The organism is Microbulbifer weihaiensis (assembly GCF_048323715.1).
GTDB lineage: Bacteria > Pseudomonadota > Gammaproteobacteria > Pseudomonadales > Cellvibrionaceae > Microbulbifer.
Genome location: NZ_JBLWFL010000017.1, coordinates 1 through 57,671 on the forward strand (window position 1 = coordinate 1; position 57,671 = coordinate 57,671).

The 57,671-nt window shown below is 55.8% G+C and carries 42 protein-coding genes (1 of these 42 running past the window's edge); 8 read left to right on the forward strand and 34 right to left on the reverse strand.

Annotation, left to right across the window (positions count from 1 at the left end; genetic code table 11):
• The 3 genes from ACNKU7_RS15730 to ACNKU7_RS15740 form a co-directional block, all read right to left on the reverse strand.
• Positions 1–3,635: beta strand repeat-containing protein (locus ACNKU7_RS15730; protein WP_418297953.1), on the reverse strand; the 3,635-nt coding region annotated here is incomplete at its 3' end.
• 71 nt (positions 3,636–3,706) lie between these two features.
• A complete protein-coding gene (locus ACNKU7_RS15735) occupies positions 3,707–5,683 on the reverse strand; it encodes a ShlB/FhaC/HecB family hemolysin secretion/activation protein (protein ID WP_418297954.1) in 1,977 nt (658 codons plus the stop codon).
• Positions 5,684–5,787: 104 nt separating this feature from the next.
• Positions 5,788–8,376, reverse strand: coding sequence for a bifunctional serine/threonine-protein kinase/formylglycine-generating enzyme family protein (locus tag ACNKU7_RS15740; RefSeq protein WP_418297955.1), 2,589 nt, complete (start codon positions 8,374–8,376; stop codon positions 5,788–5,790).
• Positions 8,377–8,951: 575 nt separating this feature from the next.
• Between ACNKU7_RS15740 and ACNKU7_RS15745 the strand changes: the two genes are divergently transcribed.
• The 4 genes from ACNKU7_RS15745 (at position 8,952) to ACNKU7_RS15760 (ending at position 12,339) form a co-directional block, all read left to right on the forward strand.
• Positions 8,952–9,440: an Hcp family type VI secretion system effector gene (locus ACNKU7_RS15745; RefSeq protein WP_418297956.1), complete on the forward strand. Its 489-nt coding sequence runs from the start codon at positions 8,952–8,954 to the stop codon at positions 9,438–9,440.
• 157 nt (positions 9,441–9,597) lie between these two features.
• On the forward strand, positions 9,598–11,451 hold the full coding sequence (locus ACNKU7_RS15750) for a type VI secretion system Vgr family protein (RefSeq protein WP_418297957.1): 1,854 nt from the start codon (positions 9,598–9,600) through the stop codon (positions 11,449–11,451).
• A gap of 12 nt (positions 11,452–11,463) precedes the next feature.
• Positions 11,464–12,039 carry a DUF6931 family protein gene (locus tag ACNKU7_RS15755; RefSeq protein WP_418297958.1) on the forward strand — a complete coding sequence of 192 codons (576 nt, stop codon included), beginning with the start codon at positions 11,464–11,466 and terminating at the stop codon, positions 12,037–12,039.
• Between the two features lie 6 nt (positions 12,040–12,045).
• Positions 12,046–12,339 carry a PAAR domain-containing protein gene (locus tag ACNKU7_RS15760; protein WP_418297959.1) on the forward strand — a complete coding sequence of 98 codons (294 nt, stop codon included), beginning with the start codon at positions 12,046–12,048 and terminating at the stop codon, positions 12,337–12,339.
• A 78-nt stretch (positions 12,340–12,417) separates the two neighbouring features.
• On the opposite strand, the gene tssH is transcribed toward ACNKU7_RS15760, so the two are convergent.
• From tssH to ACNKU7_RS15845, 17 genes are all read right to left on the reverse strand, one after another.
• On the reverse strand, positions 12,418–15,078 hold the full coding sequence (gene tssH / locus ACNKU7_RS15765) for a type VI secretion system ATPase TssH (RefSeq protein ID WP_418297960.1): 2,661 nt from the start codon (positions 15,076–15,078) through the stop codon (positions 12,418–12,420).
• Between the two features lie 82 nt (positions 15,079–15,160).
• Positions 15,161–16,258, reverse strand: coding sequence for a type VI secretion system baseplate subunit TssG (gene tssG, locus ACNKU7_RS15770; protein WP_418297961.1), 1,098 nt, complete (start codon positions 16,256–16,258; stop codon positions 15,161–15,163).
• Positions 16,255–18,084: a type VI secretion system baseplate subunit TssF gene (gene tssF, locus ACNKU7_RS15775; RefSeq protein ID WP_418297962.1), complete on the reverse strand. Its 1,830-nt coding sequence runs from the start codon at positions 18,082–18,084 to the stop codon at positions 16,255–16,257. The genes tssG and tssF overlap by 4 nt, the downstream gene beginning before the upstream one ends.
• The gene (gene tssE / locus ACNKU7_RS15780; RefSeq protein WP_418297963.1) at positions 18,084–18,557 is read right to left on the reverse strand and encodes a type VI secretion system baseplate subunit TssE; all 474 of its coding nucleotides are present in this window, start codon (positions 18,555–18,557) and stop codon (positions 18,084–18,086) included. Before tssE ends, tssF begins: the two co-directional genes overlap by 1 nt.
• Positions 18,558–18,609: 52 nt before the next feature.
• The gene (tssC, locus tag ACNKU7_RS15785) at positions 18,610–20,121 is read right to left on the reverse strand and encodes a type VI secretion system contractile sheath large subunit (protein ID WP_418297964.1); all 1,512 of its coding nucleotides are present in this window, start codon (positions 20,119–20,121) and stop codon (positions 18,610–18,612) included.
• A 93-nt stretch (positions 20,122–20,214) separates the two neighbouring features.
• Positions 20,215–21,702: a type VI secretion system contractile sheath large subunit gene (gene tssC / locus ACNKU7_RS15790; RefSeq protein WP_418297965.1), complete on the reverse strand. Its 1,488-nt coding sequence runs from the start codon at positions 21,700–21,702 to the stop codon at positions 20,215–20,217.
• Entirely contained in the window at positions 21,702–22,220 is a 519-nt protein-coding gene (gene tssB, locus ACNKU7_RS15795; RefSeq protein WP_418297966.1) for a type VI secretion system contractile sheath small subunit, read from the reverse strand. The genes tssC (ACNKU7_RS15790) and tssB overlap by 1 nt, the downstream gene beginning before the upstream one ends.
• Positions 22,221–22,267: 47 nt before the next feature.
• Positions 22,268–23,551, reverse strand: a complete 1,284-nt coding sequence (gene tssA / locus ACNKU7_RS15800) for a type VI secretion system protein TssA (protein WP_418297967.1) — start codon at positions 23,549–23,551, stop codon at positions 22,268–22,270.
• 85 nt (positions 23,552–23,636) lie between these two features.
• Positions 23,637–24,515 carry a hypothetical protein gene (locus tag ACNKU7_RS15805; RefSeq protein WP_418297968.1) on the reverse strand — a complete coding sequence of 293 codons (879 nt, stop codon included), beginning with the start codon at positions 24,513–24,515 and terminating at the stop codon, positions 23,637–23,639.
• A gap of 345 nt (positions 24,516–24,860) precedes the next feature.
• Positions 24,861–25,526 carry a type VI secretion system-associated protein TagF gene (gene tagF / locus ACNKU7_RS15810; protein ID WP_418297969.1) on the reverse strand — a complete coding sequence of 222 codons (666 nt, stop codon included), beginning with the start codon at positions 25,524–25,526 and terminating at the stop codon, positions 24,861–24,863.
• Positions 25,527–25,537: 11 nt separating this feature from the next.
• Positions 25,538–29,077, reverse strand: coding sequence for a type VI secretion system membrane subunit TssM (tssM, locus tag ACNKU7_RS15815; RefSeq protein ID WP_418297970.1), 3,540 nt, complete (start codon positions 29,075–29,077; stop codon positions 25,538–25,540).
• Between the two features lie 52 nt (positions 29,078–29,129).
• A complete protein-coding gene (gene icmH / locus ACNKU7_RS15820) occupies positions 29,130–29,978 on the reverse strand; it encodes a type IVB secretion system protein IcmH/DotU (protein WP_418297971.1) in 849 nt (282 codons plus the stop codon).
• A 2-nt stretch (positions 29,979–29,980) separates the two neighbouring features.
• Positions 29,981–31,318 (reverse strand): type VI secretion system baseplate subunit TssK, encoded by a 1,338-nt coding sequence (tssK, locus tag ACNKU7_RS15825; protein WP_418297972.1) that lies wholly within the window; start codon positions 31,316–31,318, stop codon positions 29,981–29,983.
• A 52-nt stretch (positions 31,319–31,370) separates the two neighbouring features.
• Entirely contained in the window at positions 31,371–31,973 is a 603-nt protein-coding gene (gene tssJ, locus ACNKU7_RS15830) for a type VI secretion system lipoprotein TssJ (RefSeq protein ID WP_418297973.1), read from the reverse strand.
• A gap of 80 nt (positions 31,974–32,053) precedes the next feature.
• Positions 32,054–33,763 carry a type VI secretion system-associated FHA domain protein TagH gene (tagH, locus tag ACNKU7_RS15835; RefSeq protein WP_418297974.1) on the reverse strand — a complete coding sequence of 570 codons (1,710 nt, stop codon included), beginning with the start codon at positions 33,761–33,763 and terminating at the stop codon, positions 32,054–32,056.
• Between the two features lie 93 nt (positions 33,764–33,856).
• On the reverse strand, positions 33,857–35,371 hold the full coding sequence (locus ACNKU7_RS15840) for a type VI secretion system contractile sheath domain-containing protein (RefSeq protein ID WP_418297975.1): 1,515 nt from the start codon (positions 35,369–35,371) through the stop codon (positions 33,857–33,859).
• Positions 35,368–36,159, reverse strand: coding sequence for a transposase (locus ACNKU7_RS15845; protein ID WP_418297976.1), 792 nt, complete (start codon positions 36,157–36,159; stop codon positions 35,368–35,370). The genes ACNKU7_RS15840 and ACNKU7_RS15845 overlap by 4 nt, the downstream gene beginning before the upstream one ends.
• A 207-nt stretch (positions 36,160–36,366) precedes the next feature.
• Here ACNKU7_RS15845 and ACNKU7_RS15850 point away from each other — a divergent pair, with 207 nt between their 5' ends.
• The 3 genes from ACNKU7_RS15850 to ACNKU7_RS15860 all read left to right on the forward strand — a co-directional run bounded on the left by ACNKU7_RS15850 (position 36,367) and on the right by ACNKU7_RS15860 (position 42,175).
• The gene (locus ACNKU7_RS15850) at positions 36,367–37,233 is read left to right on the forward strand and encodes a Stp1/IreP family PP2C-type Ser/Thr phosphatase (RefSeq protein WP_418297977.1); all 867 of its coding nucleotides are present in this window, start codon (positions 36,367–36,369) and stop codon (positions 37,231–37,233) included.
• A 36-nt stretch (positions 37,234–37,269) separates the two neighbouring features.
• On the forward strand, positions 37,270–40,410 hold the full coding sequence (locus ACNKU7_RS15855) for a DUF6531 domain-containing protein (protein ID WP_418297978.1): 3,141 nt from the start codon (positions 37,270–37,272) through the stop codon (positions 40,408–40,410).
• A gap of 298 nt (positions 40,411–40,708) precedes the next feature.
• Positions 40,709–42,175, forward strand: coding sequence for a lytic polysaccharide monooxygenase (locus ACNKU7_RS15860; RefSeq protein ID WP_418297979.1), 1,467 nt, complete (start codon positions 40,709–40,711; stop codon positions 42,173–42,175).
• Between the two features lie 66 nt (positions 42,176–42,241).
• Here the strand turns inward: ACNKU7_RS15860 and ACNKU7_RS15865 are convergent, their stop codons facing one another.
• Positions 42,242–43,438 (reverse strand): multidrug effflux MFS transporter, encoded by a 1,197-nt coding sequence (locus tag ACNKU7_RS15865; protein WP_418297980.1) that lies wholly within the window; start codon positions 43,436–43,438, stop codon positions 42,242–42,244.
• Positions 43,439–43,630: 192 nt separating this feature from the next.
• Here ACNKU7_RS15865 and ACNKU7_RS15870 point away from each other — a divergent pair, with 192 nt between their 5' ends.
• Entirely contained in the window at positions 43,631–44,647 is a 1,017-nt protein-coding gene (locus tag ACNKU7_RS15870; RefSeq protein ID WP_418297981.1) for a succinylglutamate desuccinylase/aspartoacylase family protein, read from the forward strand.
• 48 nt (positions 44,648–44,695) lie between these two features.
• Here the strand turns inward: ACNKU7_RS15870 and ACNKU7_RS15875 are convergent, their stop codons facing one another.
• From ACNKU7_RS15875 to mutL, 13 genes are all read right to left on the reverse strand, one after another.
• Positions 44,696–45,922, reverse strand: coding sequence for a lytic murein transglycosylase (locus ACNKU7_RS15875; protein ID WP_418297982.1), 1,227 nt, complete (start codon positions 45,920–45,922; stop codon positions 44,696–44,698).
• Positions 45,923–46,047: 125 nt separating this feature from the next.
• Complete coding sequence (gene trhA / locus ACNKU7_RS15880; protein WP_418297983.1) at positions 46,048–46,716, reverse strand: PAQR family membrane homeostasis protein TrhA; 669 nt, start codon at positions 46,714–46,716, stop codon at positions 46,048–46,050.
• Positions 46,717–46,894: 178 nt separating this feature from the next.
• The gene (locus tag ACNKU7_RS15885; protein ID WP_418297984.1) at positions 46,895–47,539 is read right to left on the reverse strand and encodes a hypothetical protein; all 645 of its coding nucleotides are present in this window, start codon (positions 47,537–47,539) and stop codon (positions 46,895–46,897) included.
• A gap of 16 nt (positions 47,540–47,555) precedes the next feature.
• Complete coding sequence (locus tag ACNKU7_RS15890; RefSeq protein WP_418297985.1) at positions 47,556–48,953, reverse strand: selenium-binding protein SBP56-related protein; 1,398 nt, start codon at positions 48,951–48,953, stop codon at positions 47,556–47,558.
• Between the two features lie 243 nt (positions 48,954–49,196).
• A complete protein-coding gene (locus tag ACNKU7_RS15895; protein ID WP_418297986.1) occupies positions 49,197–50,519 on the reverse strand; it encodes an adenylosuccinate synthase in 1,323 nt (440 codons plus the stop codon).
• A gap of 111 nt (positions 50,520–50,630) precedes the next feature.
• On the reverse strand, positions 50,631–51,815 hold the full coding sequence (locus ACNKU7_RS15900; RefSeq protein WP_418297987.1) for an ATP phosphoribosyltransferase regulatory subunit: 1,185 nt from the start codon (positions 51,813–51,815) through the stop codon (positions 50,631–50,633).
• Positions 51,816–51,889: 74 nt separating this feature from the next.
• A complete protein-coding gene (locus tag ACNKU7_RS15905) occupies positions 51,890–52,075 on the reverse strand; it encodes a DUF2065 domain-containing protein (protein ID WP_418297988.1) in 186 nt (61 codons plus the stop codon).
• 152 nt (positions 52,076–52,227) lie between these two features.
• Positions 52,228–53,103, reverse strand: a complete 876-nt coding sequence (gene hflC / locus ACNKU7_RS15910; protein ID WP_226665446.1) for a protease modulator HflC — start codon at positions 53,101–53,103, stop codon at positions 52,228–52,230.
• A 12-nt stretch (positions 53,104–53,115) separates the two neighbouring features.
• A complete protein-coding gene (gene hflK / locus ACNKU7_RS15915) occupies positions 53,116–54,264 on the reverse strand; it encodes an FtsH protease activity modulator HflK (protein ID WP_418297989.1) in 1,149 nt (382 codons plus the stop codon).
• Between the two features lie 124 nt (positions 54,265–54,388).
• On the reverse strand, positions 54,389–55,726 hold the full coding sequence (gene hflX, locus ACNKU7_RS15920; protein WP_418297990.1) for a ribosome rescue GTPase HflX: 1,338 nt from the start codon (positions 55,724–55,726) through the stop codon (positions 54,389–54,391).
• Positions 55,727–55,897: 171 nt separating this feature from the next.
• Positions 55,898–56,182: an RNA chaperone Hfq gene (hfq, locus tag ACNKU7_RS15925; protein WP_418297991.1), complete on the reverse strand. Its 285-nt coding sequence runs from the start codon at positions 56,180–56,182 to the stop codon at positions 55,898–55,900.
• A gap of 182 nt (positions 56,183–56,364) precedes the next feature.
• Positions 56,365–57,288 carry a tRNA (adenosine(37)-N6)-dimethylallyltransferase MiaA gene (gene miaA / locus ACNKU7_RS15930; protein WP_418298032.1) on the reverse strand — a complete coding sequence of 308 codons (924 nt, stop codon included), beginning with the start codon at positions 57,286–57,288 and terminating at the stop codon, positions 56,365–56,367.
• 52 nt (positions 57,289–57,340) lie between these two features.
• A protein-coding gene (mutL, locus tag ACNKU7_RS15935; protein WP_418297992.1) for a DNA mismatch repair endonuclease MutL crosses the window boundary here: on the reverse strand, positions 57,341–57,671 show its end. It continues 1,553 nt past the right edge of the window; 331 of the gene's 1,884 nt are visible here — the last part of the coding sequence; its start codon lies beyond the right edge, outside the window; its stop codon occupies positions 57,341–57,343.

Below are 57,671 nucleotides of genomic sequence, written 5' to 3' on the forward strand. Positions count from 1 at the left end.
TCCAGCCCGGAGAAGGTCAGCCCGCCGGCTTGCACTTCATTGGCAGCCGCCAGTACGAAGTTATCCACACCGGTTGTACCGAGCAGCGTCACGCCACTGGCATCCACATTGAGCGGGCCGGAAAAATCGATATTGCTGTTGCTCGCACCACCGCCGCCCAGCAGTGTCCAGTTGCCCAGCCCGGTGACCGTGTTATCGCCGTCACCCCGCGCCTGTTCCACACCGCTGAACGTGGCGCTACCAGCGTCGATGGCATTACTGCCGGTAACCCTGAGGTTCACATCTATCTGGCTGAAATCCAGGTTGCTCGCCACCACCTCATTCAGGCCGAGAAATTCCGGGCCATTGACATTGCCTACGGCCACACGGCGGGCATCCGGGCTGATAATAAACAGAAAGTCATCACCAAGATTCAGCGCTTCCAATACGCCGTTATCGGTATTAAACGATTCAATGCCCGAAAAGGTGATCAGTTGGTTCGCATCGTCGCCATTGACTACATCCTGCCCGATCACTTCCCATACCGTACCACCGGAGACGGAATCCGTACCCGCGCTGCCATTTACCAGGTCAACACCGGTGAACTCAACCGATCTCGCCGTTATGGTATTTCCATCGAGACTAAAATCGCTACCTGCGACATGCGCATTGAGCGTGGACGTAGTAACCGCTTCAATATCGGAGAACGCAATGCCCGCGGCGCTTACCGAATTATTGCCCGCACCCAGTGCCACACCAGCCACATAGTCAGATGCCAGTAACACATCGCGGCCGTTGCGGCCGTTTTGCTCACCACTTGCATCGACAGCCGCGAGGTCGGTAAATACCAGGCCGCCGGCAGCCAGGCTGCCGTCAGCATTTAACGTAAAACTGTCATTGCCCGCTGTACCTCGGAGGCTCGCCTGCCCGGCGAGAACAAGCAGGTTACCGGAGAAATTGATCAGGTTACTGGCGGCGCCGCCGGCTTCGAGAAGCGACCAGTTGCCCAGGCCCGTGACAACATCCCCGTTGTCGCCGATCACATCGTCGACGGAAGCGAAGGAAACGGCGGCATTTCCTGCACCCGCCTGGATGGAATTATTCCCTGAGATTTCCACACTGGCGTCTACCAGTGTCAGGTCAAGGCGATTCGCCAAGACGTTGTCCATCCCGATAAAGCGAATTCCACCGCTGCTTTGTGTAGCAAGATCACTTCCGTCGCCATTTCGGAAGAACAGCGACGCATCACCGAGACTGAGTGCGTCAAGACGATCATCGCCTGCCGCACCGTTGACCAGCGAAACTCCGGAAAATTCGATGGACTCGGCGGTAATGGAGTTGTCGCCATTCAAGGTGAAGCGGGTGCCACCGGAATGGGCGTTCAGGGTTGCTGCAGTGACGGAATGTATATTGGAAAAGTCGATACCCGCTGACTGTACCGCATAATCGGTTGCGCCAAGGCTCACCGCCATCCCGGAGCTGTCGAGCGTATCGTTGCCGCCGACACCATTGATGGTGCTCAGCCCGGAAAAAGTCAGCCCGGAAACGATGACACTGTTTGCACCATTGACTACGAAATTATCGACCTGACCAGTGCCATTGAGCGTCCCCTGAACAGTCTCCACCAGCAGGTTACCGGTAAACCGGATACCACTATTGGAAGCGCCACCGGTCTCGGCCAGCGTCCAGTCACCCAGTCCAGTTACAGTATCGTCGCCATCGCCGGTCACCAGGGTGACAGCATCAAACGCGATACTCGCACCTCCGGCCTGGACCGTTACATTATTTGTACCCCCTACAGCCAGTTCGGATTCGAGCAGACCCACATCTAGGGTGTCACTCGCTGCGACGGAAATGGCCTCGAATCCAGACAAGGCCGCAACCTCATTGCCGGCAGTTTCAACACTAACGGTAAGGTCGCTCGCCGCCGCCTCGACGAACAGGGTCGAACTTGCGGTAAACCCATCAAGATCCAGCGCATCCGTACCGCTACCACCGGCCACGGTCACTGAGCCTGTGGCGGTGACAGCACCCAATTTGCTGGCTGAACCAGTACCCGCCGCGCCTACGGAAAGCGCAAAATCGCCAGCATTAATAGCACCATCATTCTGGAAATCGTGGCCGGCGGTTACCTGAACAGCCGCTGCGCCCGCGTCAATGGTCGGTGTCCCCTGACCGGTACTCGCTATCTGGATTGAGCCAGTGGATTCCAGCTGAAGCGCAGCCCCTGAAGACCACTGAACCGCGTCAGTGATCGCAATATTTCCTGAATTGTCACCCGGGTCACTGCCCGGAACACCGGTTGTCTCTACCGTCACCGCCGCATTGTCTTCCAGAGCGCGGGACAGATCCGCGCCGCTGATACAGTTATCGCCACAGTCAGCAACTTCCAGCCGATCCGCCTCAAGCGTCCAGCTTCCGCTTGCGGCTCCACTGTCGCTTCTGGTGACCACCACAGCATTGCCGTCCGCTGTATCATCAACGTACTCAAAAACTTCCCCTGCGGCGGTAATCACCGTACCACCGGTGTTACCCGCACCCGCGCCCTTGGCTGAAATACTGCCGGACAGGCTCAAGCGACGTTCGGCGCGAAGCGTGACTTCGCCCCCACTAGCATCAGCAAGTGCATCCGCTGAAATCTGTCCGGACTGAGTGATGTCTCTGCCGGTAATCTGCACGGACCCCGCGATCACACCCGAAGTATCGAGGCTGCCGGTATTGATTGCGGCGATCGTCTCGTCGCCCTGCCCGCCGACCGGTGCCACATTCCCCGTCAAGCGAATGGTTCCGCCCACCTGCTGGATGCCCGTGGCCTGAATGCCTCCGCTGTTATTCACCGCATTGGTGAACAACTTGTCAGCCACCGAGGCTTCAAGCACCACCGAAGCCGCCTTCAAGCTTCCGTCATTCAGGATTGCATTGACTTCATCACTTCCGGATTCAAATTCCTTACTCAGAACTTCATTTGTGACCTCGACGCCAATAAGACTACCGGCGTCGAAGCTCAGAACAGCGCTATTACCAGCGAGCATCCTGATTTCACCGAATTGCGCTTCGATGTTACCGGTAGCAATGTTCCTGACACTCTGCCCGATGAGGGTTACATTGCCAGACTCGGCAACAATGCTGCCTGCGTTGACGATTTCGCCGATATCGCCATTCTGGTTCAGGGAAAAATCAACACCCTTGTCATCAACACTGGTCAGCCCGCCCTCTAGCGTGGACACGGTCAGGGCCGCCACGTTTACCGAAGAGCCTTCAGAAAAAAAGACACCGCGCGGATTGAGTAGCACGACATGCCCGTTTGAGGTGATGGTCCCCTGAATATTCGAAGCGTTCCCGGCTACATGGTTTACAACCAGACCCGTAGTGCCATCAGGCAAGGTAGTAAACTCGAAATTTGCCGTATCCTGTGCATCCAGATCAAATGATTCCCAGCTGATATCGGCGAAATTCGTGCTTATCGCGACTTCCGTCGAGGTATAGCTACCAGAACCGTCGTCACTGGTCGTAGTGGTTATATCTACCGTGCCGGTATTGACATTGGCAGTACCGGGCGAGGCCTGCGCCACAGAAGCCAGGGAAAAGACAGAACCAAAACAGGCCATATGAGCAAGCTTTATTGCTGCAGAAATCGGTTTTTTTCTGTGAAACATGTTGGCTATCATTTCGCTATCGGCTCTATAAAAATAATCGTAAAGTCCGGAGGGAGGGCGGCCCTGAATACTCAGTGCAGGAAGTAGGAAAAATCCGCATAGAAAGTCGGATCATCAAAATCGTCATCGAATTTTTGATCCGAAAATTTTGACATGGTTGGCCATGCTGCGGAGACCTGCGCGGACCAGCTGTCTTTCCAGCTGAACCTCAACAACACGCCTGCTCCCGATATTGCACCCCAGTCATCAGGCGACTCGCCATCGTAGTAGTTGACAACCCCGTAAGCGGCATCGGCGATCACGGCAAACTGAAACAGCTCACTCAAACGTCGATCAAACACCTTGGGGTTGAGGTGGCCGGAAAACGCCGGATACCACTCTGCAGAAACGAGGGCCGCCTGATCCGAAGAAAAATCCCGCACATCGAACGCGCGAACTCCGTTAGCACCACCAAGTGAAAACTGCTCAAACGCCGGCAAAGGCTGATCACTGTACTGCCAACGGCTTTTCAGAATCAGGCGAGATTTGTCATTGGAAAATGGCATGGGGAGGAACAGCAGGGAATTGGTATCTGCGGCAAATTTCTCGAATTCTTCGTCCCGGCCACCCTGCCGCTGCTCGTCCGTAAGACTCTTTAAATCGCCATACTGGAGTTTTACGTTGACCATATTGAGCATGGGAATGGCGCCACTGGACAACTTGTCGAAATACAGGCCAAGCTCGCCACCAACAACATGATCGCCATTCAACTCATAATTTGCCGAAAGCTCGGTTATTTTCTCGGTCGCACTGATTGACCCAGTAACATTGAATTCCCGGGAGCGCCTGAACTTGTGATCCAGGGTCATCGCATAGCTTTCGTTTACACCACTGATTTCCAGCAAATTGATGTAGTTATCCGGATCCTCGACATCCCGGATATCAAACTCGTTGTAATCTGCGGAAACTTGAAATCTGGTTCTGGGGCCGAGTACCGGCAGACTGTATTTAAACTGGCCCAATGTGGATCCGAAATCTGAACTCCAGTCACCACTGCCAGCCGATCGCAGAATCCCCACAGTCAGGGAATCGCCAATTCCAGCCGGGTTAAACCAGTCCACCGCCGTGTAAATACGGCTGTCGCCAGTAAAAGTGGATCCATGGTTATCAAGGCGCGACACAACCTGCCAGCTGCTCTCATCCCGCACTTTCAGGTTCAGCCTGGTCTCCCCTGGATTGTCGCCAGGACTGAAATACCCGGTCACATTTGAGCTGGGCAGGTCATTCAGTAAATACAGCGATTCCTCGATGTCCGCGCGGTTTACCAGTTTTCCCTTTTGGTCATCAAATGCCGAGGCCAGTTGTTCCGCACTGTAGACCTGATTGTCGTGCACAGCGACCTGCCCAAGAATGCCCTCCTGGATCGTAAAGGTCACAACACCATCTTTTACCTCCTGCGCCGGAATCTGCACCTGCGCAAGAAACAGTCCTTGTTTTCGGTAAAAGCGGGTCAACTGCGCGGCGATGTCCTCGAGATCCGCATAGGTTAAACCCCGTTGCGCATTTTGCCGCTCTATGACATTGACCAGCTTGCGCAGCTGTTGCGGGCCGAGCTTGTCAGCACTGTATCGGGCGCCCATGCCGTCGAGCAGCAGCGCGAGCTCTTTAAGGTTCTCGACGGTATAACCAGCCGCGAGCTCCTTATCTTCCTGCATGTATTTGGCCCGCAGCGACTCCGCGAGCGCCTCAACCTGTTCACGCCCGATACCGTATTCCGGATACTCTTCCAATCGGTGAAACTGAATCTTCTTTACAGAAATTCGCGGGCCCAGTTCACGGCCAGTAACCTCTGGGATATCTGCGTCCAGATTTGGATCCCTGGCTTCCCGGGTACGGCGCTCGAACTCGCCATTTAACGCATCGTCATCAACCGTGGGAAGATCCTGCTCAAACGCGGCCCGCACCCGACTCCTGAAACTCGAAGTATCCTCCTGGGCTTGCGCGGCGTTGCCTGCAATGACCAGCCCAAGGATGGAGATCGACAACAGTCCCTTGTATTTTGAGTCCACCTTTCCCCCTTCAGAAAGATTCGATGTACGTTGTACGGAATAAGCCGACAACGTCAGCCAGGCCAATGTTCTTGGCTCTGATTACTGTATATTGGATGGAATTGTCAGCGCGTCAGGCTGCGGACGACCCGGAACCCGGTCACTTCGTCGGCTGCGCCGTCGTGCATGATCTTCGACGTTGTCAGACAGCGGCTCATGGCATCCAGATGGTTTCCACCTGCGGCCAGGAGATCTCCATCAGAGCCGAGCACCCATTCCTGCACATTCCCGACGGCATTGACGATGCCGTACTGGTTGGCGGCACCCGAAGTAGAAGGCACCAGTTCCGCACCTTTCTCAATACCGCCGTAATTCAGGTAACAGTTTCTATCGGCAATTTCCGGCTGTCCGCCGGCACTGGCTGCGGCAAACCACTCGCGCTCAGACGGCAGCCTGTAGGTGCGCCCGGTTTGCTCGGACAGCCAGGCCAGGTAGCCCTGTGCCTGCGCGATTTCGATATTGTTGACGGGAAGATCATTGACGCCCTGCGGCAGATCGCCACAGGCACCGGTTGCAAGGCAGTACTCGCGAAACTCGCCATTACTGACCTCATATTTACCCACAGCAACAGGCCGCCCACCGTCGCCTTTCACAACCACAAGCTCTGGACCACTGGCACCATCCAGCATCGGGTCGGCACAGCTGTAGCGCTCGCCCTTTCCACCGGAGCCGGGACTCAGGTGACCACAGTAATCCAGATCGAACTCCGCGAGCACCCGCTGCTCAGGCAACATAGCTCTGGCATCGGTCAATAACGCGTCGGTGCGCACCGGGCTTCGGTTTGCCAGCTTGGTAAAGCAACCGGCGAACTCATCGGCCACCACCGGTCGAATTTTTTGCGCTTTGGTTTCGTCAATGCCTGCCAGGCGAGTCAGGGAAGTCGCCACATCACCAACGCGCATACTGAAGCTGCAAGTCAGTGCCTGCTCCATCTCGTCAAGCTCGGCATCCAGTTCACGCTGCTTCTTGAGCGCCTGCAAACGCCGCTGTTCCTGCAGCGCCTGCAGCCTGATACGCTCGGCTTCGCGCTCTTCGGCAAGCCGCTCTGCCTCCAACTTCCGCTGGAGCTCGTCGCGTTCTTCCTGGATCTGCTGGCGAATCTGGTCGGCGCCATACACCAGCGTGTTCCAGGCAGCTGCACGCGCAAGCATTTCATCCGCTGGCTCTAGGTTGCCAAGAGTTAACTGGCCGGTGGCCGCCGAAACAAAAAGATCCGAGATCTGCTGGCGGATGCGTTCAGGGTATTCGCTGTCGGAGGGGTTCAGGGATTCATATTCGCCGAGCTCGATGCGCAAATCCCGCTCCCAGGATGGAGTGAGGACAGTGAGCGCAACAAGCCGGTCTATCGCTTCGCGCTTGCCGGAAATCCGGTCCTCGAGCAGCTTTCTCTGGTGCTCCCGCTCGAGCTGCTCGGCGACGCGCTTCTGCTCTGCAGCATTTTTCTTTTCCAGGTAGGAATAGCCGAATCCAACGCCGACGAGAACCGCGAGGAAAAGGCTTCCGAGCGCCCACTTCCAACCACTATTGGTGAAAAATCGGTGTACGAATCGCTCCACGGTCGGCGTGCGATCTGCACGATGGAATGCCAGTGCGGCCTCCAGCGCGCGCCACTGCCGGCGACTCAATGATTTGATGCGCTTCGGCTTGAGCTTCTTCTCAAACGCCTTGTCCGCCGGCAGCTTGTCGAAAGGATGTCGACCGGAAAACAGCTCATAAGCGACGCAGCCAAGGGCGTATACGTCGTCACTGGGCTGTGGCTCGCCGCCTTGCAGCATTTCCAGGCTGGCGTAAGCGGGCGTCAATGCACCCAGGGTGCCCGCATCGAAAATAGTCTGCTCGCCCGCCTTGCTCGCGATTCCACCTTCAGACACCGCACGGGCGATACCAAAATCGATAACCTTGGCGCCGTTGCGATTAGTGACAAAGATATTTCCGGGCTTGAAATCCGAGTGGACAATTCGATGGGAATGCGCGTATATCAGGGCCTGCGCAACATCGCGAAAAATCGCTACCGCTTTCTCTTTGCCTACGCCGACCCCGGAATTCTCACGCAGAAGTTTGTCCAATGGAGAACCTTCCAGGAACTCCATCGTCATGAACACTCGATCGCCTTCCCGGTCGAAGTCGAAAACCGTTACGATGTTTGGATGGGCTAGGGTTTGGGACTTGCGCGCTTCACGCTGCAGGGAGACAAAGGCATCCGGGTGCTTCTGGAAATCCTCATTGAGGAGCTTTATCGCCACATATGGGTTGCTGTCATTGGCTTCGAGCTTGCGGCGATCCAGCGCTTTGAAAACGGCACCCATGCCGCCGACACCCAGTAACTTGTCAAGCTCGAAACGCCCCTTGATTACCGTCTTCGTTACGGCGCCTTCGCGTGCGCTGGAGGGTTCAAAATGCACCGCCGCGCGTGGTGCGGGCAACGCGGGCCCAGTTGATGGCGCCTGGCGCGGGGCTGGCGAGGAATCTACGATAACCGTCGCGTCTGATGCGGCCATGGCGACCGGGTTCGCTTCAAGGCCGGGATTACGGGATACCGGTGGATGATCATTTGCGCCCGTATTTTCGTTGCCAACAAACACCGTGATATCGGAGTCGGTACACGCCGACAACGATTCTCCAGCCGATTTGACGATGCGGGTCTTCTCGTTCACAACCATCTCCCTGGTGTAAATCGTTCGCGCTTCCAGTCGCGAGCCATTCTCAGACTACCAGCCCCGGAACCGCCACGACGGGATGAATAACCGTTAAACCGGATACTGACACTGAGGGCGCGAAGTATAACGAACCGCTAACTACGCAACAATTAATCCAGCCTCACAATCTGCCCTAAATACATTACAACTGCTTACATCAGACGGATATCACACGAAACCAAAACGAATGTACCAAATATATGCGAAACGAAAGTACCACTTCTATTAGAGGATTTCTCGAAACAAATGGTGTCAGAGTCAATTTTCAAATTTTCCAGAGCAAAAAAATATTCGTGAAATTCGTACCAGAGTAGGAATCCTGTAAACCATGAACACAGCCAATTCGATATTTAACGGACAAAAAATCGGTACCAGAGTCGAAATTTAAGTTAAATCAAACGGTTTTTTTTTGCTTCGCGGTCTGCTTAAATCTCTCCCGCTTGCCCAGTAGGCAATACCTGAACTACTGCAATCGCGGTGGCAAAGGATTAACCACCAAGTTATTCGGCCCATACCAATTTGAGGGATTTAAAATGGCTATTTACATGAACTTCAACAGCAAGGCGCCCGCCGGTAACGTAACCGCTAAAGGTTATGAAGACTGGATTGAAGTTGACAGCTTCAATTTCGGCGTAGGCCGCGGTATCTCCATGGAAGCGGGTGCGATGGCAAACCGTGAAGCGACCCGCCCAAGCCTGAGCGAAATCACCCTGACCAAGCGTATCGACGCCTCCTCCGGCGGCCTGTTCAAATCTTCTGTATCAGGCGACGAAGGCGTGAAAGTGGAGATCCACGTGGTTCAGACTGGCGCGAGCTCAGTGGAAAAATACGCGGTTTACTCACTTGAAGATGCAATCATCTCTTCATACAGCATCAGCGCATCTGCCGGCGGCCCCCCCATGGAATCCATTTCCCTGAGCTTTGCCAAAATTGAAGCTGACCTAAACCACGCAGACAAAACAAACAAAAACCCGAAAAACATGCGTGTTGGATACGACCTCACCACCGCGACCGTACTGTAATTTCAGAGTCGGATTCGCGAAGGGCCGGGGCCCACAGTCTACGGCTGTGGCCGCCGGCCTTTTTGGCTTTTAGCACGATACTTCTGATACAGAAATCTCTGTATTATTCGATAACAGTTTTCTGATCATCTGGCACCTACAAGGAATTGGGGCTGATATGTCTTCCATCAATCAAGATAAACGTATGATCCGTATCAAATCCCCACTGGGAAATGATGCATTCATTGCCACCGCCATCCACGGCGAGGAACATATCTCCAAACCATTCCGGTACCAGGTTTCCCTTCTTTCCGATCAGCACGATATATCGCAGGATAAAATCGTCGGCAAAGCGGTTACCGCGAGCATTCACTATGCCGGCAAGGTACGCCATTTAAATGGCTATGTAACCAATTTCTCGATGCACGACGTGAATGCAGAAGGCATGCGCCAGTACGAAGCCGTAATACAACCTGGCCTATGGTTTACAAAACTATCCGCCAAGAACCGAATCTTCGAAAAAAAGACCGCCAAAGACGTAGTAAATGAGATCTTGTCGGAATATAGCCGGGTAATCCAGTTCTCGGAAAAACTATCCAGGAACCTGGTATCCAGAGAGTACTGCGTGCAATTCGGCGAATCTGATTTCCAGATTATTGAGCGACTTCTGTCTGAAGAAGGAATAGCGTACTACTTCAAGCACTCCGAAAACGCTCATGAACTGGTGCTATGCGATTCGCTCGACGGATTCCATGAGTGCTCAGGTGACAGTATCGAGTACGATGGTGGCGGCAGCTTGCCAACAAAGAATTCAGTCAGCAGCTGGCGGCGGGATTACAACTATCACACTGGCGGCTTTGAATTCAAGGACTACAACGAATACACGGCGACAAAAGACAACAAACAAGTTGTAAAAACAAAAAACAAGTTAAATGACGTTTCGAACTACGTACACAATGTATACGGTCTAAACCATTTCTTTGCTGACCAGGAAACCCAGCACGCATTCAAGGATGACTACCACAAATCGCTCGCAGACTGTGCTATCGAAGCCGCCGAGTGTCGGTTTGACATCGCTTATGGCAGCGGCGATTGCCCGGAGTTTTGTGCTGGCGGCCAGTTTTCACTGAGTCACACACTGAAGTCGGAAAAAGGCAAGTACCTGCTAACGTCCGTAAGAATTGCAGCAACCGATAGCAACAGCGAAGAAACCAGCTTTAATAGCAGTTTCCGCTGCATACCAGACGCAGTAATGCCAAGGCCAGACCCCTTTCTGGGTACACGGCGGGAAGTCCCTCCGCAAATTGCTGAAGTCACAGAAGTGCAAGCCACACTGTCTGACAATTCACGAGACAAATTCACCCAGGTGAAGGTCAAGTTTCCATGGAACTCCGCACAAAGTAGTTGCTGGGTACGCGTAATGCAGTCTTTCGCTGGCAAAAACTGGGGCGCAAATTTTGTACCCCGGATTGGCCAGGAAGTCGTTATTACTTACATAAATGGCGATCCGGATCGGCCATTGGTCACTGGCGCGGTCTATAACGGGGACAACCAGGGACCAAACTTCAATGCCAGTCAGAGTGGCTGGAAAACACAGCTTGACGGCAGTAAATTTAACGAACTCAAATTTGACGATAAAAAGGGTGAAGAAGAAATCTACATGGAGGCTGGCAAAGACCACAACTTTGTCATTCATCATGACCAGTCAGGAAAGATAGAAAACAATCAATCCCTTGAGGTGAAAAAAGACCGAAGTATTGTCGTAACTGAGGGCAATGAATCCACTGTCATCAACAAGGGCAATCACTCTCTTAAAATCGATAGTGGCAAACAGACGACAGATGCAAAGGGAGCCATAACGATTACCTCGCAGACGTCTATTGAGCTGAAGGTTGCCGGCAACAGCATCAAGATCACCAATTCAGGGATCACGATCAAGGGCACCATGCTGTCCTGCAAGGGCGATTCTATGGCTGAAGTTAAGGCTGGCGGTATTTTGACGCTCAAGGGCGGCGTGACCAAGATTAATTGATGGAGCTGGGCAATGACTGACCTGGTAAAAGTGCAAGCCGCAACGGCAGCAGAGCTGCTCGTGAATATCGATCTTAGCGATGAAGCTTCGGCCCATATAGTCGCGGATACTGCGCCGGAAATCAGTATTGTCCGACTGATGGATGCCGGGTTGTACGCCGACGCGGTCAAACTGTTATCACACGGTTTGCCGAAGCGGGAGGCGGTTTGGTGGGCCTGCTTGTGTACACGTGATGTACATAACCCCCAAACAGACGAGAACAATAGCAAAGCGCTTCATGCAGCAGAAAGCTGGGTAAAGAATCCGACAGAGGAGCGGCGTCAAATCTGCAAGCGCATGGGGCAACTGACCAAGCACCAGACCCCGGCCAGTTGGGCGGCTACCGCCGCAAGCTGGTGCCACGGCAGCCTGTCTGAGCCCGGCGAACCGGTAATCGAACCGCCTCAGCACCTTTACGCGCACGCGGTATCGGGAAGCGTCACCCTTGCCGCGGTGCTATCGGATCCAGTGGATCCGACGAGCGCCTTTAAAAAATATCTCGCACAGGGGCTCGACCTCGCCCGAGGCGGCAACGGAAAAGTGGAGTAATAAGCTATGGGAAAACCTGCATCCCGAGTCACTGACATGCATGTCTGCCCGATGGTTACCGGTACGGTTCCACACGTTGGCGGCCCCATTGTAAGTCCGGGTGGGCCCACAGTGATTATTGGCGGCATTCCGTCTGCCACCCTGGGCAGTGCATGCACCTGCGTCGGTCCGCCTGACACCATCGCCTCCGGCAGTACCACGGTGTTGATCCAAGGGAAACCCGCGGCGCGTATGGGCGATTCAACGGTGCATGGAGGCAAGATCGTGGTCGGATACCCAACAGTACTCATCGGCGGTTAGTCGCCGGATCCCGACAAAAAAGGTCCTTGTTTGCAGGACCTTTTTTGTTACTGTGATTTACAAGGTAATAATCACGGTTTACGCGACTTTATACTGAAAGTCACCTTCTTCGGTCGCACCGATATGAATGGATGAAACCTGCTCGCCCTTGGCCATTTTGCCCAGGCATTCACTGGCCAACGAGGGTAGCAGGGTTTTGTTCAGGATCGCCTCAATATTCCGGGCGCCGGTATCGGACTCCTGACAGCGTGCCACGATATTAATCAGAACATCGTCGTCATAACTGAATGACGCACCGTAGTGCTCCTGTACCCGCTTTGCCACCCGCTTCATATTGATCTTGCAGATTTCCACCAGGTTTTCGTCATCCAGTGGGTAGTAGGCTATCACGGTGGCTCGCCCCAGGAATGCCGGCTTAAAGCTGCGCAATAAGTGAGGACGTATGTTCTCCAGAAGGACATCTGGCTCGGGCTTTTCTTCGACCTGGTTGAAAATCGCCCTGATCGCATCCTCGCCGGCATTGGAAGTCATTATGATCACGGTGTTCTTGAAATCAATATCGCGACCTTCACCGTCTTTGATCGTGCCCTTATCAAATAGATTATAGAAAATGTCCTGTACACCAGGATGCGCCTTTTCCATTTCATCGAGCAAGATCACGGAGTAGGGTTTGCGGCGCGCAGCTTCCGTCAATACACCACCCTCACCATAACCGACATATCCGGGAGGAGACCCAAGTAACATGGAAACCTTGTGCTCCTCCTTGAATTCAGCCATGTTGATAGTCGTGATACTTTGCTCACCGCCGAACAGTTCATCGGCGAGTGCCAGCGCCGTTTCCGTTTTACCAACACCACTGGTGCCGCAAAACATAAACACACCCACAGGCTTTCTGGGATCGGTGAGACCGGCCCGGGAGGTCCTGATCGCCTGTGCAATGGCTTCAGTGGCATGGCCCTGACCGATTACACGGCGGTTTAACCTGTCCGCAAGGCTTTGCACCGCCGCGATTTCGTCATTGACCATCTTCCCGACCGGAATTCCCGTCCAGTTGGCGATAACTTCAGCGATCGCCTGCTCATCCACCGCCGGCTGCATCAGCGGAGTCTCCCCCTGGATGTCATGGAGCTCCTGCAGCAATGAAGATAACTGCTGTTTCAGATCTGCCATCTGCGAAGGATCAACCTCCTTACCATCAGTCATGTCATCAAAACTGGTGTCGATCTGGGTGCGCAAATCCTTGATCTGCTCGATTAACTCTGCTTCCTGCATCAATTGACTACGTAGCTGCACCAGCCGTTGCTCTGCAGCCAGCTTTTGCTCACCGAGTTCGCTGAGCTGTTCTTCATGGATACCCGACGCGGCATTCTCGCGGGACAACTTGTCAATCGTACGTGCGGCATTGGCGATAATCCTTTCTGCATGTTCGATCGCAACCGGTGTTGCAGACTGGCTCAATGCCACGCGCGCACAGGCTGTATCCAGTAGACTCACCGATTTGTCTGGCAGCTGTCTTCCCGGTATATACCTGTGAGATAACTTTACTGAAGCGACAATCGCCTCATCGAGGATGCGAACTTTGTGGTGCGATTCCAGGCTCTCCGCGATACCCCGCATCATATCGATCGCCGCAACCTCATCCGGCTCGTTAACTTTTACGACTTGAAAACGGCGCGTCAACGCAGGATCACGCTCAAAGTACTTCTTATATTCGGCCCAGGTGGTCGCTGCAATAGTGCGCAGTTCACCCCTTGCCAACGCTGGCTTGAGCAGGTTCGCCGCATCACCCTGCCCCTCCTTACCCCCGGCACCAATCATTGTGTGCGCTTCGTCGATAAATAAGATAATCGGCGTCGCGGACGCTCTGACTTCCTCGATAACCGACTTCAGGCGGTTTTCAAACTCGCCTTTCACGCTGGCACCGGCCTGTAAGAGACCAAGATCAAGGGTTCGGACGCACACATCACGTAAGGGTTCAGGTACATCACCGCTTACGATTCTCTGCGCGAACCCTTCAACAACAGCCGTTTTACCGACACCAGCTTCACCAGTCAGAATCGGGTTGTTCTGTCGACGTCTGGTGAGGATATCGATACATTGCCGAATCTCGTCATCGCGCCCAAGAACCGCGTCTATTTCCCCACGGCGTGCACGTTCGGTGAGGTTGACTGTGTACTTGTCGAGTGACGGTGTCTTAGTCGCTGCTACCTCTGCTTTTGCACGCTCACCATCACCGAAAGACGCATTAGCGATCTGCGCTGTTTCCCATGTTCGCCCATACATGGCGCGCGCTGTCTCCCGAATGGACTCAGGAGCGACATTTTTCAGCTCGGGGCAAGATTCCACCAGCTGTCGGCGCGACGCCTCGTCCAGCAACAAAGCTGCAAGAAGATGTCCAGACGAGAGTGCTTGATGCCCATAATCGATGGAAGCAAGCATCCAGCTATTTTTTGCTGCATCCACGATGGTCGGGGACAGTGCCGCAGGCCTGCTGCTTCCCGATTTGAATTTGGATATTGTGTTGGCCAGCTGCTTCGCCAAATGTGATAAATTTACTTCATGCTTTTCAAGTAAATGCTGTAGATCTGTATCTGGCCGGTCCAGAAGCTTCAAAAACCAGTGTTCCAATTCAACATTGTACTGGTTATGCGCCAAACACAAGCCCGCGGCACCCTCAAGCGATTCCCGCATATATGGTGTCATCGTTTCTACTAGGCGCTTCAAATCCACGTTTATCATAATCAGTATCCCTTCCCTAAAATTCCTTAACTAATTTTTTATATGTGCTATGCCGGTAATTGGCCTTCCAGTTGCAGAGCCCTCATGCATGCGGCAGGGCCTCGTCCGGTGAGTGCTGGTCTGAACTCAATGTTATTGTCAGGATTTCATTGCCATGGTTTTCCCTGAGCATCTGGGAATTCCAGCCTAAAAGTGCGCCTTCCACTGACGGCGACCCAAGCTGCAGTGGAGCCACCTGCGCCGCAGGGATTTCTACAGAAATGTCAAAATCCAGTTCTATACCGGCATTAAGCTGGATGAACGACTTCAGGGCTTCCAGCTTTTCACTGCCAGGGGCAATATCCATATATGAATCGTAATCAACTGGAGCCAATACCACTCGAAACTTGTTTTGCACCTGAAAGCAATGTGTACCGAGCACAGAATTTTTCCCGAGACAGTTATTGACCCCCTTTGGATGGCTTTCCGAGGGCAGTCGTGTGAGCACATCGGAACCCATCTCGTTCCACTGGCCGTGGAATTGTTCTATTTTCACATCTAAATCGAAATGCTGACGGATCATACTCCGCAACGCGGCGGCGGAGCACTGCTGCCGGCCCAAATGTCCTGCGACTCCCAACAGTGCCTCATCCGGGACGGCCATCCTGTAGCGCAACTCACTGGTTCCGATTCCAGCTATCGACGCGAGCGCATGGCTAAATAAATCCGGATCTCTTGTGCCCTGTCGTCTGGCCCTTTCGTAATTTACCGGCAACTGATATTTGTGCCATGCCCGGTAAAGCAACGAAATATTTCGGTGATTGAAGATGTCGAGAAAGTCCCTCAGCGCAGTGCTCTTGCCTTTTACTTCCTTTTGCACAAGCTCAGTGAGGAAATAAGGCATTACACCCTGGCTGCCGATCAGTCCGGCGAAACCGACCTCCATCTGCCACTGCTTCTTTTGTCCTTCTCGGGACTCCGTGCTGTCCTTACCCCGCGAAGAAAGCCTAAGTACGTCCGCTGACACGAACGACAGCGAGGTTTGCCCGCAAAAGCGAACGACTTCCTGCGTCGGTGGGGAAGAGCCAGCGACAGGCTTATCCGCGTACTCTCCGTTGGAATACCAGACGGCATTTTCCAGTAACCTTACTGATTGGAAAAATTCAAATTTATACGGTTCCGCCTTTAGGCGATCGATCACACTAGTGCTTTGTCGCCGGCGCGAGGGGGCCATCGCTTCAACTCTCCATCTCGACCACTCAGCGTGGCGATCAATTTTGTGAACGAATTGATTGAGCAGTACAGTCCAAAAAATCGCTCGAGCACACTTGCAAACATAAGGGCACTGGTTCCCCCAAGCATCATCGAATCAAGCTCAAGAGTAATTTCAGTCCCCCTGCATAGCACGACACTTTCGTCGATCTGGATTGGCGCAGTTGTGGCTCTTGTTTCAACTTTAACTACGGCTTCAATCATATTCCTGGTGCTGGGAGAGTTCCTGAAATCATATAAACGCAGAATTTCTTTTAGCGCTTCACAGCCACCACTGCCGCTGAGTGACAGGTGATTGAGATTCAGGTGGGAGATGAGTCGCCAATAGGCCCGTTCCCTGTGCGGCGGTCGGATTGTCGCGGTTGGTGAGATGACACAACTGATCCGGCGGGCGGGGGCATCACCATCAACAACGCTCAGGTAGGGCTGCGAGGATCCCGTCGGCAGTTTTTTGGGCAGGTTTCGATTACAGCACGTTAACTTCAGGCTGAGTGTTTCATTGCTTGCCTTATATGGATTAAAGTCGAGATCAACAAGACTGATATCGACTTCTGTTGCCTGTTCATTGCGATGCTCTCCTTCCGTCACGTCGCGGCGGCGCAAGAACCAGAATGCAGACCGACGATTCTGGTTCTGACTGTGTTGCAGCCCGTAAAACGGCCGGTATCCAGTAGAGTTTCCACTTGCGTCTGTAGCGGTCACTTCGTCGACGGAATACACCTCCAGACCTTCACTGCGCCTTACATCGGGCACGATATGGTAGCTGTATTCAGTATGCGATAGCGGTATCGGATCCGCCGAGTAGGTAAACAGATTGACCATCGGGGTACAATTTAGTGCAAACATATTCGCACCAATCTGCTTCTCCAGCTCTTCATTCGATTCCGACAGGTAAAAGTACAGGTTCAAGGTGTCGCCATAAGCTGAATCGATCAAATCCTCCAGCCCGCAGACATCAAAAAACTGGAATTTTTCAGGGAATGTAAAGTATTCCGTAAGTAATCGATAACCAATAAACGCCGTATCCGGATAGGGAAACAGGCCTTCCTCCGGCTCAAAACCCACTTGACGGATTGAGCTCGCATCAATGTGAACCGGGTGAGGATCGCCCTCAGAATGGGCAACGACAACTTTTACGCATTTGCTTATCAGAATGTCATAAAGCTGGTAGACATGGCTCGGCATGCCCTTGAGAAAGAAGCGCAGTTTGGATAAGCCGAGATCCGCGAAGCGGATGTCTCCGCTTAATGTTTTCAGGGAAATTTTCAGTACCGCGTTACTACCCTGGATCTCATTACAACCTGGCGCAATGAATGGCCTCGCCATCAGGCTCGCAGAGTCGACCTCGAATGGACATATGTCCACTGGATAGCATGTCTGGAATCGACACGACTGGCCCTGGAAAGTCTCACTTTCGAGCAGGGTCTCGGCCTCTACCGGGACAATGGAATCGAGATCGCTATCGGGCTCAAACTGGACGATACCGCAGGACGGAATCGGGCGCAGATAATGCGGATAAAGCGTATCCAGCATCGCATCGGTCAGCTCGGGGAAATCGTCATTGAGTTTTTGCTGAACCCGGGCATTCATATACGCAACCCCGGAAAGGAGTCGACCGACGAGAGGATCATCTACCGTTTCAGCATCCAACTGCAGCCGGGATGCTGCCGCAGGATGCATACGCGCAAAATCCGCAGCGGTTTGCTGTATGAACGCCAACTCTCGCTCGTACAGGTCTATCAACTTTTCACTCATTACATTATCTCTGAAACATCTACCAGCTGGGTGACCGGATTCAGGGCGGAATCAAATACAATCACTTCCTGAGACGGATTGACGTGCAGTACGGCCTCCACACGAAACCGAATACTCGGATCTTCAACATCAACATTCTTTTGAGTAGTCACCTTGACGGAACGGATCCTCGGCTCGAAATCGGTAATAGTCCTCTCCAGATCACGACAAAATTTCTTGCGGCTTTCCGGGGATGAAAAATTGATCGTCGAAAGATCCGGGAGCCCGAAGTTGATGTTGGATGTCTCCAGGCTTTCATGCTCGGGGGGAGCCGACACACAACGAAAGCGGGTATTGAACAAAAACTCAAGATCCCTGCGCACACCTTCCCTCAGCTGCCGCAACACCTGGTGCGGCCGGGTGACATCGTGGTTACCCGACGATTCGAGCAGGCGATCGAGCACAGGCGCTAACAGGCGCTTTTCTTTTGGCATCAGGTCAAACTCCCCTGACTACCCCACGCAATCGATCCATGAATTACCTCTGTCATGCGAGCGTTCCCACACCAATTTGTGCAAGTGCTGTTGTCAGCTTCAGCTCTGAAACCAGATGATCGACGGTATAATGGCTTTTCAGGTGAATCACGCTTTGATAGCTACCCGCCCGGCCCGGCTCGTCCACAACCTTCACTTTCGCCTCCCTGAGTGGGTAACGTGCGAGCATCTCCCAAGAAAGATCTTCACGCCCAGTGGTATAGCGATCCAGCCAGTGCTGTAGCTGGCGCTCGCAATCTGCAGCATTGATATAAGCGCCGACTTTGTCCCGAATCATGACCTTGATGTAATGTGCAAAGCGCGAAGCGCAGAGTATCTGTTGCAACATACCGCTGATCCGCGCATTGGCAGTTGCTGACTTTGAAGTATATTTCCGCGTTTTCTGGATCGATGGCACGCTGTTGAAAGCCGCATAGGGCGTATCGTAGCAATGACTCAGGCAAATAAATCCGAGCTCACTGAGCTCACGTTCAGCAAAGTCGGTGATCAGTATCGAGGTTGCCATATGCATGACCTGGGCCTGCGTATCCACCCGGTAGGGCATAGCAGGTAGCTGCGTTACCAGGCCACCACCGAGGTGGTCACGGGCCACACCCCGGATATGGGAAAACCAGCCAACCTCGTCGAACTCCCTGATCAATACACATGCCAGCGCAAATGCAGCATTACCCCACAGGTATTTACTGCTGTCTTCTTCCAATACGTCCTCGCAGAAACGAAGACCACGATAGTTGGAGAACTTCACATTGTATGGCGGCCTTAACAGTATGTTTGGCAGGGTTATACCAAGAAAACGGCTATCTTCCAGCGCCCTGAGGCTTGACCATCGCACATACTGTTTCTGCCGAAAAACCTCCTGGAAATCTATCGGCTTGGCAAGATCATCGAATCCATCGGCGCCAAATAGTTGCGGCGCGGCGCCGCAGATAAATGGCGCAAAGGCTGCAGCGGCTGTGTGCGCAAGGCCCTGCAAGGTAAATACGTCATCAAATGAATGACCTTCGAATGGTCGGTGGGACACGTAGTAGTCACCCACAAGCAGACCGAACGGCTCACCGCCTGGAGTACCAAATTCTTCGTTGTACACCAGATGAAATATGCCGGACTGGTCATAGTCCGGAGCGCGCTCGATGTCTCTGCTGAGATCCTTCCAGCTGGCATCTAGAAGTTTCACCTTGATATTACTGTTGCCTGGAGCGCCGTTCACCAACATCGCCAATCCTCGCCAACTGGCTTCAAGCCGTTGAAACTTGGGATCATGCAATATGCTGTTTATTTGCTCACAGATCAGCTCGTCCAGCTCAAGAATAATGCGGTTCAGCAGGCTCGTGACAGAGAAGCTTTTAGGATCCGGACAGGGACATACCTCGAGCAACCAATACTCGAACGCATACAGATCATCCGGCTCCTGGAGAAATTTTTTTAGCGCACCAGCTGAATCCAGGCACATTTTGTTAGAGAGCACACAATCGCCGTCTGATTCAGCAGCAATTTCAGCGATCAAATCAATATCTCCCGTTTCGGGAAGAGAATCTAATCATGCGGGGATGCAATCCTGAAGAAGAGCTGGCCTCAAAAAATTGAGGCCAGCTATCAGTTATCCCGCGGTAGGGATGTTGGCCACCATGCGCATGGAGGTCGTCAGTTCCTCCATTTGCAGCCAAGGCTTGAGATACGCTACTGCACTGTAGCAACCCGGCTGACCGGGTATTTCTTTAACTTCTACACGAGCCTCGGCCAGCGGATACTTTGCCTTCATTTCAGCACTGGCGTCAGGATTTGAATTGGTATACTGGGAGATCCACTTATTCAGCCAGCGCTCGCAGTCACTTGCTTCCATGAATGACCCGACCTTATCGCGCGCCATTACTTTCAGGTAATGGGCAATCCTGGACGTGGCCATGAGATACGGCAAGCGGGCCGAAATCGCGGCATTTGCCGTAGCGTCTGGATCATCATACATTTTGGCTTTCTGGGCGCTCTGGGAACCGAAGAATACCGAGTAGTCCGTATTCTTGTAATGACACAGAGGCAGGAAGCCCTGGGAACTGAGCTCTGCTTCGCGGCGATCCGTGATACCGATTTCAGTCGGACACTTCTGGTCAAGGTCGCCGTCATCGCTCTTGAACAAATGAGTCGGCAGCCCTTCAACCTTACCACCGCCCTCCGCACCCCGAATCGCGGTACACCAGGAGTTTTCCGCAAAAGCCTGGGTCATGGTGGTACCCATTACATAAGCCGCATTCATCCAGCAGTACTGGTCATGCGCAGCGGGCTTGGACATGCCCGATTCATCAACTTCAAATTCTTCGAAATTGAAGGATTCAACCGGCTTGGTATTTGCCCCGTAAGGCGTACGCGCAAGTGTACGCGGCATCACGAGAGTGACAAAACGGGAGTCATCACTGTCGCGGAAACTACGCCACTTGATGTATTCACCGGATTCGAAGATACCACCAAGATCCCTGGGCTTGGAAAGCTCGGTAAAATCGTTGAATCCAAACATCCCGGCTCCAGCAGCGGAAATGAAAGGACAGAAGCCTGCTGCAGCAACGTTGGACATTTTGCTGAGCAATTCGATGTCTTCAGGGTGATTGGTAAATTCGAAATCACCGATCATACAACCAAATGGCTCACCACCAGCGGTACCGAACTCTTCCTCATAGATTTTTTTGAAGGTCTGGCTCTGGTCGAATTCAACGGCCTTATCCAGATCACGGAAAAGTTCACGCTTATTGATGTTCATCATTCGGATCTTGAGCGTTGCTCCCGTCTCGCTGTTCATAACGAGATGGTTCAAACCACGCCAGGAACCTTCAAGCTTCTGGAACTTTTCTTCATGCAGGATCGCTGAGAGCTGCTTGGACATTGCAGCATCAATGGCCTGCACAGCCTTATTGATGGTCTGGGTGAGGTTTCTGTCCCAAGTAACAGTGCCTTTAAGCACTTGCTGGGTAAGGTTGGCGATCAGATCCTGTGCTTCGTCAGGCTGTGTCTGCTTCGTGGCAGAGATGGCCTGTTCCAGAAGGCTGACGGATTGTTCTTCTGTTTCGAGTTCTGCGACGTTCTCGACTTCGGTGCTCATTACGCATCCTCTCCCTTGTCTTCACCAAGTCCCAACTGATCTGAAATAGCAGCCACGTTTTCGGTGCTCTTCAAAATGTCTTCCAGGACCTTTTCAAGCTCTTCCGACCGATCGGCCTTGCTGAGCAAGTCGCGAAGCTTGCTGCGAGCTTCGAGTAATTGCTTCAAAGGCTCAACCTGCTCGACGATCTGCTCCGGCGAGAAATCATCCATATGGTTGAAGTCAAGATTTACCGCCATTTTGCTACCGTCGCCGGCGAGCGTATTCTCTACCTGGAGCTCAAGTTTCGGGTTTATCTTCGACAGCACATCATTAAAATTATCGCGATCAATCTGAACGAACTTACGCTCTTTAAGCGACTTGCGATTTTCCGTGTTATCACCGGAGTAATCCCCCATCACCCCGGTAACAAAAGGCAATTCCTTCTTAACTTCTGCGCCATTTGTTTCAACATCATATGTAATGTGTACACGCGGCTTGCGCACGCGCTTCAGTTTATTGTGAATACTTTCGGACATTTCGGGTCTCCTTTCCTCGGTTCGGAAATACTAATATTTATCAGAAGTTACCAACTTGGCTCGGCTTCCACTTTCTTTTCTGGTTGATCCCAGCGACCTTCCCGTGCGTCATCAGCAGAACTGTCACCACCATCGCCCGCATTCGCCACAACGGAGGCTGGCTTAACGGATGGCGGAGCTACGTAACGCTGGCTGTCACTACCATCCAGCTTCACACCGGTTAGCTGGGAATATATCGATCTGGACTGGTCGTCCGGCAACAATTCGGCCATCAGTTCAGCAACAGTCATGCGGCCCCAGCCAACCAGCCTTTCCAAACCCGGCGCCAGGGGTGTATGAGGCTCATAGGTACGGAAATACTTCGCAGCCTTTTCAAGCAGCTTCAAGGCATCTTCGCGGGATGTGATCTCGCCCGTCGGCACTGACAGCACCCTTGTTTTTTCCGCAGGCACGCCACTGGCATGAACCTCCCCGCCATCGGGATCGGACGACTGACCTTGTTCGTCATCACTGGCGACGGCCAGAGACTCCAATTTTTCCTTGTAAATAAACCGCGCAGTACGCAGCAATTCATCCAGTAGGCTGCTGATGCTGGAAGAAGGCGGCGCATCCTGCCCGCATTTCTCACGCAGCAGCTGATTGATATTCCGGTAACTATCGGCGGTTTCCTCCAGGGTAGCGACCAGACTTTCAGCCCACTGCGGATCCGCACCGTTTATACAATTTTCTACATCCGGCATTCCGTAACCGAGCGTTTCTATCCTTGCAGCCCTGGCGTCTTCGTCAGCAATTTTTTCAGCGTCCCGCGCCTGCTGGTACTGGAAGTAAGAAAAACCACCGTAATCGCCTTCCGGTGTAATCTCGGCATTACGGATCGGCATCAGCAAAGTGCCATCTGCGCCGTCGCCATTGAGTCCGGCTAGCGGCGCCACCTTGGTCTCTATACCATCCTCGTCCGGTTCGGGGTATAAGCCGTCCCAGTGGTCGGTAATCAGGCGTTCGATCAGCGAGAATCCATCGCGCAAGCCAGCCACGCCGTGCAAACGTATCAATGCCTCTGTATACCAGCTCGCGACTTCGAGATCTTTGCTCGTTTGCGCAAGGATTTTCTCGGCATTCTTCGCAACGCTTCGCCAGGGTGCGAGTAAATCGGCATCACTCTCATCAAAAAGTGCTGAACGCTCGGCAGCCCGCGCGCTGTTCCTGGCATCTTTTATCGTGTAGTAATCGGAGGTTGGTGAACGGTCACTACGGATATCCTTTCCCTGCGGATTTTCACCGGGTATCGCCACAGCGAGTGCTTCTATATCGATTAAATTGGCGAATGCCATTGCTTATCCCTTATGAAATTTTGCACTCCCGATCATTCTGCGTAGATTCTGGAAGTGGTCTGCTATCCTTGTTCTCTGACTTTATCTATGTGGCCAGCTCTTCTGAGGTATGTGTTTCAGGCGAGGATTGATCAGCACTGTTCGATCCTGAAGGCCTTGGTGGCTCCACAGTAAATCCATGCGCTATATTCCAGAAGTCGGTTCTTACCGCTTCAAAGTCCTTGCGTTCACACCAAAGAAACATCGTATAAATTGTGTCTCCGAATTTCACACAAGCTATCAGGTACTGAACGGCAATTCCGGCCACCTCAGCAGAAACTTCGCCAAAGGCGCCCATGCAATCCTCTCGATCCAACGGCGTTGCTCTCACAAGGATCTCCGCCGCAGACACCCTATTGGCACATTGTGCAATCTGAGCCGCGCAGTAGTCTTCAACGCCATTGGCAACAGCAATATCCGAGGCATTCTGCTTCAACACGACCAGATACTGGTTTAAGGCAAGGTCTCCCGCCTGCAATACCGCACTGCGGTTCAGGTCCTGCAGTACTGACCAGCTTTGGGGTACAACCACCGAGCAATCTTCCCCTGCTAATGTCGTATTCCGGGGTTGCTCCGCCTCGACCGAGGTTTCAGCCCCCTGCCCAGCGTGCACAGTTAATGCGGCATCTTCCGGCCAGCTCGCTGTGGTCAGGATCACTTCCTGATCATTACGAATTTCACTATGCCAGCCGGCATTCCAAAGCTTTGTGACCAGCTTGTCCGCCATATGGCGGTCATCCACCTTCTTTATTACCGATTTCCCACTCGCCAAAAGCTTGTTTATTTGCTGGAAACTCAACTTAAACTTTTCGGACAAGTGCTTTATGCCCTCGCGACGATCAAAATCGTCCCGTGCGCAGCCGGTAAAAACGACCTGAAAAGGCATCACTAACTTCCCTGTTATTCGGCTGGGCACCTGACCCATAAGGGTCTTCCATGTGCCTCAACGACTTACCTGATTCTCTCGGGGCTGACTGTAAACTTATGCTCTCCAACAAACAGTCAGCGCGGGCAATAAAGCGAATTCCGGGTACGCCTGTACCGATTAGGGAATACGCAAGCCACTTATTCTATCGAAATAAAAATACCAGTGAACACCGAACTGCATCGCAAAACCACAGATCCTGAAAATCATTTTGGTACGCATTTACCAGTTAGTAGATTTAGCGAGCAAGTCGCTGATTTCTTTATGTGCTATTTCTATTTCAAGTTGTTTTGGCAAGATTCGAGCGCAGAAATTTACAAATTTATTTCTCAGGGCATTTACCGCTCACCACTGCAACCGCGGTGCGCCAAGCATCGAGCAGTAATTTACTGGATCCGGCATGCCAGGACTGAGCATAGTGGTGGCGGCAAGATGCTGTGATCCCGCACACCACCACAAGCTATAACTAGAACTGTTTCTTCGATAAAAATTGTCCAGTAATGTTGGGAAACTTGCAGAAATCGTCCCCTTGGCCGTACAACTCATCAGACCATCTTCCTGTTCGGCAGCAAACCCCTGAGGCAGAACCACGGGGAACTCGGGGAATCGATCGACCAATTGATCCACCAGCAGAGCATGCTGCAATGCCTCTACCGCCAATTCGGAAAGGAGCTTGTACCACTGCTCCGCGGCAACCTGGATTTCGAATGGATTACTACCGGTGGCAACCGGCACTGCCATAGTGACCGGAAAATAGCGGCCGACACTGTCTACGCTGGGCACCAGAATTCCAGCCCATGTTTGTTCATTCAGCACGCCGGGTGAAAGCGCAAAACGCCAGATCGGACTGGTCAGGTAATAGTCCAGCCATCGCTCACCAACCAGCTCTCTGGATCCATGTACGGCACGTTGCAACCATCCGTCCCACGGGTTGATAAAGCTCGTAGGCAGATCTCGCTGGACAAAGTCGCCGTGCCCCGGCAGCTTTCCGAAAATCCCTTTCTTTGTCATAACAGTACCAATTACAGTGTTTCTGGGCAGCGATAGCCGCTCAGGAGACTCTGGTCAAAGGGATTGTGGATACCAGTCGCCGCGAGGCGATACTGTGCCTGACGGCCAGATTCCTGAAATGTGACAAATAACTCAGTGTTGTTGGCACCTTGTTCCAGCCTGGAATCCTGAAGCAACCGGTACCAAGCCCAATCACCCTCGAAGTGTTTGCGGTGCACGGTTTCATTGAGATCCTCGAAGATGATCCGCACACGATTGCTTTCGCCTCCCTGCCAGCGGAACTTGGTACTGGTGCGCGGGCCATGGGAATACTGGGTTCTCGACTCGCCAATTTCCAAAGCGAACAGACGCACTCCGGAATCCAGCTTTGCCGGTTCAACACGGAAGCTGTATGCGGCCTGCTCACCACCCGCAAATAGCGTTTTGCGTATGCGATCAGCGCGCCGCAGTTGTGCCAGCGCGCTACTTGATATGCCAAGGCTCTGGCCCTCAAGTGATTTCGCTCGCCAACTGCGGGTATCAACAAAAGGCTGCAGATACTGCTGCACAAACTGTTGCTCGGTACCGCCAGCCTTGAAGAATTTATTGAATTCCATCACAGGCGCTTCCTGGCTTGCATTACTGCGCAGCGGGAACCGGCCCGCCAGGCTGCGGTCATACGCGCTGTAAACCTGCTCTTTCCAGATTCGGTTAACGTGCCGTTTGGCCTTGGCCATCACCAGCCCCCAGGCGCTGTCGGCGACTTCATTCAACCACTGGTCAAACGGCGCCGGAGCATTGCCGGCCTTGATCCGCAATTGCTTGATTGCATCGCCACTGCCACTGAAACGGCTTTTCGCCTTGTTAAACGCCACCTCATCAGAATCTACACCGCTGTCGATTTCAGACAGGTATTCCTGTAGCTGCCCTATCGCACTCAGGTATTCCTGAATCCGAGCTGGCCGACCCTTTTCGCTCTGGGTCAGGCGCTGCAACTCTTCAAATCGAAGGTCAACACTGGTGGGCTGGAATTTTTCTGCCAACGCCTGGGCCGCGCTGCTGGCGGCAACCGCACCCAGGTTTCGCGTAGTGCTCGAAACCGGAAGCGGTACGCCGGAAGCATCGACCGGCACTTTCGGCCTTGGGGTCAAGCGGGTGTTGTCAGCGGTAATTTCAGCGAGTGCCAGAAGTGGCGAATACACTGGGTCTGACAGTTTTGAAAGCATATCCAGTGCTTCGCCCGTAGAGTGGAAGCGGCCGATGGAAAAGCCATTGATAAAGCTCTGCCAGCGCTGCTGGTATTCACTGAGATAGATGCGCTTCACATCCTGCCCAAGTCGATGGCGATCTTCCTCATTAAAGTCTTCGCCACTCAGGTCACCGCCATATATCCAGCGCTCTTCGGCGAGCTGATCCAGCAATGGAGAGTCCGCGCCAAACTCCATTTCCTTGTAACCGGCTTTGGTAAAAAGGTAGGGCACACTAAAACGGCTGTCACCAGCCGGAACACCAAACAGTTGCTCGGTATCACCGCCGATTTCACCGTATAAATCCACCTTCGTCAGACCCAGCTCACTGCGCTGCATCTGCGTATACAGCCGCTGCGGTACAGGAATGCGGCGCAACTGTTGCCGAGCCGATGCCACGGCGCGCTCGTTGGGTTGCAGTTCGGCAGGCAGCGGCTGTGAAAGTAGCCTCTCGAGGTGCGCAAGTAACTGTGCCTGCTTGCCGGCTTCGCCAGAGAGCTCGCCGGACCAGATTTCAGTGAAATAGCCTTTGATGACGGCGAGATCCCGTTTTTCACTATTGAAGAACATCAAGTAGGTCTTCAGAGTTTCCGTAAGCTGCGGATCATCGCTGCCGAGTTTCACGAGATTGCGCTCAATAGATTGGAGCAGCGCCGGAAGCAAGGTTGCCGTTAATTGACGGTTATAGAGTTCGTCGGCAGCCACATCGACCCGCTCGTCATACAGTCCCAGATTATTCAACCAGGGGTGCGCCTCTTTCTGATACACCGTTGACGCTTCATAAAGCGGATTCAGAAGCGCAAGGCTGTCTTCGGGTGTCGGCCGTTTGGCCTTCAGGGTATCTCTGTATCTGGTGAATTCATCCACTTTTGCCTTCACCTCGCCCATGTACAGTTTGTTCTGGGCGATACTTCCGGTCCAGAAGAAAAGGGCCAGTGCTACTACCGTCACGGAGGTCGCGTATATACCGCCGCGCAGCCAGCGGGTCGCGGTTTCAATCTTGCGGTTAACCCCAACCAGCTCCGCTTCAGGAAACACTACGTCTTTCAAAAGCCGGTGCAGGAAGTAACTCTTGCCCACCCCCTGAAATTTTCTCGCCATATCCCGCTCGAGGCCAAAATCAGCACTCACTGACGCCATCATGCGGTCTATAGGACTGCCCTCCTGGGTACCACTGGTGAAATAGATACCCCGAACCATGGGGGCGGTGTCGTAACGGTTGGGACTGAAGGCCTGTTTGACAAAGTCGCCGAGTACCGTTTTCAGACTTTCCATGCGCGCCGGAAAGCCCTGAAGCAACGCCCGCTTTTCTACATTCCGCTCCTGGTGAACCCGCCAGAGCACACGCTGGTTGAGACGCTCGATCAGTGCGTCAAACTCTCCAGCGAACCCGTCCAGCGACGGCCCCTGCGCAGTGCCGGACTCGTCTTTAAAGCTGACTCCCCAAACCTGCTCTCGCTCCGCCTGTGAAAGGTTGTCAAAGAATTCAGCAAACCCCGCCACCAGGTCACACTTGGTAAACGTCAGGTAAATCGGAAACCTTATACCCAACTGCTGCTGCAATTCGTTGATTCTGGCGCGGATGGTTTTTGCCTGGTGTGCGCGCTGCTCCGCGGTTTGGACCATTAAATCCTGCAGGCTGATTGCGACCAGCACACCATTGATGGGGCGACGCCTGCGGTGCCGCTGCAATAAATTCAGGAATGCCCTCCAGGCACTGTTGTCGTAGACCCTGTGGCTGTCCTGTGTGGTATAGCGGCCTGCGGTGTCAATGAGAACCGCGTCATTGGTAAACCACCAATCGCAATTTCGCGTGCCACCGACGCCACCGAGCGCTTCCTTACCGTGGCTATTCGCCAGGGGAAATTCCAGACCGGAGTTGACCAGTGCCGTGGTTTTGCCAGATCCCGGAGGCCCGATGATGATGTACCACGGCAGCTGGTACAGCGATACCTTGCCTCTGTGGGACTTGAAACGCGCCTTGCGCAGGACTTGCATCGCGTCACGGAACCGCTGCGCAAGTGCATCGAGTTCCTCGCGACTGCGCGCTTCGTCCGGATCTACACTGTCATCCTGCGATGCCTCGATATTTTCAATAAGCGCCTTGTTGTGCCGCCGCTCCAGTAACCACTGACTCAGGTTCCATACCAGCCATACTGAAAACAGAAAGACGATGACGGTAATCCGGGTACTGGCCGGCAGCGTGGCATTCTCACTGCCGAACTTCACATAGTCCGCGCCAAACCAGATCAATAGCGATAAGGCGGCGATACCGATCAGTCCCAAAACCCATTTGTTGCTAAAAAAATCCTGCAATCGTTTCATGCGATGCTCCACGTCTCGCCAGCTGGCTGGCCGAGACCTTCAAATCCTGCGTTCAGTGCTGTTGCCCGGCGGTCACTTGATCTTTGACCTGCAACGCATTGATTTCCGTGGCAATTGGCGTGGCGCTTTGATACAGCCACCAGCGGTATCCAGAGAAGCTCACGGCCAGTAATCCCATCACCACACTGGCTATTACCCACAGTGGTACGTAGTGGATCAGCCGGTTCTTTCGGTTTACGCACCCCTCCCAATGGGGAGAAAGGTCACGTTCCATTTGTGGCCGGTGGCTTTCAATGGTGCGGTAAAGGTTGTCCCTTATCTGCTCCAGCTGCTCGTGCCCCCTGGGCGCCAGGCGGAATTTTCCCTGGAAGCCAAGGCTCAGGCACAGATAAAACAACTCCAGTAAATCGATATGCACCCCGGGGGTCTCCAGGGTTCGCTGCAGTATCAGAAAACACTTTTCCCCACCGAAAGTTTCTTTGTGGAACAGGCTCAGCAGTGAGTGCTGGCTCCATCCGCTTGAGGCTCCCCAGGGAGTGGATAGAACCACCTCGTCGACGACCGTACACAGCAGGTAGCGTGCCGTGAGGACGGTTTCCGGCTGCAACGAAATACGTTTCGCATCTCGCTCGAAGCTCTGTATTTCGCGGGTGAGGCGCTTGTGCAGATCCGGGACGTTTGAGTGATTCAAGGTAGTGCGCAGCTTTATCACTGCCGCAAGCAACTTCGATGCAGCGCCAATCAGCGGGTTCAGGCTGTTGCGGATATTGATATCCGCCGCTGGTTCGCCTGCCGGGAAAGGCGCCGGTGAAGCCGGCGCGGCAGCACCGGGGGTCGGGACCATTACGGTGCGATCACCCGCAGTGGGTGCAGCAGGTGAGCTGTAGCCATCATTACTCATGATCAATTATTCCTTATCGCCCAGAGCTCCATGGTGAGTCCCGGGAACTCCGCTCCCAGGTGTACCGCAAAGCCTCCGGAACGCTGCATGGCCTGCCACAGCTCCCCGGTTCGCTCCAGTTCGAAGTAGGTAAATCCGGCATGGTAGGGAATCTGCCTTGGCGCCACGGGCAGCGGGCGGATAGACAGGCCCGGCAACTGCGCTGAGATCAGCTCGCGAATTGCCTCCACCGGTGCCACTTTTGCCTGCCCGGGGAAACGACTGCGCAACAGATCCCCCGGCATATCGGCTTTTGCTGCCATGACAAAGCTGGCCGTTTTCACCAGCGATGGATCGGTGACCGGCGCCACATAGATACCAAACTTGCGCTGTACCAGTTCCATCGGAATGGCGGTCTGCTCCAGCACGGTGGAGAGGGACTGGCGCAGGGCAGAAAACAGCCCGATATAACTTTGCTGGAGATTGTCGTGCATATACTGCGGAATGGCCGGCGGGCGCTTGTCGGCGGCAGTGAATGTCGACAGCTCACCGGCCAACTGCAGTAGTTCAAGGAAGAGCACATGCGGGTGCAGGCGTGGTTCGGCGGTGATCTGTTTTAGCAATGGCTCAAACCGATTGATCACCTGCAGCAGGAGGTAGTCAGCGATTTCCGCTGAGCCGCTGCGACCGCTATCGCTCAGCCGGTGTCCCAGTGCTGTGCCGCGATGGCTCAACAGCCCTTTTACTTCTTCGATATAGGCTTTCAGCACATGGGAGCTTTCAGTATTCAGCAGTGCCGGGATATATTCCGGGTCGAGTTCCACCGGTTTTTCCGGTTGCCGCTCGCGAATCCGGGTTATGCCGATGGCCGCATAGCCACTCAAATCTTCGCTTCCCAGTTTCAGGCAGGTTCGCAGCTTGCCTATCTGGATACGGGCGGCCTCCCCGGAGGTTGCCGCACTATTGCGCGCATCGAAGTTATATGTCTGGTAGCGGGCCTGCGGGAAGTCTTCCTGATCCCTTACAGACTCCTGGCTACCCGGGCGCTTCATTGGGATGCAAAGGTAGACAATTTCATCTCGGGTATTTACCGGTACATCCAGTACATCCGGTAAATTCTCGTTCTCCGGTGCCAGCACCGGGGTTCCGTCCGGGAAAATCGCACTGATGCGCGAGAGTGAAATCTTGCCCATTGCCAGGGGTTCACTGTCAACGGCCATCTCGATGATGCCCCAGGTATAGGGCCCCAGTGCGCGGGTGCGCGCCTCTACCAGTTGTTCCAGGTATCGATCCTGTTGCTGGAAATGCTGGGGCCTCAGGAACATGCCTTCGCTCCAGATAACCTTATTGTTCGCCGACATACACTGTCCTTATTGCGGCGCCAGGCACGAGCCTCGCGATAGAGATATTGGTTTACAGGCCCTTGGCAGATTCCTGCATTTTTCGCAGCTGTTCATATTCCGCCGCAGAGATCGTGACGGTTTTCTTCTTGTTTGGCTCATTGCTGCGCGCAACGGTTGCGCGACGTTTCATATTGAGCGCTTCGGTAGAGGCGAGCCTGGTACCCACCAGGGTGATCGCGTATTCATTCTTCCTGTGATCCGTGATCGGAAGCAGCATCACCGCATCGGCGTCCTGGTAGCGTACAAATTCGGCCAGCAGACCGATGTACTTCACGTCCGGGGTCAGCGCCAACTGCTCTATACGCTGCTCGCCAGGGGCAAATTCCTTGAGGATTACCGTATCGATCAGGTCCTTGCCGAGCCGGGATTCCGCGTTTTCATACAGGTTGAGGAACTCTTCCCGGGAAAATTGGCGGTCGTCCGCCAACATGAACACGCGCAGCACTACCGGCGACGCGCGCCCATCGTTGTCCGGGTTCACATCATTTTCAATATCCACCGACAACACCACACTGGTATCGAGATTCAGCGTTCTGCGCGTCGTCTGGCATGCGGCGATGGAAACTGCCAGCAGGGCGATAAAAGTGAATTTAAGGATTGCTCTGATATTCACAATGAACTCCGTTTTCGTTTGACGCCGGCTTCCAGGGCGTTGGGTTGTTATCTGTTGCGAACAAGTGATCGAAGCGGCAGTTACCGCTTGGCGACACTTCTCGCATTCTTCAGTTCGGAAAGCTGGCATTCGTATGTGGTCGCAAACTCATCGCCAAACAACTGCCGGTAGCAGGTATCCGGATCACTCACCAGCTGGCGATACATATCCACAAAACCGTCCCAGTTTTTCGCACTGCGACTGCTGAACACACCACCATCACTACGACTGCGGCGCTCGATATTTTCCGGGCTGAAGAATTTCAGCATGGCGCTGTAACCAGCACGCATTCCCGCGAGTACGGCCACCTGGTGATCGGAAAGATCGTCGAAACTGTCCTGCACAGCCTGAGCTGGTGGCATGAACGCGCTATTACCGGAAAACATCGCTCCCAGTGCATCTTTCGCAGTGGCACTGAATTTCATCGGGTTATTCGCTTCGGTCTGGATCATGGTGCGCTGCACCCGCAACTCATTTTTTATGCTGGTGCGCGCACGAAGCAGGTCGATGAGCCGCGCCACCGTTTCCTCGACAATGTCGGCGGCCTGCTGATCCAGGCTCTGCAATTGGGCAGTATTGAGATTGAGGCCCAGGCGACCGGCCAAGGCACTGGAGCCACCTGCAACGCCATGGGCCGCTGCCGGTTGCAATTGCGGTTGCGGTTGCGGTTGCGGTTGCGGTTGCGGTTGCGCAGCTTCGGGCGATACCGGCAAGGGCGCAAATTGCTGTGATGCCTGCGCGAACGCCGGCGCCCCATTGGCCTGTGCGGCACCGCCATCAAAACCTGGAGCGCCCTGAACCTGCTCTCCGGCCATTACCGAGAAGGACTCGGCAAATGGGTTGTCTGACACAGGCGGCGTGGGCGCTGCGCCCTGCCCGGCATGACCCGGCCATGCTCCTGCGACCGGCGGCGCTGGCATATCACTGGGGACACCAGGATTCTGCACTGGCGGCTGCGGTGTGGAAACGGCAGGGGGGGCAACCGCTGGCTCCGGGGATTGCGCAGTCACCTGCATCATATGGCTGTGCGCTGGAGCATGATCCTGCTCGCTGCCGTCTTTCCACCAGGCGTCATCATCACCCCACTGGGACGAAGCAGAAATCGGCGAGCTATTACCGGTCAATCCCGCCAGCGGGTCTTGCGGCGACTGGTAGCGCTCGGCCGCACTGAGCGCCTGCAATGGGTCTGTGGGCAGCTCCTGCCCGATAAAATTGTCCGCTGGACTTGCAGACTGAGCGCCAACCAGATAGCCCCACTCGCCACTGTTGCTACTGCCTCCGGCACTGGGCTCCAGCCAGCTGTCGAGTTCCCGAGCCTCATTCTGGCTTTGCATCTTCGCAACAGCTGAGGTGCTGAACGTTGTGCGATCAGAGCTATCCAGAAAATCCGCGCCGCCCAAACCTTTCGGCAACTCACTCGCTGGCTGCGGTCGGCGCACAGACACCTGAAGCTGGTAGTCGCCCAGTGAGATCACATCGCCCTCATTCAGAGCCACGCGATTCCCCTTCCCTAAAGGTTCGGCAGACTGATTCACATAGGTCCCGTTGGTGCTCAGGTCGACCAGAAAATACTGATTTTCCGCAAACGCGATCTCCGCATGGCGGGACGAAACCACACGCTCGGGATCCGGCAATACCCAGTCGCTGCTATCTGCACGACCAAAGCTTCCGCCGGCCGGGCCAAACAGCTTTGTATGTTTGAGCATGTTGGCGCCTTTGGGATCGGCTACCACGGTAAGCATTAAATCCATGTCACTCGACTCGTGCCGTTATCGTCTGCCGGATCGCTCCGGACTGTATTGATCAATTTGCAAAGACCTGCTGCAAGTTCGCAGTGTCGCGCTTCACCAGGGCCCCCGGAGGCTGGTACCGGCGATGGACTGTAGCTTTGGCAGGTGAATTTCATCCCGCCCCTGAACCGAGCGCAACGTGCTGAGCCCGGCCGACTGGAAACGACCAGCCGCCCGGTCGTTCAGCAACGCCTCCGCGCAGGGCGTTATCCACTTTCCCTGCGGCAGAGTCCGCACATGCAGAGGAAAATCGTGGAACCGGGCATCAGTCACTGGCAGCTCACCTTCGGCGTCAACGAAGGCACAGCAAATTGACAGGCCCAGCAAGTAGGCGCTGTTGCCCCAAAGGTAATACTGGTGGCCCAGATCCGGGGTCAGTTCTTCAAACGCGAAACAGTCCGTGCGCGAAGTTTCTTCACCAAAGGGCAACCTCAACATGAACCGGGGCGCTGCCAACGCCACATATTCACAAGCACTGTATTCGCGCACAGCCGTCCAGCTTTCAGCAAATGCCTGGGACATCGGGTAGTGCCAGTCGTCCGGATCCAATGATCCGGCGAGGCTTGGGCAACCGGCCAGACGGTTGTCGCCGCCCAGTACAACGGCGCATTCGGCGGCTTCGGCGATGGTCGCCAGATCAATCAGAAGATGCAGATCACGCTCTTCGTCGGCTATGTAAAAGTCACCAATCACGAGATTGTAGGGACTGCCGCCAGCTATGGTTTCGCGGGCGACTAGGCACTTGAACAGTTGCGAATCCTCCAGATCCCCTTCGGCTTGCGCGAAGTCCGCGAGAATTTCTGCCTTACTGACATCCACAAGATGCAACTCAAGCGACCGGTGATCTTCGACTCTTCTCAGCAACATCTGCAGACTTCGCCAGCTTGCTTCCAGCTGCTGGAAGTCACTGTGATGCATCAGTTTTCGCATCGTTTCTGAGGCCGCTTTGGTAACGGCATCGAGGTACAAGGCCTGGCTGGCATCAGGCTTTTGTTGCACGTAAGGCGCAACAATACTTTTGATCAGATGATCAATCTGCCCTTCTGGGCTGGATCGGTACTGCCGCTGGTAATTCGTTCCTGTCAGAACTGCGTCAAGCATCGTTTGCGCCGGAACCGCCACGTCGGACGCTCGTTCGTCCTGTACAAGCTCAGGTCGCCACTGCTGGATTTCGGATACAGCCCGGGAAAATTCAGAAGGTGTAAGCAGCCGCTTTTCGAGCTCGATGAATTTCTTGAACAGCGGCACTTTCTGATACAGGTAATCCGGGTGAAGGTCATCAAACTCAAGCAGCCACAGGGTTTCATCCATCACGGGCAACTTGAGCCCGACTTGAAGGCGCTCAAACAGCGAAGAAAAATTGTCTTTGCTAACCCGGTAGGCAGGCCTGCTTCCCAGTGACTCCGGCTCGCACAGGCCGCGGCTGGCCCGGCCGCTGAAATCCCCGAGGATTGCCACTTTTAACTTGGCGCCGTGCGAGATGGGACGATCGTGCCGATCCCGCTTCAGCGCCGCTTTCTCGCGCGCATTAGCGCTCGCCGGCAATGTGTTCATCGTCGGTCTGGTCATCCATTACTCTCCAGTTCCTCGGCACTCTCTGTTGGCACAGAAGTTCCAGTTGGTACAGCAGCTTCAACTGGTGCGGCAGTCTCACTCTGTTTCTTCACACCGCCGACTTTCCTGGGCCGACCGCGCTTTAACGGCCGCACACGCTGGTTTGCGATCTGCTCGATCTTGTCCTTGAAGCCATCGCCGCCCAAAACCTGACCCAGCTTGATGGTTTCGGCAATATATTCAAGCAAGCGGCGATCAAAGCGATAGCGGAACAGCTTTCTATATGCCTCCGCCCGCGCCCTGGGTGTCTCTCCCAGCTGCAGATACAGCCTGTGATCAGTAATTACCTCGCTGTCTTCCACGCTCGCATGATGGTTGAAGCTGGACCAGGGATAATTGGCCAGCGACTCGGCCAGGCCAAGATAGAGCGGCCGCAATTCCACATAGCGATAGCAGGTGAGCAGGTAAGCGTCGGAATCGATCAGGCTCGACTTGTAGCGCCCGGCCCAGAGCGTACCCGAGCGCTTGTATCGATGATTTACGAACTGCACGTAGCGCCGACCAAGGGACTGCATCATCGACGAGATGCCATTGGGCACGCGGGGCGTGGCAATTATCTGCACCATATTTGGCAAAAGCACATAAGCGTGTACATCGACACGATATTGATCTGCCGCGCTGCGCAAGCTGACCAGGTAAAACTGGTAGTCTTCCTCATCAAAAAAGCACGGCAAATGATTGTGGCCAACCTGGACAATATGTTGCGGGATATCTATGAGATTAAGTCTCGGAAGACGGGGCATCTTGCCAATAAATCCTTTTAGTTTGCACAGTCGTACTAACTGAGCATCCATTACTGGGAAAGGGTTGGCATTATTGCAAATGAAACAAAAAAAATTCAAACGTTCGGCGTTAGCAAGTTAACATTACTGGAACGAACACACATAAATTTGATTGCGAGCACGAATGGATTCTCGCAACAGCAATAGATTCATGGAGTTGTGACTGACATGGAGCCCATCAGGCTGGCAGTCAACGGGCGCACAGACATCGGACAGGTGCGCGAAGAGAACGAAGACAGCATTCACTGCCACTGCGATCAACAGCAACCGTTTGCCTACGTAGTCATCGCCGATGGCATGGGCGGTTACAGCGGCGGTGCGGCCGCCAGCCGCATTGCAGCAGACAGCCTGAAAGCACATCTGGACGAACTGCTCGATATTACCTTTCTGTCCTGCTCGCCCAGCCAGCAGCAACTGATGCTGCATGCAACCCTGGTCGAGGCCATCGGCGTTGCCAACCGCAGAATCCTGGACGCAAAACAGGGTAGCCCGCAGCTATCGCAAATGGGCACCACGCTGGTCACTGCCGTGATTTGGCAGGACTTTCTGATCGTTGCCCATATTGGCGATTCCCGCGCTTATCTTTGGAATAATTACGGATTACAGCCCCTTACACGCGACCATAGTGTGGTGCAGGAAATGCTGGATTCCGGACAACTCACCATGGAACAGGCACAAGAGTCCCAAATAAGAAACAGGATTACCCGGGCGCTCGGTATCGCGGAGCCCGTGGAGGCGACCATCAACAGCTGGACGCTGAAAGAAAGTGCCCTGTTGCTGCTGTGCAGTGATGGACTGACCGAATATCTCGACGACCACACCATCGAGCGAGTACTTGCGACACACCGCCCCGCCCTGGAATGCGTGTATCACTTTATCGACGATGCCAACAAGTGTGGCGGGCGCGACAATATCAGCGCAGGCATCATTGAGTATTGCAGCCGGCCGGAGGCTGTTGCGGAATTCTCCGGCGAAAGCATCACAGTTAACCCGGCCAGTAAAGACGATATCACCCTGCGAAAAACACAGCGCTAACCGGCTATCTAAATAGCCGATCAACGAGTTAACGACATGACACCGGAACGTCTGGTCGATTTTATTCCAGAGTTACTTGCCGCCTTGCGTGCCCCGCAAATGCCCTCTCGCCCCGGCGATGCCTTGCAGCTATACGCGTGGATCAGCGCCCAAACCAGCCGGACTGAAACTGTCGTACCAACTGCATTTGCAAACGGGATTTGGCCAAAGCCACCGACAATACGAGCGAACGAGTATTCACTGGTACAGGCACCAAGGCAGCCACACCTTGCACTACCGGCAAATGCCCCGATTCGCTATTGCAACTATCCCGGGTGTAATCACGAAGGCGTAGTTCTCCCCGCACTCGATCAGTGTGACCTCGTCGCTGGACACGTTATTGGCGCCAATGGCGAGCTGGCATTCTCAAGAACTGACTTCATCCTTACCGGTCCATTTACCTTTCGCTGGCAACGATTTTATCGCCAGAGCCAGGACGGCAATCGCTGGCAGCACACGCTTAGTGAGTGGCTGCGGTTGCCGGAACCCGGCAATGCTGGCGATCAGAAAATTTCCCTGCATACCGCAGAGGGCCGGATTGTAACCTTTGACATGCCGGCGATCGGCCACAGCTGCTTCAACCGGCACGAGCGACTGCTGCTTTCTCGGCAAAGTCTCCACAGCTTCCGGGTAAGCAGCTTTGACAGCCCGGACAAGATTTTTCGTGCCGATGGAACCGGGCAAACCGCACCGCTATGCGAAGTACGCGACGCCTTCGCCAATACGCTGACCGTGGACTACCAAGCGGGAAGGCCCCACAGGATTGTGACGTCGTGGGGGAGAATCCTGGAATTCATTTACCAGGACGAACGACTCGTAAAGATCATCGCGCCTGCAACCTCCGGCGCCGAGGTTTCACTATGCCAGTATGGCTACGACGAAGACGGAGACCTTTCATGGGCACTATCCGCAAACACACGGGAAGAATATCGTTATGGGCAAGGTGAACTAGTCGCACTTCACGGATCCCCCCATGGCAGTATCGAATTTTCCTATGATCGAATTGGCCGCTGCCATCAGGCGAAAGTCGGTGGTGCGAGCTACCAGATTCACTGGCAACAGGGGCGCAACCGCTGCCTCGTGTCCTGTGATACGCGCACCGATAAACGCTGGCAATTCAACGGCTTCGGCCGCGTCGTATTTGAAAAGCAACAGGACAGCGAACAAAGCTTTCTCTATGACCACTATGGCAACCTTTGCCAGTGGGTACTTCCAGACGGCCAGAGGGTCATTTACCGTCGCGATGAACTGGGCAGGTTGACCCGGCATACCGGCAGCGGTATCCACCGGCGATTTGTGTACGATGATCGCGGGCGGCTTAACGGCGTGGGCATTTTTTCACAGCAGGGTGACGAGTCCACACAGGCCATCACCTGGACGTTCACCTTCGGGGAACATCCGCTCCCGCTCACGATCACGGATCCGTCCGGCAATCAGTGGCTGTGCGATTACGATGAGCGCGGCCAGTTGAGACAACTCACTGACCCGGAAGGTGGCCGCAGCACCTTCTATTGGGATGCCCAATCGCAGTTAACCGCCATCCAGATCGTGGATCAGAAACACACTTGGCAATACGATAGTTGCGGCCGTGTAACAGCCTTCACCAGCACGTCAAACACCGGGCGTCAGTGGCACTACGACGCCTCTGGTGTGCTTACCGCTACCCATTTCGGTGACCAGTCCTTTGAGCTTGTGATCGACAGTGACCGGCGCATATGCGGCGTCCAGGACGGCACCGGTGCACTGTATCAGTGGCAGTACGACGACCGGGATCAGGTTCGGCAGATCCGATGTCATACGGGCCAGCAGTGGAACCTTGGCTATGATGTATTCGGCCAGTTGAAAGAGGCCCATGTGGAATCAGAGGGCCAATCCGGGCGTCAGACTGGCTCTTTTTCCTGGGAGTACAATGGGTTCGGGCAACCCATGCGGTTCTTTGACACGACGGGTCGCCAGCGCGCCTGGCTCTATGACGCCTGCGGCCGGGTAATGGAGTACCAGGACGGAGACAGCCACTGGTACCTGCGCTACGACCAGAAAGGGGCGCTGGCACAAATACGCAATAACAGCGGCGAGCAGTGTGACTTCCACTTTGACCCGCTTGGCAGACTCACCCAGGCCGCAAATGCCCATAGCCAATTGCGTTTTCATTACGACAAACGCAGCTTGTTGATTTCAGAGCACCACGATTTCACCGATGCTGACAGTATCAGTATTCACCACGACTATGACGGCCGCGGCTGGCTCAAGTCCTCCGGCTCTGACAATTTCAATATTTCTCAGCTGTTTGCCGCTAGCGGAGCCCTCTACGGAATTAATGCCAACGGCGCGGCGATACTGCGCAATGAAGTAAAAGGCGAACAGATTATCTGTAACCTGGGTGTCAACCGGGTTGAAAAAACGCGCGAGGGAGGCGTCACCACACGCCTCTCGCTGGATCCGGATACCAGCTGGCACCCTCATGTCAGCCTCTTCCCCCTGGTTTATCCCACAGCGCTTTTCCAGCCTCGTCCGCCAGCCCATACCGCCAGGCTGGATGAGCGCGGAAATATCATTGAGCAGCGGCACAGCGAGCACGGTGAGCAATACAGCTATCAGTACGATGGCTGGGGACTGATGCACAGCGCCGAGAGCGGCAACTTCAAAGCCTATTTCCGCTACGACCCGTTTGGCCGGCGCTACAGTAAATCCAGTACCCATCGTCGCTCGGGGCGCCAGCGCCGGGTTTACCACCATTGGTGGAGCTTCGGAATTTGGCGCGAGCACACCAAAATCGATCAGGAATCCTCAGGCTGTCACTACGTCTTCGACTCAACAACCGGAATCCCTCTCGCCCGTGTAGGCGATGCAGGCATTGAGCATTATGTTGCCGACGACCAGGGCAATCTGCTCGCGCTGCTGGACGCAGCCGGCAAAACCCTGTGGACAAATGAGATTGCACAAAGTGCTGCTCAGCAGGTGCAGGGGCCCGGATCCTTCCGCGGATCCGCCGGTGTTTTCGATAGTGAAACCGCGCTTTATTACCGCAATTTCAGCTATTGGGATGACGCAAGCGGCCAGTACCTGGATACGCTGAAAGATTCACTGCTCATGTCACCCAGCAGTCCGGAGACTACCACTCAACTCGAACCAGCCTAGCGCCAGCCGCAGTGCAAAGCTTCAGCCCACCAGGAAAGAAAGGCTCCAGCCGTACTTCCAAGGCGAATGCGGCGGAGGCGAAACCTTTCACGCACGCTCCTAAAGGCCCATCACAAAAACCCGTTTAGCACACCAAAACTGGCACTTTCGTACCCCATATTGGCGTCCTTTCTACCGCTGCTTGCCGACCACTTCCGCTAGCATAGCCGGTGCCAGACAGCGCTGTCATTTCAGTTGATGACAGTAAATCCGAGCTGTTCGTGCGAACAAACCAAAAATAAAGAAAGGACACTCTTCCATGAATTACCGCTTCAAAAAACCCAGCCTGAAGGCAACAGGCGCCACCCTGCCACTGGCGCTTCCCCTGATCCTGCTGAGCAGTACGCTCAGCCACAACGCTTCCGCACACGGCAGCATGGAAGTACCGGAAAGCCGCATTTACAACTGCTTTCTCAACAACCCGGAAAATCCGTCGGATCCCGCCTGTGCCGCAGCCAAAGAAGTTGGTGGTACCCAGCCCTTCTACGACTGGAACGAGGTCAACCTGGCAAATGCCGACAGCCGTCATCGCGAGCTGATCCCCGATGGCCAGCTTTGCTCCGCCGGCCGCAGCAAATACGCCGGTATCGACCTGGCGCGCAGCGACTGGCAGGCGACCCCGATTTCGCCGAAAGCCGATGGCACCTTCGATTTTCGTTTTTACGCCGCCGCGCCCCACTCCACCAAAGACTGGGTGTTTTACGTCACCCGCCAGGGTTATACCGGCACCGAGCCACTGAAGTGGGATGATCTCGTTGAGTTCTGCCGCCTTGGCAATATTCCGGTGGGCTCCGACAAGCGCTACACCCTGAACTGCCCGTTCCCGCAAGTCACCGGCAAGCACGTGATCTACACCACCTGGCAGCGAAACGACAGTACCGAGGCATTCTATGTCTGTACGGACGTGATTCTCGGTGATGGCGGCAGCAGTCCCTGGGCAGATGAAGGGGCGCTCAATGCCCAGTCCGACCTCGCGGCCGGCAGCACTGTCACGTTGCGCCTGTTCAACAGCGCCGGCAACGATCAGGAGTCCGTGAGCTACACGCTCACCAGTGACCAGGCTGCCGCACAGTGGGCATTCGCTTTTGCGCAACAGGTCAACAGCCAGTCGCAATATGCGCGTATCGGCCTGCTCGATCCGGACAGTGGCAATATCAACCCGGTGCAGAGCAGCACCGACAATCGCATTTATACCCAGGCCGATTTGGATCTGTCAGTACAGGTTGATATCGACACCCCAAACAGCAACACGCCGCCGCAGGCTGTGATCAGCCTGAGCCCGGACTCCCTGACTGGAGCAGGCAGCGTGGCCCTGTCTGCAGCCAATTCCAGCGATGCGGATGGCGACGCGCTGACGTACAGCTGGTCGACTTCTGCGGGCACTCTCAGCAATACAAGCGGCGTGGAGTCGACCCTGCAATTGGCGGCTCCGAGTGCGGCGCGCACGGTAACCGTAACCCTCGCGGTGTCCGATGGCACCGCCACTGTTACCACCAGCGGCACCATCAGCCAGCAGCCGAGTGGCGGCAACGGCGGTGACTACGATTATGTGTACCCCGACGGCATCGGTAACTACGTGCCCGGCGAAACGGTCGTGCTTGGTAGCGATGGCGCTTTGTACCAGTGCCGTCCCTTCCCTTACGGCCAGTGGTGCAACATCAACAGCGCCTATCACTATGCACCCGGTACCGGTGCAAACTGGGAGGATGCCTGGATCAAGCAATAAGCTTGTCACTCCATACCCACAAAAAAACGCCCGGCAATGCCGGGCGTTTTTGCTTGCGATACAAGTTCAGGTAACCACCGCCTGTGGCAGCTCCCGCAATGTCAGTCGCGCCAGAATCAGCGCCAGGAGACTGCAGCCGGCGATACTGCCTACCAGCGCCAAGGGACCGCCATCGAACACCGCACTTGCAATACCGATGGCGACCACCCCAAGCAGCATCTGCAGTGTGCCACCCAGTGCGGCCGCAGTGCCGGCGATCGGGCCATGATGATCGAGAGACAACACCATCGTCGTCGGCACAATCAGACCGAGGAACGCATTGCCAACCAGTAACAGCAGGATCAGCACCGCAAAATTATCCCAGCCAGCAAGGATAATTCCGAGATTCGCGAGCGCACTCAGGGTAAATCCGGCCACTGCAAGCTTCACAAGTGTCACGCCACCGAAACGCTCGCAAAGATTGGCGGCGAACTGACTGGCAACAAAAAAACCCAGCGCATTCAGTGCAAATGCCAGTGAGAACTCTGTGGCACTTAATCCGTAATGGCCAGTATAGAGAAAGGCGGCTATCGACAGGAATGAAAAGAAACTCGCCGTTCCCATCCCACCAATAAGCGTCATTCCCATAAAAAACGGGTCGCGAAACAATGTGTAAAAGGCATCCAGCATAGAGCGCAGGCGAAAGGGTGCCCGCTGCGACTCCGGCAAGGTTTCCGGCAGGGCAAAGTGAATCAATAACAGGCTGGCAACCGTGGCCAGTGCGATCGCATAAAACACCGATGGCCAGCCAAACGGTGTAATAAGCAGGCTACCCACCAACGGCGCCAACATCGGAGAAATTGAGATAACCAGCATGACGGTTGTCATCAACCGCGTCGCTTCAGTACCCGTGTAGCGGTCGCGGATGATTGCCCGGGGGATAGACATCACCGCCGCAGCGCCAACGCCCTGTACAAAGCGCAGCCCGATCAGCCACTCGATGGTAGGTGCCAGCGCACAGCCCACCGACGCAAGCAGGAACAGCACCAGGCCGAAATTCAGCGGGCGCTTGCGCCCGAACATATCGGCGGCCGGTCCGTAAAACAGCTGGCATACCCCGAAAGCAATAAAAAAAGACATCAAGGTGTATTGCGAGGCGGCCGTGGGAACCCCGAATTGTTCAGCCATTTCCGGCATGGCCGGGAGATACATATCGATGGCGAATGGGCCCACGCAACTCAGCAGCCCAAGTATCAACGCCATTTTGAGCAAATCTGACTTCATACAACCCTCTTCTGCACCCGCAAACCGCACCACCATGAACCAGCGTGGCGCCCGATATTCTTCGATTCTAACAGTAGGGTTGTCGCGCGGGCGATGCTCACTAGCGGCATTCCGGGTTCGCCGCGTCGCGTCACTACCGGAAGTCTCTGCGATACGCCTACAATAACGGCCAAATCAACTTCCGAGAGCCATATGGAAGAAGAATTCAAAATTGCCGGTATTTCTGTTGCGCGAGGCGAAACACGCCGTATCGAACTGCCCATCGTTCGCCTCTACACCGATACAGAGATGGCCATTCCGGTCTATGTGCATCGCGGAAAAAAACGCGGCCCTACTATTTTCGTGTGCGCTGCGATACACGGTGATGAGCTCAACGGCGTCGAGATCATTAGCCGGCTGATCAACAGCCGGGCGCTAAAATCTCTCACCGGTACGCTGATCGCCGTTCCGGTGGTGAATGTATACGGGGTACTGCAGCAATCCCGCTACCTGCCGGATCGACGCGACCTCAACCGTTCATTCCCCGGCTCTGCGCGCGGCTCCCTGGCCTCGCGTATGGCGCACGTGTTTCTCGACGAAGTCGTGTCCAAGTGTGACTACGGCATCGACTTGCATACCGGAGCCCTGCACCGGAGTAACCTGCCGCAAATTCGCGCCAATCTGGATGATGAGGAAACCCGCAACATGGCGAATGCGTTCGGGGTGCCGGTCATGCTGAACTCGACACTGCGCGATGGCTCACTGCGACAGGCGGCCGCTGACCTCGGTGTGCGCATCCTGCTGTACGAGGCCGGTGAGGCCCTGCGTTTCGACGAACTCTGTATCCGCGCCGGCGTCAAAGGTGTACTGAACGTACTGCGCCACCTGAAAATGCTGCCGCAGCGCCGCGGCAAACAGGGCATTGAACCGTTCATCGCCCGGCGCAGCGGCTGGCTGCGCGCCGGCGACAGCGGCATCGTCAACCACAAAAAACAGCTGGGGGATCACGTCAGGAAAGGCGAAATCCTTGCGACCATTGCCGATCTCTATGGCAATGAACTCGACAAGGTGCTGTGCGACGCCGATGGCATCATTATCGGCAAACAGAATATTCCCCTCGTTCAGGAGGGTGAAGCGATGTACCACATCGCTTATTTCCACGAACCTCAAGAGGTTCTGGAAAACCTCGAACTGCTCCAGGATACACTGCTGCCGGAAGAAAATTTCTAACAAAAAAGCGGAGCCAGGGCTCCGCTTTTTTGTTTGCAGGGCAAGTATTTACTGCTTGCGCAACAGTTCTAGCACTTCCTTGCTCGGGAATCCCTGTAACTCCACTCCGGCACTTTCCTCAAATTTGAGAATGGCTTTGCGAGTACCACCACCCGCCTTGCCGTCGATTTCACCGTCGTAGAAGCCCTTTTCCTTCAGCTTGGTCTGCAGCTCGATTACCTCGTCCTGATCCAGACGGGTGAATGGACGCTTCCAGTCCTTGGTCAGTGGTGCCGCGCCACCGATCTGGTCCGCGAGGATACCCACGGCTGCGGCATACCGGTCCGAGTTGTTGTAGCGTTTGATGACAAAGAAATTCTTCAGCATCAGGAACGCCGGACCACCTCGCCCAGCGGGCACTTTCAGCTCGGCAATATCATCCTTGCGAGGGAATGCCTTGCCACCCACGCGTTTAACCCCGAGTTTTTCCCACTCCGAAATTTTCAGTTTGCCGGCTGGCAGCTTGCGATCCGGAATGGTGACCTCATAGCCCCAGGTCTCGCCGGTGCGCCAGCCGTTTTTCTTCAGCAGGTTGGCTGCGGTGGCGAGGGCATCAGGAACCGAGTTCCAGATATCGCGCTTGCCATCGCCGTCCATATCGACCGCATAGGCCTGGTAACTGGTGGGGATAAACTGGGTATGCCCCATGGCTCCGGCCCAGGAGCCGGTCAGGTGACTCTCGTCGATATCGCCGCTTTGTAAAATTTTCAGTGCCGCAAGTAACTGGCTGCTGCCAAATTTCTTGCGCTTGGGGTCTGCGTACGCCAGTGTCGCGAGCGAGCGGATGACGCTGCGCATCACTGTCTGGTTATCCAGAATGGCCCCGAAACTGGACTCCATGGACCAGATCGCCAGCAGGATATTGGGGTTCACGCCGGACTGTTTTTCTATTTTGTCGAGCCAGGGCTTCAGCTCCTGTTTCTTCTCTTTGCCGCGCTTGACCGCGTACTTGGTAATACGATTGTCGAAATACTGCCACGCCGGTGCCTTGAATTCGGGCTGAAAGCTGGCCTTGTCCAACACCCACTGGTCTGGGGAATCAATGCCCTTGAAGGCACGGTCAAAGGTTTCCGCCGAGATGCCTTCGGCGATGGCCTGTTTGCGAAACTCTTGTTTCCATTTTTCAAACCCGGGATCGGCCGCCGCACTGGCGAAATGCGGCGCGGCAATCAGCAGGCTCAACAACAGAAAAACAACTCGGATGGGACGAGGGATAGGTACAGATGAAAGGCCCATGACAACTCCTTGGCAATAGCAGCTCGCACAAGGGTAGAACGGAAGCCCGACGACGGAAAGGGTGGAAAGGGGTCGGTCGGCAAGGCTGTGACCGAGCCGACACTCTAATCAACTACTTTTGACCGTCAGACCGCCGGTGGGATCACGTAAAACAGTACGGCAAAAAAGTGCAGTGCACCGCCCGCCAGCACGAAAAGGTGCCAGATTGCGTGGTGATAGGGCAGGCTGCGCCACAGGTAAAACGCAATCCCGCCGGTATAACACAGGCCTCCCAGCACCAGCAGCCACAGCCCGCCCGGCTCCAGGTTGTCCATCAGTGGCTTGATGGCCGCAATGACAACCCAGCCCATGAGGGCGCTCAGGGTGATGGACAGGGCACGGATCTTCTTCAGCGGGGTGAACTGGATGATCAGCCCGAGAAGTGCCAGCCCCCAGATGACGCCAAATATGCTCCAACCCCAGGGGCCGCGCAGAGTCACCAGGGTAAACGGCGTATAGGTACCGGCAATCAGCAGGAATATGGCCGAATGATCGATGGTGCGCAAAACCTGTTTCGCGCCAGCATGGCTGATACTGTGGTACAGCGTAGAGGCAGAAAAACACAGGATAAGGGTAGCGGCATAGATAGCACTGCTGACGATGTGCCAGGCATCACCACGCAGCGCTGCAAAACCGCACAGCACACCAAGCCCGGCAATAGCGAGAACGGCACCGATACCGTGCGTTACGCTGTTGGCTATTTCCTCGGCAAAGCTGTAGCGGTGGCTGCTATTGGCTGAAGCACTACTGGACATATTCGATTCCCGACGTTCGCTATTTCCACCGAGCAGCATGGCAGAAAAATGTGACCATTTACTTAATTTGGGTCTAATGATCTGAGTTTCGGCCCCAAGTAACAAGCACTGAATGAGACTGTGCGGTATTGGTTACGCAACAGGAACCGATAGGGATGAATACTGCTACAGGAAGGCGTTACATCGCCAGCACGGCGGCAATCGCAGCCGCCGCCAGCAGTGCCACCGCCCAGATCAGGTCAAAGTTGATCCAGTGCTGGCGCAGAATCGCCAGGCCCAGCTTTCGGTACACCACCCAGGCGGTAGCGCCCATCACCAGCAACATTGCCCCGGTATGCATTACCACTGCCAGCAGCATGCTGCTGCCTCCGTGCATCCCATGGCCCCCGTGCGCCGCATGCCCGCCATCCAGACCGGCAACGCCGATGAGTGCCGGCACGACCATCAGGCCCGCCCCGTGGGCGGTGGCCATCAGGAAAGACCAGAGGAACAGGTCGCGCAAGCCCACCTTCATACCGACCCAGCGGGGATGACGGTAGTAATTGAACAGCTTGTAGATCCCGAACAGCAACAGCGTCCCCGCGGTCAGCCACTGCAGGGCAGCCAGGGAAATCAGCTGTGAGCCCAGCAGGACCAGCGCTGCGGAACAGGCGATGGCGAGCGCGTGGCCTGCGGCGATGGGCAACAGCGCCAGCCAGATCACCCTTTCACGCTGTTGCTGCAGTCCCAGTGACAGCGCGAACAGCCAGCCCATACCGGGATTGAGGCCATGGAAGGCCCCAAAGCCGAGCATCGCCAGCCATGGGGCAAGACCGGCTAACATTTGCTGATCCACAGATTCATGAGGGATAACAGAAGGAATCCGTGGAAGCGTCCCCGCCTTCCAGGCGAATCTGGTGCACCCGGGTTTCACCGAAATCCACAAAGAAATCCGGATCCAGAGCCATGCCCCCATCGGGCTGCACATTCACCTTCACCATCCACCCGCCCATTTTGTCGGGATAAAACTGGTCATCCCAGGTGCTGTAGAGGGAATTGGTGAAATAGACCCGCTTGCCGTCACGACTGATCTCCACCATCTGCGGCCCACCCAGCAGCGGGGTAGCAGATTTCGGGTGGGGTGTTTTACTGACGATGCCACCAATGGCTACCTTGCCGGCCAGCTTGGGATTGAGTGGATCGGACACATCGTACTGCAGCAACTCACCGGTACCCCAGCAGGAGACGTAGAGGAAGCGGTCGTCCAGGGACAGGTCGATGTCGCTGACCAGTGGCGGCACCGCGCCAAAGGGCTTGAGTGCCGGCGGAAGCGCCTCTTCGGCAGCCGGCACCGCGGGGATAGTGATGACTTTGTCGATGGCCCACTGCTCACCCTTGCGATGCCAGCACCAGATAGACGCGGAGAGATCTTCGGTACTGATGACAACCCCGGCAAAGCCGAATGTCTTGCGCGGGTCATGCGCGGGCCGCAGCTCGAGCACCATCTGGTGCTGTTCTCCCAGGTCGAGGGTCTGGGCAAGCTTGCGTTTGCGCAAATCCCAGAAATGCAGCCGGTGACCGTACTTGTGCGCGAGCAGATCCTCTGGCACCAGCCCGTTTTCAAACTGATGGGGCCTGGCCCACTCGCTGCTGACCAGCACATCCTCGGCCAGATGCCACCAGAAGTCATAGGCCAGCTCCTGATCTCCGCGGTCAATTTCCCAGGGACCTTTCACCTCGAAACTGAAGTGATCCAGCATAAAGATCCCGCCGGGCCCTTCCTCGCCATCGGCAGATCCCATCGCACTCACATAGATCGCATCCGGCCCACAGTGCACGGTATGCGGACGGCTGTAACCGGACTTGGCCACAAGCTCGTCGGGCTCAATGACCTTGGCGATGTGCGGCCTGGTCGGGTCCGGTTTGGTGTCAATGATGTAGAGCCGTGAACTGCGGATTCCCGGTACCACCAGATAGCGCCGCTCCAGATGCGGATGCGGCGCAAACGGACACAGGGCGGAGCTGCAGGCGTTCCAGCCAAAGTGGTGCAGCTCGTCACCGACATTGGGAAGCTCCAGGGTACTCAGCACGTTGCCATAACTTGCCGAGCCCGGATCCAGATCCACCACACAGATGGCGTCCGGTTTGTCATTGCGGCCGTAGTTCAGCGCCGCCACATAGGCGTGCCGCTCCGGCGGCGCTGCCATCGCCATTTTGGGCGATGGGTAAAAGGATGGGTCAGGTTTCCAAAGTGCCATCTGATGCCCTCAGCCGGTGCAATGACCGCGTTGTTAACGATGCGCACGGAGTATAGGGAAGAGCCGGTGATTAACGGTGACGCAGGGGCGGCGGAAGTGAAATAGAGGCGCAGATTCGTCCGCTGGGTATGTTCCCGCGATACGGGAGGCAACGGTAGCGGTCGTCAAATACAGGAAAGGCGCGCGAGGCAGGAGAACGCGGAACCAGCGATTAAATGCCGGTTCCGCGAAGGGATGAGGAGATCAGATGCTCGGGCTGTGAATGCCCATTTCGCACAGGGCGGATGTCTCGCGCACGATAGTCTGCACACGATCCGGACCGGTGGAAATAATGTCGATCGGCGCACCGACCAGCTCTTCGATACGCGCGATGTAGTCCCGCGCGTTTTGCGGCAGGTCTGCCTCGCGGCTCACGCCAAAGGTGGTTTCGCTCCAGCCTGGCATGGATTCATAGACCGGCTCAACACCTTCCCAACCTGCGGCATCAAAAGGTACTGGAATCTCTTCACCGGCGGAATTGCGATAGCCGACACAGATTTTCACTTCTTTCAGGCCGTCCAGCACGTCCAGCTTGGTCAGGCACAGGCCGGAGATGCTGTTGATACGGATCGCATGGCGCACGGCAACCGCGTCGAACCAGCCGGTGCGGCGCTGGCGCCCGGTGGTAGCGCCGAACTCATGCCCTTTTTCCCCCAGGTGACGACCGACTTCGCAGTCCAGCTCGGTGGGGAAAGGACCGCCGCCCACACGGGTGGTGTAGGCCTTGGTGATACCCAGCACATAATCCAGGTACAGCGGGCCAAAACCGGAACCAGTGGCAGTACCGCCAGCGGTGGTGTTGGACGAGGTCACGTAGGGGTATGTGCCGTGGTCGATATCCAGCAGTGAACCCTGGGCGCCTTCGAACAGGATGTGCTCACCGTTCTCGCGCGCCTTGTGCAGGTGATCCGCGACGTCAGTGATCATTGGTACCAGCTCTTCGCGCCAGGTTTCCGCCTGCTTGAGGGTGTCCTCATAGCTGACCGGATCGACCTTGTAGTACTGGGTCAGCGCGAAGTTGTGGTACTCCATCAGCTCCTTCAGCTGGGCACTGAAGTTGTCCCAGTTGCACAGGTCGCCGAGGCGCAGGCCGCGACGGGCGACCTTGTCCTCGTACGCCGGGCCAATGCCGCGGCCGGTGGTGCCGATGGCCTTGTCACCGCGGGCTTTTTCGCGGGCCAGATCCAGCGCCGCATGAATCGGCAGGATCAGCGGGCAGGCGGGGGACAGGCGCAGGCGCTTGCGCACCGGTACACCGGCGTTTTCCAGTCCAGCCATCTCCTTGAGCAGCGCTTCCGGGGACAGCACCACGCCGTTACCGATCAGACAGGTAACGTCAGGGCGCAGCACGCCGGAGGGGATCAGGTGCAGTACGGTCTTTTCACCGTTGATCACCAGAGTGTGGCCAGCGTTGTGACCACCCTGAAAGCGGACCACCAGCGCCACTTGCTCTGTCAGCAGGTCGACAATCTTGCCTTTGCCTTCGTCGCCCCACTGGGTGCCCAGCACCACTACATTCTTGCCCATGTGCGTAAATCTCGTGTCGTCAGTTCAACGTTAGACGGGCGATAACAAAAGGGTCGGCCGCGCCCGTCAATATCGGCCTGGAAATCTCAAGTCAACTAGATAGCTTAGGGTTCAACCCCTTGGCTTCACCACCCAGGTGTCACCTTCCCGCACCAGTTCACGGTCGCAGCGGGCCAGGGTTTCACTGTCGCCCTGCTCCGGCATGGCGCTGATCACAATCTCGCCCGCGGCCCGCAGTGCTTCCACTTTCCGCCACAGCTGCTCACAGCCATCCAGCGGCGCGAGTATCGCGCCCTCTTCACCGGCACCATTGCCGCCCAGGGCATTGATGGTCACCAGGTCGGTACTGAAGCCCGTGGCTGCCCGGTCGCGGCCAAACACCGCGCCGATACCGTTGTAGCGGCCGCCGTTGGCCAGCGCCTGGCCGTGGCCGGGGCTATAGGCGGCAAATACCAGCCCGGTTTCGTAATCGTAACCGCGCATTTCGCCCAAATCGAAAAACAGCGCGACTTCCGGGTAGCGGCGGGCCACGGCATCCGCGACCTGCTGCAATTCATCCAGCGCGCGGCGCAGCGCTTCCGGGGCGCTGCCGAACACTTCGCGCGCGCGGCCCAGGCACTCGGTGCCGCCGGCCAGTCTCGGCAGGGTACGCAGCCAACTTGCGGGCTCCGCATCCTCAATATTCTCTTCCACCCAGCGCTCGATATCCGCCACCGCCTTGCTCTGCAACAGCTCGATAAGCTCCTGCTTCTGCTCGCTATCCAGGCCGGCCGCCTCTGCGAGGCTGCGGAAAATGGCCACGTGGCCGAAGTCCAGGTGTATCTCGCTGATCCCGGCAGTGCGCAGGGTTTCAATCATCAGCGAAATGACTTCAATGTCACCGTACAGGCTGTCCACACCATAGAGTTCCGCACCAATCTGGATCGGCGCGCGCGGCCCCATGGGGGTACGCGGGCGGGTATACAGTACCTGGCCCGCATAGCAGAGGCGGTTGGCGCCACTGCGGGGAAAACTGTGGGAATCAATGCGCGCGGCCTGCGGCGTGATGTCCGCACGAATACCCAGGCTGCGACCAGACAGCTGATCAGTCACCCGGAAGGTACTGAGATCCACGTCCCGCCCCATGCCGATCAACAGTGAATCGGTAAACTCCACCATCGGCGGGATGATGAGTTCATAGCCCCAGCGGTGGTACAGATCCAGCAGGTTTCGGCGCAGGGTTTCCACGCGCTTGGCATCTGCAGGCAAAATCTCGGCGATGCCATCCGGTAGCATCCAGCGTTCGGCTTGGGTCATGATGTACGACGTTCGACTGTTAACGAGGCGGTCAAAAGATCCGGTGAAGCCCGAGCAGTTCTGTAGCTTGGCGATCAGCGAAGCAGCGTGAGCAGGGCTGCGCCTGCGAGCATCGAAACCAGCCCGGCAGTACGCAGGCTGCGATTATCCACAGATGCAAGGCGCTGCACCAGTGCACGCCAGCGCTCCGGGTAAAGAAACGGCAGTATGCCCTCGATGATCAGCAGCAGGCATAGCGCCCGCGCCAGCTCTTCCCACACGGCTGTAGTCCCTTCCTGGATACCAACTGATAGAGAGTCACCACAAATCGGGCCGGCACAAAAAAACCGGGCGCCGGCCCGGTTTTGGGGATTTTACCATCAATTGCCGGTGCTGTGACCAGTCCCGGCAATTGACTGGGCGGTTCCTGGGCTTATTTGCCTTCTGGATCCTTCAGGTAACGGAAGAACTCGCTGTCCGGATCGATCAGCAGCATGTCGCTCTTGCTCTTGAACGACTCCCGATAGGCCGTGAGGCTGCGGGAGAAGCGGTAGAACTCGGGGTTCTTGCTGTAGGCCTCGGCGTAGATCTGGGCGGCCTCGGCATCACCCGCACCGCGCAGCTCTTCCGCCTTGCGGTAGGCCTCGGACTCAATCACCACCTTCTGGCGATCGGCATTGGCGCGGATACGCTCGCTGGCTTCCTGACCTTTGGCGCGGTGATCCCGGGCTTCCAGTTCACGACCGGCGCGCATGCGCTGGAACACCGAGTCGGAAACTTCCGCCGGCAGGTCGATACGTTTTACCCGCACATCGATCAGCTCGACACCCAGATCCTTCTGCGCTTTCTCGTTCAGGTTCTTGGTGATTTCCGCCATCAGCTCATCGCGCTGGCCACTCACCACCTCGTGCAGATCGCGCACACCGAACTGGTTACGCAGACGGTCGTTGATCTGTTCCGACAGCAGGCGTACCGCATTGGCCTGATCGCCACGGGTGGCCACATAGAAACGCGCCACATCGAAGATCTTAAACTTGGCGAAAGAGTCCACCATCATGAACTTGTTTTCGCTGTTCAACATGCGCACTGGCTGCGAGTCCACGGTCTGCACCCGGGCATCAAACTTCACCAACTGGTGTACCAGCGGGAGTTTGAAATAAAGCCCTGGCTCGTAATCGACGCGGACGAGCTCACCAAAGCGCAGCAGGACGGCTTTTTCGGTTTCCTTGACCACAAACGCGCTGCTGGACAATACCAATAGGCCAACCAGCACCAGGGCAATAACCAGCAGTGATTTGTTGTTGTTCATTGCATTCCCCCCTTAACGCACGTCGCGGCTGCGACGGCTGTTGGCGACTTCGGTGCGCAGCTGATTGATAACCCGCTGGGTAATATCGTCAATCACTTGCGGTGACACCTGGCGCGCCTGAGAGGCCTGAGTGGCACTTTCCTGGGCCAGCTTGTCGAGCGGCAGATACATCATGTTGTTGCCACCCTCGACATCCACCATCACTTTGGACGTATTGCTCATCACATCCTGTACGGCATCCAGGTACATACGCTCGCGGGTCACTTCCGGCGCGCGCTGGAATTCCGTCAGCAGCTGGGAGAAGCGGGAAGCCTCACCGCGGGCGCTTTCGACCACGCGCGCCTTGTAGGCCTCAGCCTCTTCGATCATACGCTGGGCCTGACCACGCGCCACCGGGATAACCTGGTTGGCGTAAGCCTGGGCTTCATTCTGCAAGCGCACTTCGTCTTCCCGGGCCTTGGTCACGTCGTCAAACGCATCCTGAACTTCGCGCGGCGCCTTGGCATCGGAGAGGTTCACGGTGTCGATGCGGATACCGGTCTGATAGAGATCCAGATATTGCTGCAGGCGCACCTGGGTATCGGCCGATACCTGGGTACGATTCTGGGAAATAACCCCGTTAAACGTCAGTGAGCCCACCACGTGGCGCAGGGCACTGTCAGTGGCCTCCTGCAGGCTCTTCAGCGGCTCCCGCACCCGCAGCACAAAAGACTCGGCGTCGTTGATATGCCACTGTACCGTGAGCACAACTTCCACGATGTTCGCATCTTCGGTGAGCATCTGGCCGGTGGTACGCTCGGTACGCACCTCGGTCATGTTGACCTTGGTTACGTGATCCACCAACGGCGGATTCCAGTGCAGACCGGAAGTCACTGTCTCGTGGTATTTCCCAAGGCGCAACACCACCGCGGATTCGTTGGCGTTGACCTGGTAAAAGCCCCAGAGCCCATACAGCACTGCCAGCACAATCAGTACCAGCGACCAAGGGAAACTGCCGCCGCCGGAACTGGTTTCCGGATCGGCGCCACGGCCGCCAAACAGGCCATTCAGTTTCTGCTGCATTTTACGCAGCAGCTCGTCGAGATCCGGCGGGCCATCATTATTTCGATTGCCGCCACCCCATGGGTCTTTGTTATTACCACCCGGTTCGTTCCAGGCCATCTATCAACTCCAGCTCTTTAGATTTATCAATCGTTTGTGTCGCGAAATTCTAGCATTGATTGCCGCGGCTTATCCGCGTGCGGCGCAGTATTCTTGCTCGTGCACGCTGCCCGAACCGTTTACTTTACTCCAGTTCCCAGTCTTCCGGTCTCGGCTCACTCTCCGGGTTCTGCGGCAGCCACTGCGGTGGATTGGCCACATCGCGAAATGGCGCCATCAGCCGCTGGAGTTCAGAACGCGGCAACAGCACCTGCAATTCAACATCGCCGTTATCGCGAAAACCTTCCTGCTGTACCGCATTGCTGGCAAACAGCTGCGCGCGCAGGCGCGCATGTTTCGGCGGGACAACCAGCACACCGCTGACCATCTGCTCGCCCAGGCGCTCCGCGATCGCCTCCACCAGCAGATCGCAACCTGCGCCAGTCACCGCAGACAGCCAGACCGCCACGGGTACGCCGTCTCCATTGCGGTCGATGCGCGGCTCCATATCTGCCAGCAAATCAAGTTTGTTATACACCATCAAGTGCGGCAAATCGGCCGCACCGATCTCTTCCAGCACCAACTGTACTTCTTCCACCAGGTGCAGGCGGTTTTCTGCCGCCGCATCCACCACATGCAACAACAGCGTGGAATTGGCCGCCTCTTCCAGTGTGGCGCGGAAGGCCTCCACCAGGCGGTGTGGAAGGTGGGATACGAAACCTACGGTGTCGGCAAGAATCATCGCGCCGACATTCGGCAACTCAACCCGGCGCATGGTCGGATCCAGTGTCGCGAACAATTGATCGCGCACATAGACATCGGCACTGGTGATGCGGTTAAACAGCGTGGATTTGCCGGCGTTGGTATACCCGACCAGCGACACCGTCGCCACATCCGCGCGGGAGCGGGCCCGACGTCCCTGCTCGCGCTGGCGGCGCACTTTGTCCAGGCGTTTTTCGATCGAGTCTATTCGCGCGCGCAGCAGGCGGCGATCCGTTTCCAGCTGGGTTTCACCGGGGCCGCGCAAGCCGATACCGCCTTTCTGGCGCTCCAGGTGGGTCCAGCCACGCACCAGACGGGTCGACATATGGCGCAGCTGGGCCAGTTCAACCTGCAGCTTGCCTTCGTGGGTGCGCGCGCGCTGGGCAAAGATATCCAGGATCAAGCCGGTGCGATCGAGCACCCGGCACTTCAGCTCGCGCTCGATATTGCGCTCCTGGCTCGGCGACAGGGTGTGATCAAAGATCACCAGTTCTGCACCGTGTTTTGTCACTGTCTCGTGAATTTCTTCCAGCTTGCCGCGACCGACAAATGTCTTGGGGTCAGGTTTGGCGCGCGTGCCAAAAATGAATGCCACCGGGTCGGCGCCGGCAGAAAGTGCCAGCTCTTCGAACTCCCGCGGGTCGTCGGGGCTGTCGATGGCAGATAGATCCAGGTGTACCAGCACTGCCAGCTCACCAGATTCCGGGCGATCAAAAAACAAGGATTATTCTCTTGGAGTCAAAAATGCACCGTTTTCATGGTGCCGAACAACAGACGCCCCGGACAAGCCGGGGCGCCGTGTACTACTTTTCGGTGGAAAGCCACAACTGGCCGAATACTGCCAGGCCAGCTCCGGGTGCACACCGATTTCGGGAAGCCCCCCGCAGGGCACTTAACCGAAGGTTTCGCGCTCACCGCCTTCAGGGCTGCCGCCTTCTCCGCCCGGGCCAGCCGGGTTCATCAGCGGCACGCGCACGGCGCGGGACGGCACAACGGTGGAAATTGCATGCTTGTACACCATCTGGCTTACGGTGTTTTTCAACAGCACCACAAACTGGTCGAATGATTCAATCTGGCCCTGCAGCTTGATGCCGTTGACCAGATAAATGGAAACCGGGATACGCTCTTTACGCAGAACATTGAGGTAAGGGTCTTGTAAGCTGTGCCCTTTTGACATCTTTTTTCTCCTTGCCAAAAGATAAATCGCCAGATGACGCACGATCGCGCCCGCGAACTCCGCGGACTAACTACGGCCATGGTGATAAGGCGTATAAAAAAGAGCCGAAATTGTAAGTGAAGGCTCTGTGAATAACTGACTGATAGAGTCTGGATAAACCAGCCCACTCACGTTATGGCTGCTCAACCGAGAAATTTCAAGGCCTCTGTCAACATTTCGTCAATTTTGCGAATTTTGCCGCCATCGTCCTGCGCGTAGATACAGGACACATCCGGCCAGCGACGCAGCCAGGTAAGCTGCCGCTTGGCCAGCTGGCGGGTAGCGGCAACTCCGGCGTCCACCATCTGCGGGTAGTCGAGCTCCCCCGCCAGATACTGCCAGACCTGGCGGTATCCCACGGCCCGTATCGCCGGCAGGTCTTCGTGTAAATCACCGCGCGCGCGCAGCGCCTCGACTTCCTGAATGAAGCCGCCGGCCAACATGCGCTCGAAGCGCCGGGCAATGCGCTCGTGCAGAATGGCCCTGTCCCGCGGCAGGATTGCCAGCTGCTGCAGCTGATACTTATCCACAAGGGCATCGCGCTGTTGCTCGGCGCGCAACTGGCTCATGGTCTTGCCGGACAGGTGGTAGACCTCCAGCGCGCGCTCGATCCGCACCGAGTGGTTCGGGTGCAGCTCAGCCGCCAGTTCCGGGTCGATCTCCGCCAGCTCCCGGTGCAGTGCAGGCCAGCCCTCGCGCGCCGCGCGCGCCTCAATTTCAGCACGAAACGCCGGATCCGCCTCCGGCATCTCCGCCATGCCGTGCAACAGCGCGCGAAAATAGAGCATGGTGCCGCCAACCAGTAACGGTATCCTGCCCGCCGCGCTGATCTCGGCCATGGCCGCAAGCGCGTCTTCGCGGAAACGGCCTGCCGAATAACTCTCGGAGGGATCACAGATATCGATCAGGCGGTGCGGGTAACGGGCGAGCTCTTCCGGCGTCGGCTTGGCGGAGCCGATATCCAGCCCGCGATAAACCAGCGCGGAATCGACACTGATCAGCTCCACCGGCAGGTGTTCGCTGATGGCCATGGCCAGGTCGGTCTTGCCGGAAGCCGTCGGCCCCATCAGGAAAATTGCGCGCGGCTTCTGAGCACCGTCCACTGCAGAACTGTTCACATCATTGACCACGCATAAACCACTTATCCATGTCCGCAAGTTTAACCTGCGTCCAGGTGGGCCGACCGTGGTTGCACTGGCCGCTGCGCTCGGTGCGTTCCATGTCGCGCAGCAGCGCGTTCATTTCCGGGATACTGAGTTTGCGGTTGGCGCGCACCGAGCCGTGACAGGCCATGGTGGAAAGGATCTCGTTGATCTTGTCGCCGATTCGGTCACTGCTGCCTTCCGCCAACAGGTCACTCAGCACATCGCGCACCAGCTGCTCCACTGGCGCTCCGTGCAGCATCACGGGCACCTGGCGTACCAGCAACGTTTCCGGGCCGCCGCGCTGC

Coding starts and splice junctions, on each gene's coding strand:
- ACNKU7_RS15745 (WP_418297956.1), top strand. CDS start 8,952: ATGGCTATTTACATGAACTTCAACAGCAAGGCGCCCGCCGGTAACGTA.
- ACNKU7_RS15750 (WP_418297957.1), top strand. CDS start 9,598: ATGTCTTCCATCAATCAAGATAAACGTATGATCCGTATCAAATCCCCA.
- ACNKU7_RS15755 (WP_418297958.1), top strand. CDS start 11,464: ATGACTGACCTGGTAAAAGTGCAAGCCGCAACGGCAGCAGAGCTGCTC.
- ACNKU7_RS15760 (WP_418297959.1), top strand. CDS start 12,046: ATGGGAAAACCTGCATCCCGAGTCACTGACATGCATGTCTGCCCGATG.
- tssH (WP_418297960.1), bottom strand. CDS start 15,078: ATGATAAACGTGGATTTGAAGCGCCTAGTAGAAACGATGACACCATAT.
- tssF (WP_418297962.1), bottom strand. CDS start 18,084: ATGAGTGAAAAGTTGATAGACCTGTACGAGCGAGAGTTGGCGTTCATA.
- tssE (WP_418297963.1), bottom strand. CDS start 18,557: ATGCCAAAAGAAAAGCGCCTGTTAGCGCCTGTGCTCGATCGCCTGCTC.
- tssC (WP_418297965.1), bottom strand. CDS start 21,702: ATGAGCACCGAAGTCGAGAACGTCGCAGAACTCGAAACAGAAGAACAA.
- tssB (WP_418297966.1), bottom strand. CDS start 22,220: ATGTCCGAAAGTATTCACAATAAACTGAAGCGCGTGCGCAAGCCGCGT.
- tssA (WP_418297967.1), bottom strand. CDS start 23,551: ATGGCATTCGCCAATTTAATCGATATAGAAGCACTCGCTGTGGCGATA.
- ACNKU7_RS15805 (WP_418297968.1), bottom strand. CDS start 24,515: ATGGGTCAGGTGCCCAGCCGAATAACAGGGAAGTTAGTGATGCCTTTT.
- tagF (WP_418297969.1), bottom strand. CDS start 25,526: ATGACAAAGAAAGGGATTTTCGGAAAGCTGCCGGGGCACGGCGACTTT.
- tssM (WP_418297970.1), bottom strand. CDS start 29,077: ATGAAACGATTGCAGGATTTTTTTAGCAACAAATGGGTTTTGGGACTG.
- icmH (WP_418297971.1), bottom strand. CDS start 29,978: ATGAGTAATGATGGCTACAGCTCACCTGCTGCACCCACTGCGGGTGAT.
- tssK (WP_418297972.1), bottom strand. CDS start 31,318: ATGTCGGCGAACAATAAGGTTATCTGGAGCGAAGGCATGTTCCTGAGG.
- tagH (WP_418297974.1), bottom strand. CDS start 33,763: ATGGATTTAATGCTTACCGTGGTAGCCGATCCCAAAGGCGCCAACATG.
- ACNKU7_RS15840 (WP_418297975.1), bottom strand. CDS start 35,371: ATGACCAGACCGACGATGAACACATTGCCGGCGAGCGCTAATGCGCGC.
- ACNKU7_RS15845 (WP_418297976.1), bottom strand. CDS start 36,159: ATGCCCCGTCTTCCGAGACTTAATCTCATAGATATCCCGCAACATATT.
- ACNKU7_RS15850 (WP_418297977.1), top strand. CDS start 36,367: ATGGAGCCCATCAGGCTGGCAGTCAACGGGCGCACAGACATCGGACAG.
- ACNKU7_RS15855 (WP_418297978.1), top strand. CDS start 37,270: ATGACACCGGAACGTCTGGTCGATTTTATTCCAGAGTTACTTGCCGCC.
- ACNKU7_RS15860 (WP_418297979.1), top strand. CDS start 40,709: ATGAATTACCGCTTCAAAAAACCCAGCCTGAAGGCAACAGGCGCCACC.
- ACNKU7_RS15865 (WP_418297980.1), bottom strand. CDS start 43,438: ATGAAGTCAGATTTGCTCAAAATGGCGTTGATACTTGGGCTGCTGAGT.
- ACNKU7_RS15870 (WP_418297981.1), top strand. CDS start 43,631: ATGGAAGAAGAATTCAAAATTGCCGGTATTTCTGTTGCGCGAGGCGAA.
- ACNKU7_RS15875 (WP_418297982.1), bottom strand. CDS start 45,922: ATGGGCCTTTCATCTGTACCTATCCCTCGTCCCATCCGAGTTGTTTTT.
- trhA (WP_418297983.1), bottom strand. CDS start 46,716: ATGTCCAGTAGTGCTTCAGCCAATAGCAGCCACCGCTACAGCTTTGCC.
- ACNKU7_RS15885 (WP_418297984.1), bottom strand. CDS start 47,539: ATGTTAGCCGGTCTTGCCCCATGGCTGGCGATGCTCGGCTTTGGGGCC.
- ACNKU7_RS15890 (WP_418297985.1), bottom strand. CDS start 48,953: ATGGCACTTTGGAAACCTGACCCATCCTTTTACCCATCGCCCAAAATG.
- ACNKU7_RS15895 (WP_418297986.1), bottom strand. CDS start 50,519: ATGGGCAAGAATGTAGTGGTGCTGGGCACCCAGTGGGGCGACGAAGGC.
- ACNKU7_RS15900 (WP_418297987.1), bottom strand. CDS start 51,815: ATGACCCAAGCCGAACGCTGGATGCTACCGGATGGCATCGCCGAGATT.
- hflC (WP_226665446.1), bottom strand. CDS start 53,103: ATGAACAACAACAAATCACTGCTGGTTATTGCCCTGGTGCTGGTTGGC.
- hflK (WP_418297989.1), bottom strand. CDS start 54,264: ATGGCCTGGAACGAACCGGGTGGTAATAACAAAGACCCATGGGGTGGC.
- hfq (WP_418297991.1), bottom strand. CDS start 56,182: ATGTCAAAAGGGCACAGCTTACAAGACCCTTACCTCAATGTTCTGCGT.
- miaA (WP_418298032.1), bottom strand. CDS start 57,288: ATGGGGCCGACGGCTTCCGGCAAGACCGACCTGGCCATGGCCATCAGC.